This is a genomic window from Metamycoplasma alkalescens (genome assembly GCF_900476125.1).
Taxonomy (GTDB): Bacteria; Bacillota_I; Bacilli_A; order Mycoplasmatales; family Metamycoplasmataceae; genus Metamycoplasma; species Metamycoplasma alkalescens.
Window position 1 is genome coordinate 749,729 of sequence record NZ_LS991949.1, and the last position, 57,671, is coordinate 807,399.

Genomic DNA, 57,671 nt, shown 5'->3' on the forward strand with positions numbered 1-57,671 from the left:
ATATTGATCATTTAAAGGATTTTTAATTAGACCATATGCAGAATATTCACCGCTACCACCCATTCCAAATTCATCCAAATTTGTTCTTGCAACACAAGTAGCTCCTGCTTCTTCAAGCAATTTAATAACTGTTGATTTATATTGTGGTTTAAAATTTTCTAAAAAAATACTTGAACCTTTGCATTCAACATTACAATCAGCATAATTATCTTTAATACTAAATACTTTATTTGCTAAAAGTCCTTGATTTTTTAATTTGGCATTCTTGAACAAATAAGCAATCGCATGATTTTTATCAAGACTTAATTTATTAATAATATTTTCAATTTTTTTATTGCTCATTGACAACTCTTTTCATAATTACAAATTGATCATTGCTTTTAGCGGCATTTTTCAATATATCTTCTTTAGAAATTTTTTTTCTTTCATCAACAATATCTTCTCTCAAATCATCAAATTCAATCCCTATTTCATCAAGATGTGAAATTGGTTTAATATCATCCAAATTAATTGATTCAAGTTCAAGCAATTCCTTATCTATTGTTGCCAATAAATCTTGTGTTAATTTAATAATTTCTTCACTTGGTTCAAGCAATAAATTATTTGCTAATTCCTTAATTTTTGCTTCTTTCATATTTATTTTTCCTTTTATCATTTTGGATGTGAAATAAAAATTTGATTATTGTATTCTGCAAATTCTTCTGGGAGATTTAAAAATTTAATTGAATATGAGTGTAGATAAAGTCTTTTTGCTTTTTTACCACCATATTTTGTATCGCCTAATATTGGCATTTTTAAATATTCTAATGTTGCTCTTATTTGATGTTTTTTTCCAGTAATAATTTGAGCATAACTTCGATTTCCTTCTTTATAAAAAATCGTTCTTGCTTTTGTGCCAAAATCTGGATTAACTTTCATTTTTTCATTTTTAATATCTTTTTCTAAACGCACAGTTACATCCAATTTATCTTGATTGAAATTTGCAACAAATTGATAAACTTTTTCAAAATATTTTTGGTATTCATCAAAAACAACTAATGTTTTATAGTTTTTGGCATAAACAACCAAACCACTTGTTTTTTTATCAATTCTTCCAATTGATGCGGGAACAAATGAAGATGTTTTTTTGAAATTTAAATATTTGTGAACTTGATCATCCAAACAATTTTCTTCCGAATGCATTGAAACATTGATTGCTTTATCAACAATTAATAGATTCTTGTCTTCATAAATAACTTTGAAATTAATATTTGCTAAATTTTTTTTGCTTGGTTTTGCAATTTCCGAAATTCCATATACAACAATCTCATCATCTAATTGCAATTTATATTGTTTATCATTTGTTCTAATCCCATTAACCTTAATATCTTTTTGTCGAAAAATTTTTTCAATTCGGGATTTTGGTACATTATCACATATGCGTAAAATATATTTATATAAAATCCGTCCAACATCATCTTTTTTTGCTCTAAATTTGTTCATTAAAATCCTCTTCATGTATAAAAATGCCATCATTATTTGTGTCACTTCTTTGTGAATCAAATAAATTAAATTCTTTATTTTCCATTCCATCTTCCACATTTGAATAACGTTCAAATTCTGGGAAAGGAGGTAGTTCTGCTAATGTCTTAATTTTGAAATAATCATAAAATTTATTTGTTATTCCATACAAAATTGGATTACCAGGAGTTTGAGCAACACCAACTTCCTCAATAATGCCTTTTTCTAATAAATTTGCAACAATTCCATCGCTAATTACACCCCGAATATTTGAAATAATTGAACGTGTAACTGGTTGTTTATAAGCAACAATACCAGCTACTTCAATTGAGGCGTTTGATAATTTTTGTTTTCTTGCAATTGTCAGTAAGTCTGTAATATGTTCCCTAGCTGCTTCAATTGTTAAAAATTTGTAAACATCATTAAATTCATAAACTTTAATCCCTCGGTCTAAATTATTAAAAAATGTTTTAAAATCACGCAACATTTTTCGACCTTCTTGAATTGTGTTAAGTTTAAAAACTTCTTTGATTTGGTCTGGAGTAATTCCATCACTTCCTTGAATAAACAATAAGGCTTCAATAATTTTATTATTCATACTTTGGTCCTTTTTTTATTTTGATAACTCCTTCATCTTCATATTGTTCAATAAAAACAATTTCTTGTCTTGCTAAATCAAGAATTGCTAATAAGGTGATAACAAAATGTCCCATTGATGGTACATTAAAAACCTCTTCAAAAAGAAGTTCATTTTTATTGAAAAATAAATGAATAATTCGCTCTTTTTGTTTTTCTGGACTAACTGCAACTGTTGAAATTGTAATATTTCTTACCATTTCAGAATATGTTCTTTCAAACATTTTTCTTAAGGTAACAACAAGTTTTGAACTACTTGAATATCCATCTAATACTGAATTATCAACTACTCTTTTGAAATCATCATGTTCTTCAGGTTCTTTTGAAAATAAATTTTGTCGACTATCTTCATTTTCTTTTAAAACAATTGCAATTTCTTTAAACTTTTCATATTCAGCAATTTGTTCTAATAGTCTTTTTTTCTCTTGCTTAATTTCTTCAACAACTTCTTCATCTTGTAAAAGCATTCTTGCTTTTAGTTGCAACAAGGTTGCTGCCATCACCAAATACTCAGAAGCAATATCGATTTCATAAAATTCAATTTTTTTAATAATTTCTAAATATTGTGTAGCTAATTCATATAAATCAACATCAAAAATACTGATATTTTTTTCTTTAATTAAACTAACTAAAAGATCAAGTGGACCATCAAAGTTTGAAAGTCTAAAAATATGTTTATCATCTAAATTTTTATAATTTTCATTATTGCTAAAATTATTTGAACTTGAATAAGTATTTTTATTTTCTAAATTATTTATCTCATCTAACATTAAAACCTAGTTTCTTTTTGAATAATCATTTTTTATTGTTTCTTTTGATGTAATAACTTGATCAACATAAGAACTTTGCACAATTCCTTGAATCCAAGAAGCAAAATCTCTTTTATCTAAAGTTTGAAATTGCTGTGGTTTGATCACTGGATGAAATATAACAGTTACTACTAATTTATTTGTTCGATTATCATCCAACGCATTGGCAGCATTATTAATTGTGACAGGAACAAGTGGAATGTAGGTTGATTGTGCTGTTAAAAAAACACCGGTATTGAAATTATGAATTTTACCATCCTTTGTGCGAGTCCCTTCTGGGAAAATCACACCACATGTTTGATTTTTTTTGACGTGCTGTCCAAATTCTTTTAAAATTGACAAGGCTTCTCTTGGTTTATTAGTATCTATATAAAATGTATCGATCAAATCAGCAATTTTCGCAATGGTTTTTTTCTTTTTTACTTCATTTCTTGCAACAAAGTTTGCTTGTCTTGATCGTTTTTGTCCATCGCCATGATTTCAAAGTGCAGAAATAATGATCAAGGGATCCAAATAAGTTGAGTGATTTGGTGTTAAAAAGCAAGGTCCACTTGGAATATTTTCAAACCCTTCAACTTTAAGTTCGATATTTAAATGCCTTAAAATATTTGAACCATGTTTTTGAACGAAAAAATGTCTTTCAGATGCTTTGTAATAATCTGGCATGCTTCGGTTTCTTCGTGCTTTTGCTTTAAGCACTAAAATGTTGTGAATTAATGGAAAAAAACGAAAAAATTTTCTTGTTTTTAATTTCATATTTAACTCCTTATTTTTTAAATGCAACAGCGACAACATAACCATCTTCATTTGTTGTTGCAAGCTGAAAATCTTCAAAAATATATTTCCCCTCATTGGTTTTTTCAATTAAAATTTTCTTAAAATCAAACAAAGAATTATCAATTTTATAAATGCACTCTTTTACTGCTCATCTTGTTGCTAAAAAAGTAGGTTTTTTTTGTTTTTCTAGCTGCCTATATTGCTCAATTTCAAGCGGATGAAGAAACTTCAATATTGCTTGATTTGAAACTCTTTTAAAACGCTTAATTTTTGTAAGATCAATTGAAATCATAACACCCCTAATGAAAGAATATTATTAATTATAAATTAATAACTAATATTAAATTATAAAATAAAAAAATGTGCAAGTCTCTTTGATTTGCACATTGTTTTTTAAATTTGAAAAAATTACTCATTTTTTATTTTATTTTTTTTATCTTTTGTACAAAACTCAGTAATTTCGATAATATCACTTAATTCACCAATAAAAGTAATTAAATCATTCTCTTTAATTTTAAAATCTCCACTTGGTAAAAATGTTTTTGTATCTCTTTGTACTAATGAAATTAACACATTGTATTCACTCCGAAAAGCTATTTCGCTAATGTTTTTATTAACAATATCTGGGTTTTTTATGCAAACAGTTGTACTCACAAATCCATCCCTTATTTCAGTAATATTTTCTGAAAATTTTGTCAATGAATTATTTGAAACTAAAATTGCAACTTTTTTACCCGCTTCTTCTTCTGGAGAAATAATTTGAGTCACACCAATTTGTCTTAAAACTCTTGCATGCCTTGAACTAAAAGCCCGAGCAATAATTGTTTTAACGCCTAATTCAGACAACGTTGCAACAATTTCAATATTATTTGGTGTTGCGACAATAACAACATCAAATTCATCAATCTTAAGTGCCTCTAAGGTTTTGCTATCAGCACAATCTCCAACATAAACACCATCAACTTCATCTTTAAATTGCAAAAGATTACGCTCATTGTTATCAACTAAAACAAGGCGAATATCACTTGCATTGCTTGAAAGTATTTTTTTTACAATAGCTTGGCCAAAACGACCAATTCCAATGATACAAATTTCTCTTGCTCTTTTAAAAAATCCCATATTTTTTATAACTCCTAAGCGTGTTCTAATTGATATATAAATGTTACCACAATATTTTTAGGATTATTTTTATCTATAAATTTGATCGTTTTTCACAAAATTTTAAGCGGCTCAAAATTATTTTTAGTAATCAAAATGTAGTAAAATTATTTAGTAAAAATTTAGTTAAATATTATAAATATAATATTTTTTGTATTTTTAATATTATAATTATTTGCTATAAAAATAAGATGTAAAAAATCCTAGGAAAAAATAATTTATTTTTAATGCTCTTAGGAAGGATATAACATATTAAAAATATATTTATGATTTATCTTTTAGTTTTCTTTACATTTCTTATTACTTGGAAACATTTTTTTAAACTAAATAATAAAAAATAAATATATAAATTTTTGTAAGATATCTGTCGTTAATGACACTTTGATCAATTTATTAGAATTTTTTAGTGAATCTAAAAAATTAATAATTTGATATCATTTTAAAATTTATTTGAAGTAAAAAATTTTATTTTTTTTAAATTAAACAATAATTAAAATACAAAATTTTTATCTAGCTTAAGCAATTAATTTTAATGAATAATGATATTTAACCTACATCAAAAAAAGATGTAAAAAAAATCAATTAGGAGGTTTTATTATGAAACCAAATAAGAAAATCAAAAAAATAAGCAATTTGCCGATGCTAATTCCGTTAGGACTTACAATTCCGCTTTTTTCAGCGGCTTGTGATGATAAATCAAATAATAAAAATAATAATGATCAAAATCAAAAAAATAATCAAAGCCAAAAGCCAATAAATGGTCAAGTTAATTATTTAGCAATTGGTGATGATTATGCAATTGGGCATAACAACACAGAAAATTCAAAAAATAATAACTGATTTAATAAAGAAAAAAATGAAGTTTATGGAGTTTCATATGCTTCATATTTAGCGAATGCGATTTTATTAGTTAATGATCAAAAAACAAACTTAGCAGCATATGAAAATTATGGAATTGCAAACTCAAAAATAGAAGATTGATTGTTTTTATTAAATAATGCGAAATATAGCAATCAAAAACAATCATTTGAACAAATACAGCAACTAAATAAAGATTTATCTTTAATCAATACTGATCTTACATCAGAAAAATTAGTTCAAGCAATTCAAAAAGCAAATTTATTAACAATTTCAATTGGATTTAATGATATTTTTAAAAAACATGAAATCCTAGGATTAATTTTTAATCAAGATGAAAAAATTCAAGAAAGAATTGAAGATTTTAAAAATAAAATTAATCAAAGAATTGATAACTTAAAAACTTATTATGCAAATCTGATTGATGAAATTAAACAAATCAACCAGGAAATTAATATTAGTTTAACTGGATTTTTATCACCACTTTTACATACAATTAATCTTCAAGGCAATAATGAATTAAATGAGGTTTTAAAAGTTGCAACAAAAAAATTAAATGACACAATTATTTCTGTTGCAGAGCAAAAAAATCTTAATTTTTATTCATTTGAAAATAAAGATTACATTTGACAAAATAATAGCAATTTTACAACTGATTTTTTAAGTATTTATCCAAACAAAAATGCCTATAAAAAACTAGGACAAGACATTTTTGCAAAAATGTCAATGACAAATGATGATTACAATAAATTGTTTAATAATCAAGAAAAATCAAATCATGTCAATGCTCTTGAATTTGAAAAACAAGCAACCACAGTCAAATCATTAATTTTTGGTATTAATGATTCAAAAACTGATTCATATAACAAAGAATATCCATTTGAAAAAAATCAAATTAATAAAGAAATCATCACATCTGAAAAACAAAATAGTTTGAATGAAGCATTATTAAAAGAATTAAAACTAAATTTAAATAATTCTAAAAATGACGAAATTAAAAACATTATTTCAAATCTCTTATCAATCTTAGGAATTACTAAAAAAGAAGTTTACCAAACCTTCTTAGATTTATGTGATTCTTTAATACAAAAGAATGAGATTGATTTATTAAAAACGTTTTTTAATAAAATTCTAGATTCAAAAATGACAAAAGATACACTAAATAAAGCTAACATTGCAATTCTAGAATTACTAGCCAAACAATCAGATACAAATACTTCATTTGCAAACATCAAAAAATTAATCAATGACCAATGACTAAAAAATAATAATTTTTATTTCTTAATCAAAGAAATTTTAGATAAAAAATATTTAGAAAATAAAGAAAATAAAGAATTCTTAGCAAATAATTTAGCAAACTTTATTAAGGCAATGTTTAAAGATGAAATATTGAATAAAATATTCCCTAGTTCATTAAAAAAACTTATTTTACAAAAAGTTTCAATTGAAAAACAACTTGATGCTGTAATGCAAAAAATTTCAATTAATCTTTTAGATCAAAAAAATCAAGAAAAATATTTCAAATTTGATAAATTTGAAGATTTTATTAAGGAAGTTTTAATTGATACAAAAGAAGAAATAATTGTTTTATTTGCAGAATCTATTAAACAAATTAAAAACAATAAAAATACTTTTGATAATACAATCAATGAAATTGGAAATGAATTAAAAAATGTATATCAAATTAAAAATGAACGAATTGATGCAATTAAATATTTCCTTTCGAATTTCATTGAAAACTTAGATTTTAATCAAAATAATAAAAATCAATTAAGTTATCAATTATTAGATCAATTTGCTAAAACAATTCTAACTAACCTCGACAAGAATGTAAAAATTAATCGAAAATTCTTTGAATCTTTAGCCCTAGATAATAAAAATGCAATAAATAAAAATAATAAATTATTCTTTGAATTAATTAGCCATATCCCAAATAAAACCGGGTTAGAAAAAGACAAATACAACAATGGAATGATTTATTTAGCTGCTTCTTTAGTAAAAATTGATAAATTCCTAGATCCAAAAGAAATTAGTGACCTAAATAAAAATAAAGATTCATTATTTGCATTTATAAAAAACTTATCTGAAGCAGAAGGAAAAGGATCATTAAATAAAGAAGGTAAAAGAAATCTTGAAGGTTTCATTTCTTTAGCAATTGATGATGGATTAGATAATGGTCTAATCAAATCTTTACTTGATAAATTTGGAAACTATGTTATTGTCTCACCATTAACAAATTACATCAAAAACAATAATTTAGAGGATGAAATATTAAAATTAAATCCTGAAAAAAATGTTAAAGAGGTAATAACAAACTGATTTAAAGGCATTTATGATTCAATTACAAATAAGGATGTTGTTGAAAAAATCAAAAAATTATCTTATGACATAATTTTTGATAATGGAAAAAAATATAATAAAGAAAATCCTGAAAAATTTATTGTTTCAATCTTAAAAAACATTGATAAAAATGGACTAACTGAAATTATTAATGAGCTTTTTAAACAACTAACAACAAATGAGAAAAACTTCTCATTAATAACAGATATTTTTGTAATAACATTAGATTCTAAATTAAAAATAAAACTAGACGTAAATGAAAAAAATGAAATTGCAAAAGATATTAATAATCTAATAAAAAATATTCCTGATTCTGAATTACTAAAAACAATAAAAAATGAAATTATTGAAATTATTAAATCAATTGAAAAAGAAAAAGTTAATAACTTTAGTGATCTACAAAAAGAATTAACTAATAAATTTTCAGCTTCAATTGGAAAAATTATTAATCAAAAAAATATTGGCCAACTATTCGATCTTTTATTAATTGAAAATAATAAAAACAAAGAAAATAATCAACCAAAAATTAATATTATTCTTAAATGAACAAAATTAATTTTATCTAAAATCAATAATTCAAATAAAGATCATATAAAAGAATTAATAAGCGAATTTTTATCTAATTCAACAATAAAAAGTTTTCTTGAAAAACAAATAAATAGAATTGAAGAAATAATATTAAAAGAAGACTCAAATGCTAAACAATTTGCAAAAAAAACAATTGAAAAAATTAACAAAATTATTTTTAATAATGATGAAAACAATTTTGTTGATTTATCTCTAGATTGAATATTAGGAATAAAAGAAGAAGAATTAAAAAATATAAATAATTGATCTGATTTCATTAGCAAAATTATTTCATCTAAGTCAAAAGAAATATCTTCTTCAATCAAACCAATCATTAAAGAATTAACAAATGATAGAGCATATCTAAAAGATTTATTTAGTTTTTCAATAAAAGCAGTTGGAAAAAAATACAAATTTAGTTATGAAGGAACTGAAATTGAAAACATTGCAAACTTCTTAGCAAGATCAATATCAAATTTGAATGATGATGGAACCTTATCAAATACAATTTCTGCCTTCTTAAAAAACTTAATTGAGAATATTTCAAGTAAAGAAATAAAAATCGAAGAAATCAAGGAAAATATTATTTCATCATTAAAACAAATTGATTATGAAAAACTTTTTACTGAAGATTTCTTTAAAAAAGCAGCATTAGCAGTTTTTGATAAAAGCGTTAAAAAAGATGAATTTGAAAAAGAATTACAATCTCTATACAACTTTCTTTCAGAAAATCTACCAAAACTAAAAAATAGTGCAGTAAGACGAAAAAGAAATACTTCTGAAAACAAAGAAAATAATAATTTTTTAAGAAAACTTGAATCAATAATTATTAACGCTCTTAAAGGATTGAATAGTTCGCTAAATAAAATAGATCATAAAGAAATAAGTGATTCAATAACAAACACTATTACAAAAATTATTAAAGATCAAATTGGAAAAGTAATTAAAAATATTGATTCAGAAATAGTTTCAAACAATAAACTTGAAAAAATTGTAAACATTGTAATTGAAAATAAATATTTTAATGAATTAATAAGTGATATTATTACAGACTTTTTAGCAGGCAAAAAAATTGAATCTAATAATATTGGTAGCATTATTAGTAAAATTTTGGAAAATGTATCAAGTAAGTTAAATAATGATATTGTAAATATTGTAAAAAAATTTACATTAGATGAAAAACTAATTAATGAATTAGTAACAGATTTAATAGAATTTTTAAGTTTAGAAAAAACAAATGAAGAAGATAAAGAATTTTTAGGAAAATTAATAAAAGAAATAATTAATTACCTAGCTGAAACTAATTATTTCAAAACAAAAATTATTAAAAGAACAACAGATTTTCTTGTTTCTTATAGCAAGGAATTCGACATTACTAAGCCATTTCAATGAATTGTTGATTTTAGCGAGAAAATAAAATCTGGTTTTACTAATAGTGATCTAGATATTTTAGGAGAGTTGATAGGAGATTCAAAACCAATTAATAGTGAAAATTTAATTAAAATAATTAATTTAGTTTTTGAAAAAAGTAATTTTGAAAATTCTATCCTTTATAAAATGTTAAGAAATATTAATATGAATCCTGAAATATCAAAAAGAACAAATATGGATACATTAAATGCTCAAACAAAAATAAGTAATATCTTTAACCGAAACGGTAATTCAAAACCTGATCAAACAGACCCAAATAACATAACACCAGGTCTTGACATTCTTAAATTGGCTGACGATATCTTTAGAATGCTTCATAATGAATATAAGAAAGTTGAAGAACTAAACTTTAAAGAAAAAATTGAAACAAATGAATGAAAAGCAGTTTACCGTCTGAAAGTAGCAATTGATTTTATTATTTTTGAAATATTTGGACGGGAAACACTAACGGACAAACGTGAAGATGTAAAATGATGACAATTTAATAAACTTAGTTTGTACACTGGTACAAGAGCGATACTTTGAGAAGTTCAAGAAGGAACAAACATAAGAGCTATACCATTTTTATCAAGCAAATTTTCAGGAATGCAAGCATACTTCAAAAAGCAAGATGACAGACGCCAATTTACAAATTATGCTATAAGCAATAAGGGAGGGTGAAAATATTTTGAAGAAGATAACTATGGTCCTGAATCAATTACATATATAATAACAAGCTCTGGTTATAGTCATGAGGAAAAAGATAAACTTAAACCAATTAATTTTCAAGTAGATGAACAAAATAAAGAAAAAATATCTAAAAAAGAATACGTTCTTTTAACCTTAAAAGAAGGTGGATATGCTAAATTTATGAAATTAAATAAGCGTAAATCAAAATCTACTTGGTCTGGGCTTGATAAAATAGAATTTGACAAATGATAGAGTGACTAACCTAGAAATAAATCTAATTCTAGGTTGGTTTTTTTATTATAAAAAATGTTTATTAAAATATTTTTTTAATTTCTTTCAGGATGCAAGCATAAAATTGCTTGAAATATTATTACAATAATATTCTTTCAATTTAATATATAATTAGTTTCCTATGAAAAATAAGATGAAAAATACCTGAGAAAATAATCATGCTTTGAAATTCTTAGGAAAAATCTTAACAATAAGACATATATTGATAATTTATATGTTGGTATTGTTTACGTTTATTTTTTCTTTCTTATTTTATTGAAATTCTTTTTACAAATCAAATAATAATAAAAATAACAATCTTAACCTTTTTGCAAAACAAGCTATTATTAGCAATGTTTTTGCATATTTTTTAGCTCCTTTGGTCAGTTTTAAATAATTCCTTAATTTAATATCTTATTAACAAGAATTTTATAAACGTCTTAACACATAAAAAAGAATGAAATTTTTAATTTTTTTAATTATTTAAAATTGATACATTTCAATTTTTTATTAAATGATTACGATTATATCTTTTGTGACTTAAGCAATTAAATTTATGAATAATGATATTCAAAAATGCATCATCAATGATGTAAAAAACAAATTAGGAGGTTTTATTATGAAACCAAATAAGAAAATCAAAAAAATAAGCAATTTGCCTATGCTAATTCCTTTAAGTCTTGTGATTCCGCTTTTTTCAGCAGCATGTAATAATAAAGCAAGCAATAAAAATATTGAAGATCAAATAAACAAGAATGATCACATCCAAAAATCAATCAGTGGTGAAATTAAATATTTAGCAATTGGAGATGATTATGCAATTGGGCATAATAACACTGAAAATGCAAAAAATGAAAATTTATTTGACAAGGAAAAAAATGAAGTTTATGGGATTTCATATGCTTCATATTTAGCAAATGCAATTTTGTTACTAAATGATGGTCAAACAACTTTAAATAAATATAATAATCTTGGAATTGCAAATTCAAAAATAACAGATTGATTATTTTTACTAAATAAAAATAAATATCAAAATCAAAAAGAAGCATTTGAACAAACACAACAACTAAATAAAGATTTAGGTCTAATCAATAATGACCTTAAATCAGAAAAATTAATTAATGCAATTGAGGAAACAAATTTATTAACAATCTCAATCGGATTTAATGATATTTTTAAAAAACATGAAATTTTAGGTTTGATTTTTAATCAAAATCAAAACACCAAAGAAAGAATTGAAAGTTTTAAAAATAAAATTAATCAACGAATTGAAAATTTAAAAAATAACTATTTTGCTTTAATTGATGAAATTAAACAAATCAATCCAGAAATTAATATTAGTTTAACTGGATTTTTATCACCACTCTTACACACAATTAATCTTCAAAGTAATGAAGGATTAAATGAAGTTTTTAAAAATACAACTAAGCAACTAAATGAAGCAATTCAATCAGTTGCAACGAAAAAAAATCTTAATTTTTATTCATTCTCTAATGAAGAATATCTTCTAAATAACAAAAATGATTTTACAACAGATTTTATAAGCATTTTGCCAAATAAAAATGCTTATAAAAAATTAGGTCAAGATATTTTTGCCAAAATGTCAATAAATAATTCTGAATATAATAAATTATTTGATAATCAAGAAAATTCAAAACATTTAAATACACTTGAATTTGAAAAAAAATCAACAACAATCAAATCATTAATTTTTGGTATTAATAACACAAAAACTGATTCATATAACAAAGAATATCCGTTTGAAAAAAATCAAATCAATAAAAAAATTATTGCGTCTGAAAAACAAAATAATTCAGTTGAAGAATTATTAAAAGAATTGAAATTGAATTTAAATGTAACTTCAGATAAAGAAATTAAAGACATTGTTTTAAATCTTTTAGGAATTTTGGGTGTTAACAAAAGTGATGTTTATCAAACTTTTTCAAATTTATGTGACTCCTTATTAGAAAAAAATCAAATTAATTTATTAAAAGCATTTTTTAATCAAATTTTAGAGTCAGATAATACAAAAGATACACTTAAAAAAGTTAATATTGCAATTTTAGAATTATTAGCAAAGCAAGCACATACAAATACTTCATTTGAAAATATTAAAAATTTGATTCATCATCAATGATCACAAAATAATAATTTTTATTTCTTGATAAAAGATCTTTTAGATAAAAAATATTTAGAAAAAGAAGAAAATAAAAAATTTTTAGAAACTAATTTACCAAGTTTTATTAAGGCAATGTTTAAAGATGAAATATTGAATAAAATATTTCCTAATCAATTAAAAAATCTTCTTTTAAATAAGGTTTCAATTGAAAAAGAATTTGATGTGATTACTAAAAAAATTTCAGTTATTCTTTTAAATGAAAATAAGCAAAAAGAATATTTTAAAAATTCTAATTTTGATAATTTCGTTAAAAATCTTTTCATTGACACAAAAGAAGAAATTATTGATTTATTTGCAGAAGCAATTAAACAAATTAAAAAAGATAAAAAAATTTTTACAAAAACAGTTAAAGAAATTACTGAAGAGCTAAAAAATGTTTATCAAATTAAAAATAAGGAACACATTGATGCAATTGAATATTTATTTCAGCATCTCATTGAAAGTTTAGATTTTAATAAAGATAAAAAAGACGATTTAAGTTATCAATTACTAGATTTATTAGCAAAAACAATCTTAAATAATTTAGATAACAATCAACAAATTAATAAGAAATTCTTTGAATCTTTAGCATTGGATAATAAAGATGGGATTAATAAAAACAATCACGTATTTTTTAAATTAGTTAGTTATACACCAAACCATATAAAAAACCTGGATCAGGAAAAATACAACAAAGGCATGGTTTATTTAGGAGCTTCTTTAGTAAAAATTGATAAATTCCTCGATCCAAAAGAAATAAATAACTTAAATAAAAATAAAGATTCATTATTTACTTTTATAAAAAACTTATCAGAGGCAGAAACAAATGAATTGCTAAATGACCAGGGTAAAAAAAATATTCAAGACTTTATTTCTTTAATAATTGATGATGGATTAAATAATGGTTTAATTAAATCAATGCTTAATAAATTAGGTAATTATTTAGTAGTTTCTCCTTTGATTAATTACATAAAAAGTAATAATTTGGAAACAAAAATACTTGAATTAAATTCTGAATTCAATAGTATTGAACAACTAATAAGCACCTGATTTAAAAGTATTTATGAAACAATTACAAATGAAAATGTTGTCAATAAGATAAAAAAACTATTTTATAACTTAATTTTTGACAAAGAAAATAAATATAACAAAGAAAGTCCGGAAAAATTCATTCTTTCAATATTAGAAAATATTGATCAAAATGGATTGGCTGATGTTGTGAAAGAACTTTTTAATCAATTAGCAAAAAATGATAAAAACTTTACACTATTGGCTGATATTTTTGTAATAACAATAAATTCAAAATTAAAAATTAAATTGGATGAGAATGATAAAAAAGAAATTTCAAAAGATCTTAAAAAGGTAATAGAAAATGTTCCTAATTCTCAATTACTAAAAAATTTTCAAGATGAAATTATTAAATTAATTAAATCAATTGACAAGAAAAAAATTAATAATTTCAATGATCTTTCAAAAGAATTAAATGCTAAATTATCAAATTCATTTTCGGAGATTATTAATCAAAAAAATCTTGGTCAACTTTTTGAACTTCTTTTAGTTGATAATAAAAATAGTAAAGAAAATAATTCCCAAAAAATCAATATTATTTTTAAATGAACTAAACAAATTTTAGAAAAAATTGAAAAATCAAATAAAAAAGATATAAAAGAATTACTAAACAAACTTTTATTCAATTCACCAATTAAAAACTTTATTGAAAAACAATTATATTCAATTCAAAATTTAATTTTGAAAGAAGATTCAAGTGCAACTGAATTTGCAAAGAAAACAGTTGAAAAAATTAAGAAAATTATCTTTGATAAAAATAATGATAATGTTATAAATTCAATTTTAGATTGAATTTTGGAAATTAAACAAACTGAATTAAAAGAAATTGATAATTGAAATGGTTTATTTAAAAAAATTCTTGCTTCAAACTCAGAAAAAATATCTTCTTTGATTAAGCCAATTATTAGTGAACTAATAGATAACAAAGATTATTTAAAGCAATTAATTGCCTTTTCATTGAAAACTATTGGTAAAAAATATCAATTTGATTCAACAGATAATGAAATTGAAAATATTGCGAATTTTGTTGCAAGAACAATGTACAATCTAAACAAAAATTCTGATTTAATAAGTTCAATTTCTAACTTCCTAAAACAATTAATTGATAATATTTCAAAAAATGAAATAAAAATTGAAGAAATTAAAAATAATATTTTTTCAGCATTAAAACAAGTTAAATATGAAGAAATATTTACTGAGGAATTTTTTAAAAAAGCATCCTTAGCAGCATTTGATAAAAATGTCAATAAAGAAGAATTAAAAAATCAATTAAATTCAATATATAGCTATTTCTCAAGAAATATATCAAAATTAAAGACTAAAAGAAGAAAAAGAGATACTAACCAAGAAAATAAAGAATTAATAGAGCGATTTAAAAAGATATTTAAAAATTTAATAAAAGGTTTCAATGGTTCTCTAAACAAAAATGAGCATCAAGAAATAAAAGAATCAATCACTAATACAGTTACGCAAATTATTAATACCCAAATTGAAGATGCAATCAAAAACATTGATTCAAAAATAGTTGCAAATGATAAGTTAAAGAAACTTATAAATTCAATAATTAAAAATAATTACTTTAAAGATTTAATAAATGAGATTATTAGTGAGTTTTTTGTTGGGGAAAAAATAGTAGCAGACGATATTGGAAATATTATTCATACAATATTGGAAAAAGTCTCAAATAAATTAAATGAAAGCATTGTTAAAACTATTAAAAAATTCACATCTGACAAGAATTTAATGAATGAATTGGTAGAACATTTAATAAATCTTTTAAATTTAGAACACACAACTAGTGAAGATAAAAAATTCCTAAGTGAATTACTAGAAAAAATAATTAATCACTTAATTGAAACTGAATATTTTAAAACAAAAGTTGTGAAAAGAACAACAAATCACATCGTTGAACATAGTAAGGAATTTGACATTTCTAATCCACTAGAATGATTATTTAAAGCCTTCAACAAAATTAAATCAGGTTTTGGAAATGGTGATTTAAACATATTAGGAGATTTAATAGGAGATGAAAAACCTATTAATGGGGAAAGCCTTGTAAAACTTATTAATCTTATTTTTGGAAAAAGTAATTTTGAAAATTCAATCTTATATAGAATGCTAAGAAATGTTAATATGAATTCAATAAGTTCAGAAAGAACAAATATAAAAACATTGAATGATCAAACAAAAATAAGTAATATATTTAATCGTGGAAATAATTCAAATCAAGATAGTTCAGATCCAGATAATATAACGCCAAGTATTGACGTTCTTAAATTGGCTGATAGTATTTTTAAAATGCTTTATGAACAATATAAGCAAGTTGAAAGTAAACCATTTAAGGATAAAATCCAAACTGAGCAATGAAAAGCTGTTTATCGTTTAAAAGTAGTTATTGATTTTATTCTTTTTGAAATGTTTGGTCGCGAAACACTTGTTAAAGATCGTGATGCAGCAAAAGGAATAGAGTTTTCAACATTAAGTTTATACACTGGTGTTAGATCAATATTATGGGAAATTCAAGAGGGTACTAATTTAAAAGCTATTCCATTTATATCAAGTAAATTTACTGGAATGCAAGCATATTTTAAAAAAGAAAGTGACCGTCGTCAATTTACTAATTATGCAATTAGTGAAAGTGGATGATTCATTAAAAAATGAACATATTTTGATGAAAAAAACTACGGACCCGAATCAATTACTTACATCATAACTAGTTCAGGTTATAATGAAAAAGAGAAAGACAAGTTAACACAAATTAATTTTCAAACTAATGAAAAAGATACCAAAAAAAGAATTTCTAAAAAAGAATACATTCTTCTAACGCTAAAAGAAGGTGGATATGGTAAATTTATGAAATTGAATAATAAAAAATCTATATCTACTTGATCTGGTTTAGATAAAATCAATGAAAATGAATATTCTTAATAAAATAAATGTCAATCACAAGAAAGTTGATTTCTTGTGATTTTTTTTATTAATTTTTAATATAAAAAAAATCAATTTACTAATAGTAAACTTAAGATTTCTTTGAATCTAATATTATATTATTAATATAATATTTTTCAATTTCATATATAATTATTTGGAAAAAAAGTAAGATGGAAAAATTCTAAGAAAATAATTAACTTTTAAACTTCTTAGAAAAGATTCGAACAATATGATATATATTTATAATTTATATTCTAGTTTTGTTTAAATGTAATTATTTTTTTATTACTTTATTGAAATATTTTTTATAAACTAATAATATAAAAACTAAAAATATCAATTTTTAAAGTGCATTTTTTGAATGCCACTTGAATGTATATTTTCTAGTGCCTTTGGATAGTCTAAAAATTAATAATTTAAGATTTTTAAATATATAAAAATTAAGAAATAATAATATTTTTTACAAAAAAGGCTTAACATGGGCTATTTAAACTAGGAATTTAATAAGAAGTAACAATTTATTTTAATAAATGAATGAAATTATTTTTTGTTTCTAATAAATAATCTAATTAATCTAAATTTACCTAAATTTAATTAGGTTTTTTTAAACACAACAATAAAGATCTGAAAAATTAATTCTATGAATTTTTAGAGAAAAATTTAAATGATTATAAAGTAATTTATTTGCAATAAAAACTTTTATTTTCATTATTAAAATTTCATATTTATTAAGAAAATTTTATTTCTGATTAGATACATAATTACTATTAAATTTTGTTATAGCTTAAGCAATTAAATTATGAATAATGATTATTTAAAAATGCATCCTTAAAGATGTAAAAATAAATAAATTAGGAGGTTTTTTTATGAAACCAAATAAGAAAATCAGGAAAATAAGCCATTTGCCGATGCTAATTCCTATTGGAATTACAATTCCGCTTATTTCAGCGGCATGTAATAATAAAAATAACCCAAGTAATGAAAATATTAATTACGAAATTCAAGAAAAAAATAACATTCAAAAACCTATTAGTGGAAAAATTAAATACCTAGCAATTGGTGATGATTATGCAATTGGGCATAACAACACAGAAAATTCAAAAAATGAAAATTTGTTTAATAAAGAAGAAAATGAAATTCAAGGAATTTCATATCCTGCTTAATTATAAATTCAAGTGCAACACAATAAAGATATAAAATATAGTTGTGGACACTTGAATTTTTATTTTTAAAAATAAGAAAAAAAGTCCCGCTTGAGATAAAGGAACTTTCAATATGAATTATAACAAAAATAATAAATATAAACACATAAATGAAGTTGAAAGATCTTATATAAAATTTGAGCTTAATCGTAATAAATCAATACGTTCAATTGCAAAAAAATTAGATAGAAGTCCTTCAACAATTATGCGAGAAATAAAAAGAAACACAAGTTTAGGAACTTATGACCCCATGGTAGCAAACATTAAAGCTAAAAAACGTCATAGACATAAATATTATTTTAGATTTTTGTTGCCGAATAAATTTGATAAATTTACAGAATTATTCAAAAATAAATATGACAAAAAATACTATGGTGTGAAAGCTACATTACATGAGATAAAAAAGGATCCAAATATAAATTGTCCTTCATTAAGAACGGTATACAACTGAATAAATAAAAATCTTTGAGTTATCAAAAGAAAAGATAGATTAAGAAAATGATATAAAAAGGGTGGAAAAAGAACTACATCAGTTATAAAAAGATTGGTTAATTCAGCAGATTACGTTTTTCCAATATGAACAAGACCAAAAAAAATTGATTTAAGAAAAGAATTTGGACACTGAGAAGCTGATCTTGTATTGGGTAGAAAATCAAATGGATATTACAATGTTTTAACACTTACAGAAAGAAAAACAAGAATCGGATTCGCAATAAAAGTTCGTTCAAAATCTGGATTTGTAATAAATTCAAGTCTTAAAAATCTAATTCAAGATAACAATTTATTTGTCAAAAGCATAACCATAGATAATGGTATTGAATTTGAAAAAATTGGTTTATTAGCTAAGTGGTTAGACATAAAAATATATCGTGCAGAACCATATGCATCATTCCAACGAGGTAGTAATGAACATTGAAATGGGATTTTAAGAAGAGAATTTAAAAAGGGGTTTGATTTTAATGAAATAACCCAAGAAGAATTAGAAAAAATAGTTTTCAAAATTAACAATATGCCAAGAGAAATATTAAACTGATTAACACCTTTGGAGTTGTTTAAAAAAGAAAATAGTAATGATTTTATATTATAAAAATTTACTTATTTAAAATTGATAAAATCAAACTAAAAAAAATAATAACTGACTAATGTCAGTTTTTTGAGTATTTCAAATTTTAGTTTTAATAATAAAACTCTTTAAATTGAATTTAGATTCAAAAAAATAATAAATATTTTTTCATTTTAAACAAAAAAATAAGTTATAGAAACATTTAATTTATAATAAAAAAAGCAAATGCAACAGTGTTGCACTTGAACTTTTCATTTAGGAATATTTGAACAAATAATTATGTTTGTTCAAATATTTTTTTATGTAGAAGGGATATTTTATTATGGCTAGACAACTAACAGTTAATGAATGAATAGAATTAATAAAAATATATAATTAGCAAAAAATAATGTAATACAGCAAATGTATTTATGTCGGAATAAATAAAATCATAGCAATAGTGCTATGACTAATTATTGTTCAGCAATCACTTTGGTTTTTTAGGTATAGATTTTTGATACTTAATTTTATAAATAAACTTCCACATAATTCCAAATAATAATGGTGTTATCATTGAAACAACATAAAGAAGTAAATCAAGAATAATTATTACTCCTGTATTATTTCCTTTATAAAAATAAGGGTTTTTAAAGTCTAAAAATCCATAAACAACTGCGCCTCTGCCTTGAATTATTTTGTCAAATGTAGCAAAGAATAATATCATTGCAAAGATTGTGTAAACAGTTGAAATAAGCACAGGAATTGTAAATGTAATTTTAGTTACAATAATTTCTTTTCTAATCAAAGACAAGGCTACAAAACCTAAGATAGGATTTATTGCATGTGTAATCAGTGAGCGGGTAGCATTTAATGGATTAGTCCATGTTGACTTTTGGTATGAAAGCAATGCTCAATAGACAACAAAAGTCATAGTTATTGAAACAACAGAAATAAATAGTGCTTTTTTAGCATACATATTAGTTCATAAAACGCCAGCTATAATTAGGACAAAACCTAGTAAAAAGTTTGATAAGTAAGTATAGTATAAAAATGAACCTCAGCCTTTAAAAACTGCAAGATGTGTTGGTGCACCAGTTTTATTTAATTCATCTTTTGGATCGTATCAAATCACATATGAGAAAGCATAGAAAAGGGTTGTTAATAGCACAAACAAACCAAAACCAAGCAGCCATCATCTCATATTCTTATTTGTAGTTTTATTTTGCATGCGAATTATTATAACTATATTTATTTTTTAATGAACAGAATTTATAATCTAAATAAATTAGAGCAAATTAAACATTGCTATAATATTATTATTTAAAAGTTTCCCGAAAAATTAACTATATAAGATTTTTTCAATGAGTTCCATACTTTTTTGGGGAGCTCAGTTTCATGCCAAATGTCATTTTTATATGGCATTTGTATTTTTTTATATTGCTTAAATATTTTCATTACATCGCGATAAGTTTTAGTCTCTAAAATTCTTGAGTCAGCAAATTTATTCTTTATTCTGTTTCCAATTATAAGGGTAAGCATATTCAAAAACTCATCACCGTAAACACTGTAATCATCATGCTGTCTAACGGTTTCTAACTCTAATGTATTTTTATAAAAATCGTTAACAAGTTCTATTTCTCATCTTTGCTTGTATAAGTTTAATGCATCTTCACAGGTGATATCTTGATCTGATACATATACAATTGTTCCGAATTTGTGCTTAATTTTTTCATATCTTTCAATTGAAAATTTTTTACTAGACATAAAGTCTTGTTCTTCCTTTGATGCACGTTTTAAGTTCCTGAAAGCATAGTAATAAAGTCCATTGTGAAATATCTTTTTACATCAGGTTGGCTCATCTTTGCTGTTTATTTTATCTTTCATATTGTATGCATCAATTTCTTCTAAAAGTTTTAGTGATCTTTTTAGCGGATGTATAAAGCCAACATTGGATATTAGTGCACTGCTATTTATGCCTTTGTCACCTATAATTATTCCCTTATTTATTCCTGTTTTCTCCAAAAAGTCAGGAAAACTAGTGACATCCACACAATTTACTGAATAAGGCAACGAACAAATTACATCTCTAGTTGTTACATTAAAAGCAATCAAAATAGAGATGTTTTTACTATTTTTTAACTTTGATTTGTATGAAAAATCATTTAATGAATTTACTTTGCTATTATTGTTTTTTAACATTCCATCTATTGCAATTTTGTTGCTCTCATCAATTTTCCTAACCCTGTTTTGAATAAATTCAAGTACCTTAGAATAGTCTTTTCCAATTCATTTTATTAATGACGAGGCATTATTTTTTCCAAGTTTAAGTTCAGGACTTTCAACTGACATAAATGATTCATTAAACACTTCATCCAATTTGTTATTTGTCATTCTTGGATTTATAGAACGAAGTAAAGCAATAGCATATATGTGTTTAGCCATATCCTGCGGATACACATTGCTTAAATCAGTCAATAGATCCTTAGAAACTGATTTTGCTATTTCATAGTCGCCAAAATTTTTCATTGAAACAGTTATTTTCAACTTTTCTTTTGGCACAAATTTCCCATCAATTATATGTCCTATAACTTTACCTTCAACTGGTTGGTTATTTCCATTTTTTCTAATGCATCCAACTCTTTCAATAACTGCTCACATTGAACCTGATTTTTTGACAACTGTATTTTTAGGTCTTTCTATTGCTCTAATTTCTGCTGGTACTGCCATATATATTAACTTCTTTATATAGTTAATTATATAGTTATTTTTTAAAAAAACAAGCAAATTTTTAAACATATTTTTGCTGATTTTTTCAATTGTAAGATAAAAAACAAGAGCCTTTGTTTTTAAAACTCTTGTTTTAGTTTGTGAAAATTAACAATCTATAATGCAAATCGCTTATTTTTGCATTTTTATATAGTTAATTTTTCGGGAAACTTTTATTTAATCAATATGAACCAAATCATATAATGGAAAACTTAATTTATAATGAATTAAAGAGAAGGGGATTTAACATCAACGTTGGAATAGTTGAAAAAATTATATCTAATGGTGATAAAAGAACTAGAAAATCATTTGAAGTTGATTTTGTTTGCCAAAAACCAAATGTTAAATATTACATTCAATCTGCATATGAATTACCAACAAAAGAAAAAATAGAACAAGAAACAAGATCTTTGTACAATATTGACGACTCATTCAAAAAAAATAGTAATAACTTATAACAACATAATCCCTTGATATGATAAAAAAGGCGTCTTATATATTGGTTTAATAGACTTCTTATTAGATGGTTCATACACAGATTCTGTTATCTAACAATGCAATAACTACAACAAAAAATGCTTAGCAACTTATTGTTAACTAAGCATTTTTGTTTTTATTGCCTTATTTTTAATTAAATAATTCCAAATATACACTATATAAGACAAGATAAAATCATTCATTCATCCTTTTTTGGAATTTTACCGATTATTCAAGAATCAAAAATTGATGTTTTATTTTATAGTTTTCTCTAATATTGGTCTAAGATCAGCATTATAAATTTCAATGAATTTTTTTAGTTCATTTACAGCTTCTATATATTCTTTGCTGTCTTTATTACTCCTTTTTTCTAATATTTTTTTGATTTGATCATATCCAGATTCTTTAATTAATTTATCTGGTTCTTGATTTATATTTAAATCTGGGTCTGGATTTGGATCTGGTTTTTCAAATCAGTAATCAAAGTGTGGCTTTATCGTATTTAATTTTTCTTTATCAATTAATGAATCTAACTTTCCCTTAAATCTGTAGTATTGATCTCTTATTTTATTAAGTTCTTTAAATAAATCTCCTACAGTATTTGGTATTTTTGGGGGTTGATTATTAGTTGTATCATTTTGAATAGGGTCTATCTCTGATGGTTTAGTTCCTGAACCTTGTTCTGATGGTTTGTTTGTGTCTGATGGTTTAGATCCTGAACCTTGTTCTGATGGTTTGGTTGTGTCTGATGGTTTAGATCCTGAACCTTGTTCTGATGGTTTGGTTGCACCACACGAAGCAGCTACTAGTGGCATAGCTAGCGAAATAGCTGAAACAGCAGATATTAGCAATTTATTGATGCTTTTCATATTTTTCTTCCTTTATTTTTATTGATTTATAAACTTACAAAGTAAGAAACGCTTTCTTTAGTCATTTTTTTATCTAGGTTTATTTATAATTTAAATTTTTAATGATTCTTTTGTACTAAAAAAAATAGAATTTTTTAAAAGTATATCAAAGATTATGTCCTACAGATAATTTTTCATTTAGCTTAGTTTCTTTTTTTCATTTTTTATTATGAACTTTATTTTTTTGTGTATTTTTTTGCCTTAGTGGCATCTAATTCATTATCTAATCGAGATCATATGATACCTGTTAGGTTATAGTATTACAACTAAGTTTTTTAGTAATTATCAAATGTATTTTTTAATTCACCTATCCCCCTTTTCTCAAATCAATAGAAGTGGATTTTTTTAAAAAAACACCCAGTATTATTGTTACTGAGTGCTACATTGAACATATAATTTGAAAGAAACTTCTTATGTGAAATTACTTCTTAATAACCTTTATCAAATAGCTTGGTTTCCTTAGAACCGTCTTCAAATCCATTTGGATAAATTACTCTTAAATTCTCTCTAAATGAGTTCTTTTGCATACCAAATTGAGTTTTGTTAGTACCATCAATTAGATTGTATGCATAAATAGTATTCTCACCAGCCTCTATATTACTTGACTGTAAAAATGGTGCAATTGAACCCTTTCTTAGTAAGTCTCCAAATTGAACATTTGAACTAACACCATTATAAATCCCAATCATTTGTCCGTATTCATTATAAGCTAATGATCCTGATGCACCATAGTACAAAGAAGAAAAGTTAACATTATATTGAAAACCATATCAGGCTGCTAAAACTCTTCCTCAATAAGAATCAAAAATTGTTGGGGTAACTGTACTAATTTTTTCTTCTACATTATTTTCAGAGAAACCTTCTGTTGGTTTACGACGAAATGGAAAATTATGCGGTAGTATTGGAAAAGGTTTAGTTGGATCAAATTTAGGAAAATCAAATTTCATACTTTGATTTTGCTTGCCATCCTGCATTTCATATCTTTCAGATGGATTATTTTGCATTCATCAAGCAATATTTTCAGAAACAGGGTAACCAGCAATATAAACATCCTTTGCCTTGGTTAGATTATTAGGATGTTTTTGCGTTTTGAATGCAGATACATAATCTACTGTTTGCAAATATTTAGAAACATCTTTATTTTGATTTGGAAGTGCAGCTGTTTTTGATAACCTTGCTAGATAGTTATCTACACCATCTATAGCTTCTTTTACTCATTGTTTTAATGTTTCATCTGCTTTATCAAGATCAACATCAATTTCAAAAATTCCAAAATCTACCATCATTGGTACATTAGACACTCTATTTAAATCATCCCAAGCATGTTTATATTGATAATCACTTTCTTCTTGTAATTTTCTATCTCCATATTCCTTAGCTACTTCATTTAATTTGTCTTGATATTTTAAAAATGCTTCTTTTTTCATAAAATCAAGGGCAGCAAAAACTATTTTAGGGCTACTAATTGCTTCTGTTGTAGTGGTTTTATGTGAAGTACTTTCTCAGTGACTATGTTCTCCCGTTGGGACAGTATTACCATAATAATTTGCATTTCAATTATTTTTTTTTGCTTTTTCTACTGATGGATTATTATTTGGAACATGATTAAAATCATTTACTGGGTTTTTGGTTTTACCTAAAGCAACACCCAGAACTTTTTTATCGCTTTGAGAATCATAATAGTTAAGTTTACTGCTCAACTCTTTACTTAGTGAATTACTAAAATGACTTAAAACATGAAGGTTTGTTGCTATGAATAATTTATATTTATTATTAGCATTTTTAAATTTATGATAGTCAAGTAACCACCCAGTCCCTTGATTGTTATCTAATATCCCTCCGTCTCCAGGAAGTTTTGTAAGAAATTTCAAAGCAAAGGTACGATCATAAATTTCTTTATAAATAGTTTTAGGGTCTATGATTTTAAACAAACTAGTTTGGTTTTGCTGAACCGTAGGATTTATTAATTTATTATCTTTATTATCATTTAGGTTTGTATTGCCTTCTCTAGTTGCATTATTTTCACTATCAGGTTTATTTTCACTTATTGATTCAGTAATTTTAGTATTTTCTATTTTAGAACATGAAGTTAATAAAACTAAGCTGCTAATGCTTGATATCATAGGAATTAATAATAATTTTTGCTTACTCATCATGACCTCGTAATGTAAGTAAAATATCTTTTTCAAAGTTTACCAAAAAAATATTTTTGTAAAATGACATTTCAGCCTTAATCTGTAAAGTAATACATTAAAATTGTATCTATATACTAATTTAATTTATTGCTAAGTGTATGATATATTTAATTCTCTTTATTCAATGATTGCTATATCTTAAGGAATTTAATAATAATTAAATAAGTTAAACACTTCTTTTACTCTTAATTATATTGGCATAAAAATACTTTGTTTTAAAAAGAAAGACTTGCTATATTTGCGAGTATCTAATTTTTTGTTCTAGTTTATTTTCAATTTGGGTTACTTTTTCATTTAGAAAGGTCTTGTTTAAAGGCATTAGCACCTTCAAACATATTTGAAAAGTCAGTTACTGCTTGAATATTTCAGTTACTAATATCTTGGTTAAATTTACTTGCTTTTTGAAATGCACCTTGCATATTTTTAATTTTGCTTGTATCTATAAAATTAAGTTTTGAATTAAAGTTTTTTGCGTCATAAAACATTCATTTTATATTTTCTAAATTTCTTGTATCAAAATCAAGTGGTTGATTAAAGGCTTCTGCATAACAAAACATACCACTCATATCTTTTACATTTCTTGTATTACTAAATTTAAGCTCTGAGTTGAATTTCTTTGCATTATAAAACATATTGCCCATATTTTCAACATTACTTGTATCAAAGTTAAGTGGTTGATTAAACTCAAGCGCTCCATAGAACATACCATACATATTAGTAACATTATTTGTATCAAATTTAATAGGTGAGTTAAATTTATATGCATTATTAAACATAAATTTCATATTTGTTACTTTTTTTGTATTGAAATTTATTGGTTTGTTAAAGTTTATAGCTCCATTAAACATCATTTCCATAGTGGTAACATTTTTCGTATCAGAAAAGTTTAAATTAGAGTTAAAGTTCTCTGCTAATTCAAGTAATCCTCTCATATTTGTTACATTGCCTGTATCAAAATTTAATATTTGATTAAATGCTTTTGCATGAGAGAACATTTGTTCCATGTCTTCAACATTTTGTGTATTAAAGTTAATCGGTTGATTAAATTCATTTGTTCCCCAAAACATTGAGTTCATTTTTTTAACATTCTTTGTATCAAAGTTGAGCAATTTATTGAATTTACTTGCCCCGCTAAACATTAAAGACATATCTGTAACATTTTTAGTATTAAATTTTAGTTCTTGGTCAAATTCGAGTGCATCATAAAACATAGCCTTCATGTTTTGCACATTTCTTGTATCAAAGTTAAGTGGGGAATTAAAATGTTTTGCTTCATAAAACATTGAATACATAGTAATAACGTTTCTTGTATCAAATCTTATTGGTTGATTAATTTTGCTTGCTTCAAACATCATACTCATATCTGTAACATTTGATGTATTTCATTCATTAAGATTTTCTATGTTTGATGATTTATTTTCTTTAAATGCTGCTTTTAATGACTCTATAAATCAAGGCAATCTAGTAGGAACCTTCTTAGTTGATTTTGCAAAAGGTTTAATAGCTATTTTGCCAGACTCATCTTTATAATAACCAATTATTTTACAAATAGTTTCTTGACTATCTTCATATTCATGCTCAATTGAGTCTAGATGAAAGCTTACATCTTTTAATTCTAGTGTTAGTTCAAAATCTAAACCATCAAAACTTAAAATAAGGTTTTTAGTGGCATCTTTTAAAGACTTAATTGTTTTATCTGAATCAGTTTTTATTAGATATGGTAATTTAGTAAATTTAATTCTTTTATTTAGATGTTTCACAATATCACTAACTTTATGACTTTGTAAAATCTCATCTTTCATATTAGCTCATTCATCAGTTACTAGCCTTTGAATTTCAAACCTGATAGCATTACGTTCATGATTTAATTCATTACGTAATCTTTTAATTTCTTTTTCTAATTCTGCTACATTTTGTTTTTTAATACTAATTTGATTTTTAAGTTCATCAACATAAGAATTCAATTCATGAAATTTAGCTTTCAATTTTAGCATTGCTTCCAGACTTTCTAACTGATAATTTTCTATATCAAAGCCATAAATTAGTGAATCTGCATACTGAGCCATTTGTGTTTTATCTTTTTCTAAATTGACTATCTGACTTTGTAGCAATTTAAGCTCATCTTGTAATTTTTCAATCTTATTTTGATTAATATTTTGCTGCTTATTTTTTTTAATAAGCAATGTTGTTGTTATGGAAATAGGAACTACAGCCACAGCTGTTAGTCCGCCTATTAGTAATAAACTTTTTTTCATTTTCTTAACTCCTTATCAAGTTGTGATGGTTTTTTTTAATTGTTTAAAATTTTTACTTGGAAAATTTTGGCATTCATTCATTTTAAGGATTAAGATCTAGATGATTTTTTATTGTTTACTAATAGTTCGACTAGAAAGGCCTTGTACAAATGCATTAGCATATTTAAACATTTAAGAAATTAGCTACTGCTTTGATGTTCTTTTGATTGTTAATATCTTAATTAAAATTAGTTTCCTCTTGGAACATACTTTTTTCATATATTTTATTTTGTTTGTATAGCTAAATTTAAGTTCTAAGTTAAATTTTTGTGTTATAAAACATTCAGCCCATTTTCTCTAGGTTTTTTTATTAAATCAAGAGATTAACTAAATTAGTTTATTTCGCAAAACATTGAGTTCATCATTTCAAACATTTTTTTGTGTTAAAGTTGACTTTGTTTATTCAATTTCTATGCTCTATTAAATATCAGAGACATAGTAAACTAAAAGAAGTAAGTTACTAATTGAAATAGCCATATTAGAAAACTAAGGGTAAAGTAAGTGCTCTGTGGCATATAAAAAAAATATCAGATTAATTATCTCTTGCAATAACTAGTTTAAAAATGTACTTTTCAAACAGTTAATAGCGATATAAAATTATTTACTCTATGAAAAACAGATATGAGCTATTCATTTTATGATACTAATTATAATAGAGAAATTGAATATTTCTTTTCTATATTAAAGTTAAGAGATGATTTCTGACTTTGAAAAATTTGTTAGAAAGTTAACATTTGAGCAATTAAAAAATGAAATTTCAAAATTTATTGAGCGATATAATAAAGAAGGATTTCTAAAAGAATTTAAATGAAAAACACCTCAACTATTGTGAGGTGCTTATATAGAAAACAAACTTTAATATCGAGTCCAATAATTTTGTACAAATTTGTTAATTCATATTTGGTTAATTATTTTTGTTGTATTGATTATTCTTAAATATAAATAATTCACTTTACAGTTTAATGTTGTGTATATTAAACAACTATAAACTAAGTTATAAGTTAAATTAAAGTGATATAATACTCACATAAGAGAATGGAAAGTAAAACTTATGAAAAATCTTTTAAAACGTTTATTAAAAATATTATCTATAACATCTGTATCAACTCTTTCAATTATTGCTACAAGTTGTAAGTTTTCAAATACAATTAATAGACAACAAATAAGTAATAAAGATTTAGAGATTAGTAATTCAAATAATCATATTGATAATAAAGATATTAACAAACATGATAGCTCTAATACAACTATAAATAAACCTAGTTATTCTACTACATCTAATCAAAGCTCACAAACATCATACACCATACCAAATGAAAGTTATACTATTCCTACATATAATCCAAGTATAGAACTTCAAGAAATAGATAATAAATATTTAAAAGAAACCGTTCAAGATTTTAAGCCTATAATCACTGATCAAAATAAGATTAAATCTATGATTCTAAATAATAGTGTTTCTTCAAATTTTTACTCTCATAGTCAATTTGGATTGCAACAAGATGAAATTACATTAGATTCTATTCAAAATAAAACTTTCCAATTTAAACTTATTGATAAAAATACAAATAAAGAAGTTGATAATAGTAAAGTTAAATGATACCAAAGAACATTCTACCCACAAGATCAAGTATTCGAGGCTAATCACTCAAATAATCTAAAAGAGCTTACTTTTGAATTAAAAGATAATGGAGTTGTAAATTGAATTGAAAAAATTAATTCAGATGGTTCAAAACCAGAAATAACACAAGCCAGAATTTTTGCTGAATATGAAGGATATTTATATTCAAGTGTTGTAAAAGTTATTTCACGGGAAATGAGTACTCTTTTAAATAATGAAGATCTTGCAAAAAAAGAAGCAAAAAGAATAGTAGATTACCATAAATGAAAATCACTTCCAACATTAGAAAGACTTAAAGCTGCTTATGAATGAATAATCGCTAACGTTAAATATGATCATGATATGAACTTTGCTAATCTTTCAAAAAATCAAAATGCTCATTCTGCATTAATTGAATTGCATACAGTATGTGCTGGTTATTCTAAAGGGTTAAAACTATTATTAGAAGAATTAAACATTCCGGTTAAATTTTCAGAAGGTTATAGTGCTAGAGTTAGCTTAAGTGATAAACATGCTTGAAACCAAGTTCAAATTGATGGAGATTGATACTATTTAGATTCAACTTCTGATACTACAATTAAGAAAAATGATAAGGATAGATTGTTCTTCTTAAACACTGCTGATGATTTTTTAAAAGCAGATAAAAAAGATCCAGAGACAAAACAAAAGCGTCTAAGAAACTTATTATTTAAAAACTATGTCGGGAATAAAGATGATGTTATAGCATTAATTGATAAAAACTTTGATGAAAATAATGGTAAGATGAATAAACTAGTTTTATGAACCAAACGTGATATTTCATCACCAAATTATTCACATATTCATGATGCTCTAAAAGAAAGAAATTTAGATAATTTTGTGTCACGTACAAATTATATTCGTCAATCTAAAGGTTATAACATTGGTGTTGAATACTTCTTTAATAATTACAAATCTAGCTCTGTAAAACAAATTCAAGTAACAATAACTAAGGATAATGAAGCTCCCAATGCTATTAAAATAAAATTCAATGAAGAAGTAAAGGGCCTAAAACCTGGAAACTTTAATATAACTAATGCACTTATTAGAGAAGTTAAACATGATGATAAAACATATACTTTATATTTAGATCATTTTAAATCAAATTGGAGATGTTGAAGTAAAACTAGAATCTATCAAGAGAAAAGATTATAAATTCACTTTATCTGGCAATAATACTTTTAAATTTAAAACTGAAATTAAAGAACCAAAAGCAGAAGTCAAAGTTCTTGGTGATGGAAAAATTGAAGTAAAAACAGATGATAAAGATTTAGAGTATAACTTTAATAACAATGATTGACAAGATCTTCCGAAAAATAAAATAATTGATAAAATAACTGCTGGAAATCTATATATAAGATTTAAAAATACTAGTGGTTTAATAACTTCTGAAATAAAAACAATCAATATTAAAAAGCATAATATATATGCAAATCAATTAAAAGTAATTGGTAGAACAATTATTGGTGTTGATCAAACTATGGAATATAAATTAAAAGACTCTAATAATTGAATTAGTATTGATAAAAATAAACTTACAGTTTCTACTCCTGGAACTTATGAAATAAGAGTTAAGTCAACTAATGATGGTATATCATCAGATTCAGAAATAGTAGTAATTCACTAATATATAAGAACTTGCTAAAATAGCTAAGTTCTTTTTATTTTTAATCTATATTTAATTAAAAGTTTCCCGAAAAATTAACTATATAAGATTTTTTGAATAAGTTCCATACTCTTTTTAGGTAGCTCAGTTTCACACCAAATGTCATTTTTATATGGCATTTGTATTTTTTTAATTCATATGTATATTTTGGCATGAAAAAATCCCTCCTCTATTTTGTCCGGTTTTTGGGGGACTCTGCAAAAGACTTTTTACTAAGTGATTTTTAAAAATATTTTAAAGTTCAAGCCCTTTTTTACTTTTAAATATTTTGTAAAAAAACTTTGTTTTAATAAAAAGACTCACAGCAACTGGAGTCTTTTTATTTGTTTTATCTTAATTCTTTTTAGATAACTAAGATTTTTTTTATTTTTTACCCTTATATTGATCAGGTCTTATTAGTTCAGCTTCCGGTTTCTTTGTACCACCACACGAAGCAGCTACTAGTGGTAAAGACGAAACTGATACTATTGAAGCTAAAGAAATAAGTATTTTATTTAATTTTTTCATATAAATATATTAGAAGTAAACTGAGACAAAACAAAAGGTAAATTTAGAAGGAAAAAATTATCAAAATATATTGAAAATGAATGTAAAATCAATATAAATTTTCAAAATCTAACTAAGATGAATGAATAAATTAGCTCTTTTTTTGCTTTGTTATTTATAAAAGAATAATGACATTTTTTATTAAGTATAAACCTTATTTAAAAGTTTTTGTTTAGCGTATTAAAAAAGGTATATTTATATTATTTACCATATACATCACATTTTAAAAGAAAATAGAAAATATGATTGAAAGGCCATCCAAAACTTATATTAGTAGCCTATAAAGATAAAAAATCTTTTTTAGTCTAATTTTCTTGTTCACATTTATTTTTTTAACTAAAAAAAAGTTAATTTTAGTGAATTTTTGAATATTCATATCCATATATGAAAATAATTATGATTAAAATTAGAATTTAATTTGATTAAATAATTAAATTTATGATATAATTAAATAGTGATGAATAAATATAATAAAATACTTATTTCTTTAGCTTCAATAGTATCAGTTTCGTCTTTACCACTAGTAGCTGCTTCGTGTGGTGGTACAAAGAAACCAGAAGCTGAGGAAAATAAAAACCCTGGAGGAGATAAAAACCCTGGAGGAGATAAAAACCCTGGAGGAGATAAAAACCCTGGAGGAGATAAAAACCCTGGAGGAGATAAAAACCCTGGAGGAGATAAAAACCCTGGAGGAGATACAGAAGCTGAACTAATAAGACCTGATCAAGATCAAAACAAAGACGACGAAGATGATTCAGAAGCTGAACTAATAAGACCTGATCAAGATCAAAACAAAGACGACGAAGATGATTCAGAAGCTGAACTAATAAGACCTGATCAAGATCAAAACAAAGACGACGAAGATGATTCAGAAGCTGAACTAATAAGACCTGATCAAGATCAAAACAAAGACGACAAAGATGATTCAGAAGCTGAACTAATAAGACCTGATCAAGATCAAAACAAAGACGACGAAGATGATTCAGAAGCTGAACTAATAAGACCTGACCTGATCAAGATCAAAACAAAGACGACAAAGATGATTCAGAAGCTGAACTAATAAGACCTGATCAAGATCAAAACAAAGACGACGAAGATGATTCAGAAGCTGAACTAATAAGACCTGACCTGATCAAGATCAAAACAAAGACGACAAAGATGATTCAGAAGCTGAACAATTAAAGGATTTAGCAAGTAAAAGTTCATCTAAGATTTCTCCATCACCAGCTGATCCCCTTCCAGGTTCTCATAATGGAGCAGGTTTTGATGAGTGAATTTTAGGTTATTAATAAAAAAGCTCAAAGTATTAAAATTTGTTATGAAACTTAACTCACATACAGTGAGTTTTTTTATGTAAAAAAATAAATAAATTCAATATATTTTTCAATTTTAAAATTAGAAATTTTTAGTCAATTCAATGAATTAATAAGAAATAAATTATAGAAATTAAATTAAAAGAAACACTCCTATATTTATGGATCTAATTTTAATAATAAAATTTGATATAACTTTTAGGTTACTTATAGAGTAACCATTCCAAAAAGGTTATAAACTTAAAAAAATTAGGTACCTTAAGGGTGTGACAAAATATAAGGAGAAAGCACAATGTTTGCAATTATTGAAACAGGTGGAAAACAATTAATCGTTAAAAAAGGAGATGTAATTTTTGTTGAAAAACTAGAAGGCAATCAAGGTGATATTGTAACTTTTGATAAAGTTCTAGCAATTGAAGGCAAAATTGGAACTCCATATTTAGAAAGTGCATCTGTTTTAGGTCTAATTGAAAAACAGGCAAAAGCTAAAAAAATTGTTGTTTATAGACATAATCCAAAATCAACTCACAAACGTAAATTAGGACACCGTCAACCTTATACAAGAATTCAAATTACTGAAATTAAGGAGAAATAACCATGGCACATACGAAATCTGGTGGAACAACATCGAATAGTAGAGACTCAGCTGGTAGAAGACTTGGTGTTAAAGCAACTGATGGACAATTTGTGACTGCAGGAAGTATTATTTATAGACAAAGAGGAACAAAAATTTTTCCTGGAAATAATGTAGGAATTGGGAAAGACCACACTTTATATGCATTAATTGATGGAATTGTTAAATTTGAAAACAGAATTAACCGTAAATTCGCATCAGTATATGAAGATAAAAAATAATTACTAAATTTCTATTTTAAAATAATATTAAACATAAGATAAAATAAGCTTGTTTATATAAAAAAACTAAGCTTATTTTTTTAATTGTTTTTTAGTATAAGAAGAATAAAAAAAAGACTAAACTCCGCAGACCCTAGTCGGTATCATTCACATGAAATAAGCTTTTAAAGCTTTGGATAAGACATTAACTATGTTAATCCAATTTGTTATCAAATTGAACTAATAATAGTATACTAAAAAATTCATACTTTTTTTAAAATAATAATTTTAATTTACTTTACTTTTTCTTTTTTTATTTTAGGATTATATTATTAATTAAATATTCTTATAGCCTTAAGATAAAGAATTTTAGTGTTTTATAATTATCTTTATTATTTCCTTATTCTATGAAGATACTAGTTTAAAAAAATACTATCTTACTAGTTTTATAATTTAGCTTGATAAGTTTTATATTTATAAGAAATTTAATGAATTAGTCTTATCTATAATTAAAAAAAAGAATAGTTAGAGAATTTATTTAATATACTAAGAAGTAATAAATTGAATTAATTCCTTTTAAAGTTCAGGATTATTTATATATAATTTATTGTTTAATAAAGCCAATTATTAGATAATATACTTTTAAATTTAAAATTATATTGAATTTATCATGTTTTACTTAACTATAAAATAGGGGGTATAAATGAGTTTTTTTAGTAAGAATAAGATTAAGTTAGGTTATTTATTAAGTTGATTACCTATATTTTTAGGTTCTTTTGTTTATTCATGTGTTTCACCTAAAAATGAGAATAAACCGCAAGAAAGCAATAAAGCTAATAATGTTCCAAAAGATAGACATTTTTTAGCTATTGATGAATTAATTAAATTAAGCCCAAGAGAAATACATTCTAATACAAAGACTTATATAGAAAAAAATAAAGAATTTAAGAACTTTTTAAAGACCAGAAATATTAACTTTATATCCGAAGAATATCCGAGACATGAAAACGAATTAGATAAAGAATATTGAACCTATGCAAAGCACTTAGGTGAATATGGCAATCATGGCGATGATTCATATCAAAAAACTCAATTTTTTAATCCTTCAATTCCTATAGGTCATTATTTAAAACATCAACACCTAGAAAAATTTAGTGAAGAAGAAGTAAAAGACTTAAAAGTTAAAACTATAGATCTAAGTAATCTAATTAGAAATAACCCATTTGGATATTTACCTTCAAATTTAAGCCAGCTACTATCTTATGCAACTTATGAATCTATAGAAAAGAAATTCAAATTAAGAAATATTTCAAACATAAAAACTAGCTATGATGACATAAATGGTGTTATATATTTGCTTATTTATACAAATAATAATAAAAATAAACATTATTACATAATAAACAAATCTAACAATAAAGAACTAAAAGCAAACATTGATTTTTTTACATATATAAAAGATCGTAGTATTGAACTTAATGTTAATGCTAAACAATGAGTCAACATAGTAGACGAACGAAAAAATATATCAGGAATTTTTAACTTTCCTAAACTTCTTGGAACTGCTTGGGTAATTGATAGAATAAATAATAATAATAATAAAGATCATTATGAATTATTGTTAGCTACAAATATGCATGTTTTTAACTTAAGAAGTACATTTGATAAAATTTATCATTATGATAAATTTAAAAAATATTGAAATAGTTATAAAGATAAAGATTTTGGATGAAATGAGTTTCCGCCTGGATTCTATGATGGAATAAAAGCAAATGATTCTGGTGACAATAGGAATATAGAGCCTAAACCTGCTTTTAAAGTAAACAGAATTAAAGAAAACTCTTTAGATTTAGACTTTGGAGTTTTTGAAAAAAATAAGTATAAATATGAATTAGAACATAGTGATAGATTTGATGCCTTTGAAGATGCTTATGCACAATATTTAGATGCGCCATATTATACCCCGAGATATGAAAACAATAATACATACCTAAAAGCTATTCAAAAAACTTCTAAAACGTTAAAGAACAATTATAGTTATTTTAATACTAAAAATTCAGGTGCAGATTTTCTAACGCTCCGTTTAAAAATTAAAAAAAATAAATTAAAAGATGTATTACCTAAGTTAGCAAGTGTTATTGAAACAGACAAAGAAAAAGATTTTTATGTCAACTTTAGTAATAAAGAATTTAGTCCAATTAAAACGCAGTTCTATGCAGGATATTCAAAACACTGGGACCCTTTTTCTAAGAAGTCATCTCAATTTAGAGGTGTAAAATCAGAAGGTGGGATTATTTCAACTAAAAGAAGAATTGTTGATGAAAATTGATTTAGAGATATTTGATTAAGATATGATGAAAAATTAAATAAAGAATATAATTCTGAAAATAATTTATGAGAAAAATATAAAGAACCACTTATTAAGAAAAAAGTTAGTGATGATCAATATCAACCTATTAAAGAAGAGCATGGAATGCCACTTACTACACTAGATCAATTTTCTACACTGTATACAAATATACCTTTTGGTGATCTTAATCTAAAAGAGGGAGCTTCTGGTTCAATGGTGATTGATTCATCATTTAATGTAATAGGAATACTTAATACAAGAGTAGATAACGTAATTGGGGATAAAAAAGTAATTAAGTTTGATAAACCACATGGAAAAGACGGAATAATTGATGGTATAGTAGTAAGACAACAAACTAATGGAATTGTTTTATTTAAGAGTTTAAGTGATGACTATATTGGCAATGAAAAACAACCTTTTATCATTGATGGATTAAAAAACAAACTAATTAATGATAAATTAGAAACAATTAAATTAAACCCTTCAATTAAAAAATAGTCTTCTTAAGACTATAAACTTTGACAAAAAATTTGGACAAATAATAATGTTTGTTCGAATATTTTTTTATAGTTTGTTAAGTTAAATTGTTCTATTTTTCCTACGTCTCCCACTTAGTCGCGAAAACACTCAGTTTTCAGCGGCTATATTTTTTTATAAAAAAAATATAATTTATTATGCTTTTATGCTTAAATGTGATATAATAAAAACATGAAGAAGTCGAGAAATGATGCAAAAAGACAATGAAGAACATCAATAGCAAGAGTTAAAAAAGGTGAATACTTATCAATTGGAGTGCCAAGACCAGATAACAAAGGTTTTGTATACAGATTAGGATATGGTTATCTGCATGAATTAAAACAATATCACGATGATCCGCTAACAATTATCAAAGCAATTATTGCAAACTTTCCATTGTCTTGATCAAAAGAACAAGCAAGAACTAAATTAGATGAGATTCTTAAGGGAAAAAAAGAAACCAAAAAAGAAGTTTTAGAAAGGTTTAAAGGTTACGAATTAGTTGAAAAACTATTTGATTATTTCAATATTTTTAACGATTGTTCTCCCACAAAATCGACAACATTAAAAGATGTTATTTTAGAGTTGATTTATCAAAGAATTAAAAATCCAATAAGTGTTTTTAACACTTATAAAACAGCAAAAAAAGAAAAAATAGACAATTATTCAAAAAATTCATTTTATAGATCATTAGACTATATAGCAAAAAACAAAGATGAAATTCTAAGAAATTTAAATGCAAAAATTTGTGCAAATACTAATAGAAAAATTGATGTATTATGATTTTACGCAACAACTACTTATTTTGAAACATTTTCTCGTGAAGGTTATAAAAAACCTGGCTATTCAAAAGATGGAAAATTTAAAGAAGACCAGATTGTTATAGGTATGGCAACTGATGAAAATGGGATACCATTACACTACAAAATATTTCCAGGAAATGTTACTGATTCAAATACTTTCATACCATTTATGCTTGAAATTGCAGATATTTATGAAGTTAACAGTGTAACTATAATTGCTGACAAAGGAATGAGTGTTAATAGAAATATTAGATTTTTAGAATCTAAGAATTGAAAATACATAATCTCATATAGAATGAAAGCTGGAAGCAAACAATTTAAAGAGTATGTATTAGATGAAAAAGATTATATAAATGATGGTGGTTTGATATACAAAACTCGTGATATTGTATCTTCATACAATAAAAAAAGAATTAATGGACATTTTAGAAGACAAATAATTAGTTTTAGTCAAAAACGAGCAACTAAAGACAAAAACGATAGAGACATTTTAATTCAAAATTTCACTAAGAAAATGAATAAAGATAATCTTGTTTCTTGTGATGATTTAGCGGGATCTAAAAAATATAGATTCTTCAAACCTATAAACAAAGGTGCGTTTTATGAACTTGATATAGAAAAAATACAAGAAGATCAAAAATATGACGGATACTATGTTTATGAAACAAACAGAACAGATTTATCAGTAAAAGAAGTTATTAATTTATATTCAAAACAATGACAAATTGAGTCTAATTTCAAGACATTAAAAGGTAAATTATCTCTTCGTCCAATGTATTTATCAACTTGAAACCATATTGTTGGTTACATTTGCTTATGTTTCATTTCATTAGTGTTTTTAAACTACATCATCTACATTCTAAATTCAAAATTAGGACTGACTGGAAAAAGTAAAATCACTGAGCATAAAGTGATTAATGTTATCAAAGAAGTTAAAGAAATTGAAGTATTTGTAAATAAACAAAAAATCAAAACTATACAAGTGTATAATGATGAGTTACAAGAAAGTTGGCAAACTTATCAGATATTATTAGAGCTTTTAACAAAAGAAAAAGTCACTTAGACATTACATTATAAAAAAACATAACTTATGAAATCAAAAATTTACATAAGTATGTTTTTTGTTTTATGCTTAAACTGGGAAACGTAGGTTATTAGTTGCCTCATTCCTTTTTCTATTAATAAATTTTTCATCATAATAGACATCTTTTAATTTTAATAAATTTAATATTTTTCAATCAAGTACTATATCTATATCCTCAGAAAATCTCTTAATGTAATTAAATCCTTTTGACAAAGATGTCCCGCCTTTAAAAACTAAGTAATTTTTGTACAAAAAATCAGTAAATAAGTATTTTAGAACAAAACATACTCATAGGTTTTTTTCAATAATATCTTCAGAAATTCCAGTTTTTTGTGATGTTTTTTCAATTGCTAGATTTAAATCAAATTTAGGCAAATTCAAAATTTTAAGCATATTGATAATCTTTGATTTTTTTTAGATTTTCTTGAATTCAAACTGGAAGTAAATTTATATTTTTAGTTAATTCATTTTTAATATCTTTTGTAAAATTAGCTAATTTTTTTAAGTGTGATTTAGTTACATTATTTTTTTCTAAAACAATAAGTGCCTGAATAACTAGTGCCATTTTTTTTGAAAATGGATAAATTTTATAATTTGCAACATGCTTAAAAATAATTTTGTTATTACCATAATAATAAATTCTATTTGGACCAGTCGAAGCAAAAATATATACATTTGGAACTTGTGTTGAAAGGCCAGTGTAATTTAATGCCCATTCGCTTGTGGGTATTATGTCCCAACCAAATTTTTTTGCGATTTTGTCAATTATTTCTTTAGTACTCGGGATAACATTTTCTTGAAATATTTTACTAAATCTAGGTTTCATATATAATCCATCAAATACCCGAATAATTTTATTTTCCTGAGCTAATTTGTATAGTGAACATTTTATTGTATTTTGGCTTCCAAGATCATAATTATAAAAATCATTAATTGAGTAAATTTTCCCTATGTTTTTTTTCATGATATTCTCAATTTCTTTTTTTATGACCATAAAAATTACCTCCATTTAGATAACAAAATTGTAACATAAAAATACCAAAAATATATATTTTTTTGGTAATAAATTTTTAAATTCAATTGCATCATATTTGTAGTTTTAAATATAACATATTTACTTTTATAATGTGTTTTTTAAAGTAATGTATTAAAATTAAAAATAAGGAGGTTTAATGTTTAATAAAAAATATAAAGAAGTAGTCAAAATTTTTATGATTCTTCATATGATTTTTTTCTTTTGGTTAATTGCACCATTGATTATTGGTATTTTAACACTTAAAGAACTTCATAAACCTAAGTTGACAAAGGATACTAAAGTTGTTTATGGAATTCTAAACTTATTTTTATGTAGTACAGTTGCGGGTATTTTTTTATTGCTTGATATTTATAACGAAGAGACACAAAAATATCAAAATAGACAACAACATACTTCAAATCTATAATATTTAAAAATGAGATTTTTTTAAAAATAATTAAAAAAAGCAAGTCTTAACTAGGCTTGTTTTTTTAAATAAAAAATTAAAATAAATTAATCTAATAAAAAGCTAATTCTAATTAAACATTAAAATAATTCATTACATTAAAATTTTTTTAATTTTTTAAAAACTTTAAATATTGATGATAAATTTAAAATAAAATGTGTTATTATTTTCACAAATTTAATAGAGGAAATATGAGTTGATTTAAAAAAAATAAAAAAAATAAATTAGATGGCAATTTAGAAAAGCAAAATATCAATTCTGAAGAATTTAAAGCTCTTTCAATTGAAAAGAAAAAATCAAGAACAAAAAAGAAATGACTTACTTCATCATATGATATTAATCCATATGGCGTAACATTTTTTAATGTTTGAAAAAAATTTCCTAAAAAAATGTTAATGGTTTTCATTTCAGCCATTATGTATAATATTGCAATTGCAACTTTTTTAGCCAAAGCAGCAACAGTTGCAACGGGAATTTCTGCAATTGTTCAAGCAATAACTTTAACTTTTTCAAAACTAGCACCTTATTTTGCTTATATTTTCTTTGCTTTAAATTTACCGCTAATTATTATTTTTTGGAAAAAAAATTCACGGTTATTTATGGTTTTAACAACGTATTGATTGATCTGACAAGTGGCATTTCAAACACTTTTATTAATTCCACAAGTAACGAACATTTTTAATAAGATTTCAATTTATTATGTTAATTGATATTCACCTTCAAATTCAGGGGTAGCTAAAGAATTTACAAATGAATTTAAGATACTAATTCCATGAGAAACATATGGAGCATATAGCAATTCTTATAAGAATTTATTCCAATGAATTGGGGAGCCTTGAAGTCATAATTTTGTAAGCGGAATTCACACATTTGATTTAAATGATGCAATTCAAGCAGGAGCATCAGCTGAACTTGGTCACATTAAATTTATTACACAAAATCAATTTGCTCAACTTGAATATTTTAAAGCATTAATTGAAAAAGGATTCAATAACCCAACTTGACCAATTATTGTTTATGTCGGAATTGGTTCATGTATGGCAGGAATTGCTGGGGGAATTGCTTGAAAAAATTCCGCATCAACATCAGGCGGTGACTTTGTTGTTTATTATTTATCACGTGTTAAACAAAAAAGTGTTGGTAATATCTCATTAATTTTTGCAGTAATTTTTGGGACAATTGCAACATTGATCATCACAATTGTTGAAGGGGTTGGTCTATCACCTGGCAAACCATTTAACTTTGGAGCATTGTTACTAAGAATTTTATGTTCAGCTGTTTATGTTGTTATTTATATTTCATTCATTGAATTAATCAATCCTAAATACCGTAAAATTAGAATTGAAATTTATACAAAGAATCCTGAAAAAATCATTGCTAGATTCAAAGAAATCAATTACTGACATGGGTATAACATTGAAAAATTAGTTGGTGGATATACAAATACTGAAACAACGAAAATTGAAACATATGCTTTATACTTAGAACAAAATCTAATCAAAAATGAAGCTTTATTGGCTGATAAAAATGCTTGAGTCGCAATCACAAGAGTTCACAAAGTATTTGGTAATTTCAATACATCAAAAATTGAATCTTAAAATTTAAAAAATTACTCACAGTATCTTTACTGTGAGGCTTAATTATAAATTCAAGTGCAACACAATAAAGATATAAAATATAGTTGTGGACACTTGAATTTTTATTTTTAAAAATAAGAAAAAAAGTCCCGCTTGAGATAAAGGAACTTTCAATATGAATTATAACAAAAATAATAAATATAAACACATAAATGAAGTTGAAAGATCTTATATAAAATTTGAGCTTAATCGTAATAAATCAATACGTTCAATTGCAAAAAAATTAGATAGAAGTCCTTCAACAATTATGCGAGAAATAAAAAGAAACACAAGTTTAGGAACTTATGACCCCATGGTAGCAAACATTAAAGCTAAAAAACGTCATAGACATAAATATTATTTTAGATTTTTGTTGCCGAATAAATTTGATAAATTTACAGAATTATTCAAAAATAAATATGACAAAAAATACTATGGTGTGAAAGCTACATTACATGAGATAAAAAAGGATCCAAATATAAATTGTCCTTCATTAAGAACGGTATACAACTGAATAAATAAAAATCTTTGAGTTATCAAAAGAAAAGATAGATTAAGAAAATGATATAAAAAGGGTGGAAAAAGAACTACATCAGTTATAAAAAGATTGGTTAATTCAGCAGATTACGTTTTTCCAATATGAACAAGACCAAAAAAAATTGATTTAAGAAAAGAATTTGGACACTGAGAAGCTGATCTTGTATTGGGTAGAAAATCAAATGGATATTACAATGTTTTAACACTTACAGAAAGAAAAACAAGAATCGGATTCGCAATAAAAGTTCGTTCAAAATCTGGATTTGTAATAAATTCAAGTCTTAAAAATCTAATTCAAGATAACAATTTATTTGTCAAAAGCATAACCATAGATAATGGTATTGAATTTGAAAAAATTGGTTTATTAGCTAAGTGGTTAGACATAAAAATATATCGTGCAGAACCATATGCATCATTCCAACGAGGTAGTAATGAACATTGAAATGGGATTTTAAGAAGAGAATTTAAAAAGGGGTTTGATTTTAATGAAATAACCCAAGAAGAATTAGAAAAAATAGTTTTCAAAATTAACAATATGCCAAGAGAAATATTAAACTGATTAACACCTTTGGAGTTGTTTAAAAAAGAAAATAGTAATGATTTTATATTATAAAAATTTACTTATTTAAAATTGATAAAATCAAACTAAAAAAAATAATAACTGACTAATGTCAGTTTTTTGAGTATTTCAAATTTTAGTTTTAATAATAAAACTCTTTAAATTGAATTTAGATTCAAAAAAATAATAAATATTTTTTCATTTTAAACAAAAAAATAAGTTATAGAAACATTTAATTTATAATAAAAAAAGCAAATGCAACAGTGTTGCACTTGAACTTTTCATTTAGGCTCACAGTATCTTTACTGTGAGTTTTATTTATTTTTTTTAATGATAATTATTTATCTTGACCAACTTCATCTAGTTTTTTAATTCGTTCAAGATGTCTTCCACCTTCGAATTCAGTTTTTTCTCAAATATGAAACATATCTTCAACTTTTTGAGCATCTAACATTCTTCCACCCATACACAAAATGTTTGCATCATTATGTGCTTTTGATAATCTTGCTTCTTCCTCTGAAGAAACATGTGCACAACGAATGTTCTTATAACGATTAAGTGCCATTGAAATACCAATCCCAGATCCACAAAAAGCAACAAATTTGGTATTCTTATCATCAATATGTTTTTTTGCTTCTTTGGCAAATTCAATTCCGACATCAGCATATGAAATTGATTGTTTGGCATCTTTCGAACCAAATAATTCAACTTCATATCCTTCAGATTCAAGTCTTTTTGCTAATTCAACCTTAGCATCATGTCCGGCATGATCACTTGTAATTTTTACTTTCATAACTATTATCCCCTTATGATTTGTTCATCCTCAACGCGGATGATTTGACTTGGTATTTGTGACATTTCACCAAAATTATAAATATTTGTTATTTCAGGAAAAACTTCTTTTGCACTTTCAATTGTTTTACAAATTGGTGCATTTGATAAGTTACAACTTGACATATAAACTGGTCCATTTTTTTCTAAAAATTCTAATAATTTTTTTTGATTTGGCATTCTAAAGCCTTGGTCATTGACAACGAGAGTTGTTGCTCCTGGTCAATAAGTTTTAGCTAGTTTTTCAGCTTGTTGGTTTCATTGCTCAAACATTCTTGCTTGTTTGATTGATGCAACTAAAATAATTAATTTTTTATTTCGATCTCTTCCTTTTATTTCGTATATCAAATTTTTAGTTTCTTCATCAACAGGCCCACCAATCCCTAAAACAGTGTCTGTTGTTGAAATGAATAGTTTTTTATATTTATTTGTCATATTGTTATTATACTAGCATAAACAAATAAAAGTATGAAAAGATATTATAATAAGTATTATGCCAGAATTACCAGAAGTAAAAGTCGTTGTCAAAAATTTAAAACAATCAGTTTTGCATAAAAAACTTGTCAAAATTGAAGTTTTTCAAGAAAAACTTTTCAAAGAAAATTCAATTTCGGAATTTGAAAATAAACTTTTAAACGCTTCAATTACAAATATAACAAACAAAGGCAAATTTATTGTTTTTCATTTTGATAATGATGCAATCTTATTATCACATTTAAGAATGGAGGGAAAATATCGTTTTTATTTAAAAAAACATCCAAATCATCAACATCTGATGGCTAAATTCATTTTTAGTGACCAAAGTGAATTGCATTATTTGGATAGTCGAATGTTTGGAACTTTTCATTTACGCAACAAAAATAATTATGACCAAATTCTTCCTTTGTCCAAAATGGCAAAGGAACCAGGTGAAACTGACGTTAATGAATTACATCAAAGATTATCAAAAACAACAACAGCAATTAAAACAAAATTATTGGATCAAACTTATTTAGTTGGTCTTGGAAATATTTATGTCGATGAAGCACTTTTTGCATCAAAAGTTCATCCCCTAACCCCTTCTAAAAATATCCCAAAAAATAAGTTAAAAGAGATTTTAGAACACTCAAAAAGAATTATGGATAAAAGTTATGAATTGGGTGGTTCAACAATTCATACTTATGAAAGTTTCAATCAACAAATTGGTTCATATCAAAATTATTTATTAATTCATAATGATAAAATCAAAAATTGTTTAAATTGTCAAAATAAAACAAAGAAAATCAAAGTCAATGGTCGTGGCACTTATTTATGTGAAAAATGTCAGGAGAAATATTAAAAAAATGAATTTTGATTATTCATTTACAATTGACTTGCACAGTCAAGATTCAATTGAGGCAACAAATGCTGTTTTAAATGCTTTGTTTTCTTTTGAAGAAAATAAGAACTTTGAATTTTTTGACATTATTACTGGAAATGGTAGTGGAGTTTTGAAATTTGTTGTTGCAAACTTATTGGAAGATGAAAAATATCCATTTGATTTTTTGAACCAAAATCAATCAATAATTCGGGTATATCGCAAATTTAAGCAATAATTTTTTTTGTTTTTGTTTTTATTTGAAATTAGTTTTAAAATTTAAAAATTCAAAATTAAAGTGATGTAAAAAAAAGCAACACAAATTTTGAATTTTTTATTTATGAAAATCTTGCTTATTTTATGCATTTATTTTTTTGATTTAAAAAGGATTATTGGCTTTTGGTATTATAATTTTTTACATATAAATGATTTTATTGAAATAAAAAATAGTTTAAATTAAGATAATTTTAGGAGAAATATATGGCAAAAAATACTTGAAAAATTGCAAAGGAAGCAATTGAAGCACACAATAATATTTTTATTTTTCATCACATCCGACCAGACGGGGATTGTTTAGGTTCACAATTTGGATTAAGAGAATTAATAAGAACAAATTATCCAGAAAAAAATGTGTTTGTTTTAGGAGATACAGGTGGAGTTTTTCCATTCATGAAATGAGACTTTGATAAGTTTGAAGATATACCTAAAAAGAATTTTGAAAATTCATTAGCAGTTGTTGTTGATACGAATTCTTCACATCGGATTCAATTTGTGAAATATATTTTAGATAATAACTTTACACACACCTTAAGAATCGATCATCATCCAACTGATCCAGATATAAATTATGATTACACTTGAGAAGATGCAGAGTATGCAGCTGCTGCTGAGCAAATTGGATATATCGCCATGAAAGCAAAATGAAAAGTTACCAATGAAGCAGCAAGATATGTATATTTAGGAATCAATACTGATTCAGGGCGTTTTAATTATGAGTATGTTGCAAAAAGAACATTTGATGTTGTTTCATACTTACATACTGATAATGATTTTAGAGTTTGAGATGTGAATTATGATTTAGGAAAAAGGGATGAGCGAAAAGTTAAATTTGCTGCACATGTATTACTTAATTATAAAAATGAAGGACAAGTTTTATATTTTTATGTAAGTAAGAAAATTCAAAAGAAATTTAAATTAAAAGATAATGAAGCAAATGATGTTGGAATCTTAGCAAATATTGGTGATTGTAAAATTTGAGTTTTCTTTATTGATCAACCAGATGGTACAATCCGGGTAAGGGTGAGATCAAATGGAATTTGAATCAATCATATTTGTGAAAAATATAAACCAGGTGGTGGTCATGAAGTAGCTGCTGGTGCAACAGTTCATTCAAAAGCTGAAATGAAAGCAATCATTGCAGATTTGAAAGCTGAGGTTTTAAAGCATGCTAAAAATTAGTCAAGAAAGATTAGAAATTTTTAAGCAAATTGAAAAAAAGATTCAAGAACATGAAAACATTGTAATTTTTCATCACATTCGACCAGATGGTGATTGCTTAGGTTCACAATTTGGGTTGAAACATTTAATTCAAGAAAATTTTCCTAAAAAAAATGTTTATACAATTGGTGATCCTAAAGATAGTTATTCATATTTAGATTTTAAAATGGATAAATTGCCATTGCAAAAACTTGCTAATTCTTTGGCAATTATTGTTGATGCTAATTTCAAAGAAAGATTAGAATGTCGTGAGTTTTTAGACAATAATTTCTTTGACGAAGTTATTCGGATTGACCACCATCCCAATGATGATGATTTAAATGCTTCATTAGTTTGAGTTGATGCCTTATCTCCAGCCGCTGCGCAACAACTAGCAGAAATTGCTTATTTTCTAAATTGAAAAGTTAATGCGGAAGCTGCAACATATTTGTACTTAGGAATTTATACTGATTCAGTTCGTCTAACGACAAATTTAACAAATGAAAAAACCATGTTTTTGGTTGCCTGATTATGATCTAATCAAGCAAAAAAAGATTTGATTCATGAAAATATGGCAAAAAAATATTTATCGGATATTAAAATAAATTCATTTATTCAACAAAATATGCAAATAAAAAATGGTGTTGTTTCATTTTATTTTTCTTTAGAAGATCAACATAAATTTGGAATCGAAGATCCATTGAAAGGAAATCGACCATTTCTTTTAGCATCAATTGATGATAACAAAGCATGAGCATTTTTTACCCAGGAAAAAGAAAATCAAATTCGTTGCGAATTTCGTTCAAATGGTGCCTGTGTAAGAAATGTCGCAATCAAATGGGGTGGCGGTGGTCATCATCGTGCCTCTGGAGCACAAATTAAAGACCCAAAATTAATTCCTGAAATTGTTGCTGATTTAGAACATGAAATTACACTTTTAGAAAATTATGATTAGATAATAAAAAAAATGCCAGGGGTTTGGCATTTTTATTGTTTGTTTGCAATGTATTTGTCATAAATATAATCATCAGCGGCATGATAAATTGAACGAATATAAGTAAAGTAAGTTTTATATTTTTTAAAATCACCTTTTCAAACCAATTTTTTATTGATACTTCTTGAAAAATCAATCACTAAGTATAAATCAAAAAATCCAAACTCAGCAATCCCATCAATAATCATTTGTTGCATTAACATTCTAATCCGTGGTGAATTAAGATCAATATCTTTTTTGTAATGTTTTTTTTCAATTTCAACAAAGGCACCAAAATATATGTTTAAACTTGGAATTTCTTTATCATATGCATCCAAAAACAAGTCATTAATCTTTTTTTCTTCTTCAGTTAATGGTGTGTATTCAAAAATTTTATTGACATCTAAAGCTTGTTTTGCATACTTATTTTGCGATTTTAAAATTAAAAAGATTTTAATCACAATTAAGCAAAAAATCAAAATGAAAATTGTGCCAAAAACATATGAAGCAATCACGCCACCCTTATTAATTTTTCCTAATTTTTGTGTTGCAGCTAAAAATAAAATTACTCCAATTGCTAAAAATAAAAAGATTACAACAAAACCAAAAATATTAAATAATGAATCTTTAAAATTTTTCTTTTTAATTTGATTTTCTTCCATTACAATTTTTCTCCCTTATAAGTTTTTAATCGAGGATTTTTTGCATATTGTCTTCCTGCTTTAGCAATTAATTTGCCATTTAATTTTGTAGCATCGGCACTAAAACTAATTCATATTTTTAATAATGAAGCCCCAACTCCATAAGTATCAACTGGTGTGTTTAGTTTTTCAAATTCAGCAATTTTTTTTGCATCAAAACCAGATGAAACAATAATTTTTACATGTTTGCCATTGTTTGCATCCAATGTTTCTCTTAATCTTTTAATTTGATTTGGTGTCACACCATATTCCTTGGTTTTTTCTTTTTCAAACATTTTATCACTTAATGCTTTTGATGTATCGACCCTCACACCAGCGAGTTTATTTTTAAATTTTTTTAAACAAGCTAAGGCATCCGCAATAACATCATTATGGAAATCAACTAAAGCAAAAAGTTTATCATCTAAAAAAGTTTTTTCATACGCTTCAACAGCAGCGACTGTATTTCCTTCAAACATTTGAATTAAAGCATGAGGCATACTTCCAAACATTCTTTTTTTATCAAAATTTGCTGCAGCAAAAGTTGAGTGATTTTTAATCCCTCCAACTCTTAGAGCATAAGCATCATTTAATTGATTGATATAATGATCTGCACGATCAGCCATACTTACAACATTTTTTCCATTTGCTGCTTTGATAATTTGGTATGCATTCGTTGCTATGGAACTTTGTCTTGCTAAAATCCCATCAATAATTCCTTCATAAATTCCAAAGTAATGGTAATTTCCTTCTAGTTCTAACACAACTTCTTTGTCATTGACAATTGAACCTTCTTCTAAATATCTAATTGTATATTTTGAAGTGTTTGTATGTTTTTTTAATAAGTTTAAAACTTCATTAATTCCACAAAGTTTAACATCATTATTTCTTTGAAAAAATTGCAAGGTAACAATTTCATTTTTGCGATATTTTTGTGCAATTTTTTTTGTTTTAAAAAAATATATTGAAATGTAGTTTTTTAATTTCATAAATACCTACTTCTTATTATTATTATCAAATTAATACTATAATTATAATAGTTAAATTTCAATAAATATTTAATATACAAAATAACAAGGTTAATTATTATGGATAATAACATTCAAATTAAAAATAAAAAAATTCATAAAATTTCATTTTTGCAATTTGCTGCAGGATGTATCTTTTTAATTACATTAACTGGTTTTATTAGTGTGATGTTAGCAACATTTTTCAAAGATAAAGCAATAACCAATCCTTTTTATTTGTCAGTCATTGCATTTTTTGGACTTAGTTGTTTATTTTTGGTTATAAATTCAATTTTTGGAATTAAAATTGCCTTGAAAAATAATAATAAAAAACTATTAATTTTATTTGTTTTATCAGCAATTTTAATTCTTCCCTTTGTTTCAATTTATACAACTTTTGCATCTGCAACATTGATGCTTGAGTATAAGCAATAGTCATAATTGAATCTTTTTTATCTTAATTTTAATTATGCAAATGCAACAAAATTCGCAAATAAATTAAAAAAATTATTTTGCGAATTTTTTCTTAATTTTAGTTTGTTGCAAAAAAGGATTTTTTTTGTTAGTTTATGTTATAGTTTGATAATAGATATAGTAATTAAGTTTTTAAGTTATGAAACTTACAAAAATTCTTTATTTAATCTTTAATAATGATAATTATCAATAAATTTTTAATTAGTTTATTTAGTTTAAGAATTTAGTTATAAGTTTATAAATATAAAATATTTAAAACAATATCAAATAAATTTAGGAATATCAAGGAGAAATTTTGAATGAGAAAAATTAAATGATTATTTGGATTAGGGGCAATGTCAAGTTTAATGGCACTACCACTTATTGCGGCTTCATGTAAAAAAGAAAGTTTAGAACAAGTAACAAAAGCATATAAAGACGCATATTTAGAATTTAATAATGCAATTGAAAAAGATGCGGCTAAATTAAAAGAATTTAAGAATTCAATTAATGAACAAAAACAAGATGATAAGAAAAAAGAAATTCTAAAGCAAAAAAATGATTGGGTAAAAAAACAAATACCAATTTTACAAGGGTTAAGAAAAAAAGCAAATGATGCTTTTAAGAAATTGCGAGATGTTCAAAAAAATCAAAAAATTCAAATAATCAAATTAGTTCATACAAATGATGAGCATGGGAGATTAGTATTTGATGATGGCAAATTTAATAACTACTCTGGCATGCAAGGGTTAGCTGAAGTTATGTCAAGGGATTTTGATCGTGATTTACTTTTATCAGCTGGCGATTTAATTCAAGGATTACCATTATCAGATTCGGATAAAGGATTAACAATTTCAAAAGTTGCTCATCAAATGGGTTATGATGCAGTTGCAATTGGTAATCATGAATTTGATTGAGGGTTACCACATATGTTTGATATTGAAAAAGCAACAGAAAGAATGCCATTTTTATCAGCAAATACTGTTTGAAATGAAAAGGCTTTGAATGGTAAAGTTAAAATTCGGAAAGAAGATGGCTCATTTACTGAAATCGATGTTAAAACAAAAGATGGGAAAACTCCTAAAGTAGGTGAAAAAGTATTTACCCCTTACATAATTAAAACTTTAAAATCAGGTTTAAAAGTTGGAATTATGGGGATTACAACTCCTGATACAAAATTCACTTCATTACCAATTAATTCAGAACATGTAGATTTTTTAGACCCAGTTCAATCTGCAAATAAGGCAGTCGAAGAATTAAAAGCACAAGGAGTAAATTTTATTGTTGCTTTAACACATTTAGGCGTTAATAGATCTGATACAGCATGAGATGGTCGAGAATTTGCTAAAAAAGCTAAAGGTGTTGATATTGTTTTAGATGGTCATTCACATACTTTAGTAAAAATCGAAGCACACCAAAATAATAAAACTTATTTAACACAAGCTGAATGTCACACCAAATATTTAAGTGAACTTGATATTACAATTAATGCTGAAACAGGCGATGTTTTAGATGTTCAACAGCAAGTAAGAACAATTGAATATACCGAATTACTTGGTGGAAAAGAAAATAAACTTGAAAAGATCAACAAATTAATTGATGATCTAAGAAAAGAATTTGATACTATTAACAAAGCAATTGTTTTCAAATCAGAAATTGATTTTGTGCATGTCGAAAATTTTGAAATTACACATAAAGATGGTAAAAAAAGTCATCATTGAAAAGGAAGAACCCAACAAACTAATTTAGGTACATTTGGATCTGATGCTTTAGCTTGAGAATTTATTAAAGCAAACCCACAGTTTGAAGGACGTAACAATGACGAGTTTAACTTAGACAATGTTATTGGTTTAATGAATGGTGGTGGATTGCGTAAAGATGTACCTGCGGGAGATGTTAAAAGAGAGGATATTCTTGGTATTTCTCCATTTGGTAACCGTGCTGGTGCTGTTAGAATTAAAGGTTCAACATTCTTGAAGTTATGAAACATGGCGCATTAAAAACTCTTTCAGGTGGTTATGGACAATATTCACATAATGTTGAAGCAAAAATTAAAGTAAAATCAGAAGATGAAAGAAATAAAAGAGTTTATGAAATTGATGAAAATTCAATAAAAATCAATAATAAATCAATTGATAAAGATAAATTCTATTATGTTGTAACTAATGATTTTATTTTAGTTGGTGGTGATGGTTATGGTATGCTTAATTACACCAAACAAAAAGATAGTGTAAAGCAAATTTTTGAAGGTCGTGATATGGTTGAAGTATTCATTGATTATGGTAAGCAAATTACTTCAAACAAAAATCAAGATAATGATTCAAATCCTTTTTCAAAACGTAAAATTTCAGACTATGACAAATCAGTTCAACAAAAAATAATCGTTGATCACAAAGTTGAATAAATAAATTAATTTATTACTAAAAATCAAAACAAATTTAAGGTTTTGATTTTTTATATTAATTTTTTTTATTTTAAGCATTCGATTTGCTTGATAATTATTGTTTTTTTATTCTTCAATTTATAAAAAAAATAAGGAAATCTTGAATAATTTCCTTATTGAAATAATGCTTATTTATGATAAGAACAAAGTCATTATTGCGGTGTTTAAAACATCATCAAATGTTGCACCACGACTTAGATCATTAACAGGTTGGTTTAATCCTAAAACAAATGGTCCAATTGCTTCATATCCACCCATTCTTTGTGCTATTTTATATCCAATGTTGCCTGAATGAATTTCTGGAAAGACAAAGATATCAGGTGTTTTTTTAGTTAGAATGTTATCTTTAAATTTTTTATCCCTAACAAGTTTGTCAAAAGCAGCATCAAATTGAATCTCACCTTCAACTTTATAGTTTTTTTCTTTTGATTTCAAAATTTGAACAGCCTTATTTACCCGATCAACATCTTCACCCTTACCCGAACCATTTGTTGAATAACTTAGCAATGTTGCTTCGATGTTTTGAACATTTATTGTTTTAGCAAATTCGGCTGCCATTTCTGTGATATCAACTAATTGTTCACTTGTTGGTTTAATGTTTAGTGCACAATCTGTAAAAATGTATTTTTCATCATTTTTAGCCATGATAAGAACAGTACTTGCAATACTATATTGAGGTTTTGTACCAATGATTTGAAGTGCAGGACGAATTGTGTCAGCAGTAGTGTTGTTTAATCCTGATAACATGCAATCTGCCTGATTGGTTTTTACTAACATACAACCAATGTAGTTTGGTAATTTCATCATAGCAGTAGCTTGTTCAGGCGTTGCTTTTCCTTTTCTTATTTCAACAAATTTCTTTTCAAATTCCTCGGTATTAAATTTATCCAAAGCTATAATTTCAAGATTTGAATATTTTTTTAATTCAGAGGGAATATCTTTTTCATATTTGAAAACTAAGATTGGTAAACCTAAGTTTTTTTCAATTAATGTTTTTGCTACATCTTGAATGATTTTTGCTTCACCTTCAGGTAAAACAATCCGTTTTTTATTTTTTTCTTTAGCTAGTTTATTTTTTATTTCTTGTATTGTATACATTTATTTCTCTCACAATCTTTATTATTAAAAATGAATAGCTTTTCCTGTTTCTAAAGCCTCAGCTACTTCACCAACTGCCTCACTCATTGTTGGATGAGGGTGAATAGTATTAGCTATTTCAGTAATTGTTCCTTCAGATTCAATTACTGCAACAATTTCGGCAATCAAATCAGTTGCCCGATTTCCAACAATATGTGCCCCTAAAATTGATTTATATTTAGGTTCAACAATAATTTTGACAAATCCAGTTGTACTATCATCAGCTAATGCTTTACCAATTGCTGAAAATGGGAATTTAAATGTCTTGTAATCAACTTTATCTTGTTTTAATTGTTGCTCTGTTTTACCTACCATTGCAACTTCTGGGTCAATATAGATACATGAAGGTACCCGATTGAAATCCATGATAATATCTTCAGCATCTTTTTTATTTGCTTTTTTAGCAATTCTGTTAGCAGCAACAATTCCAGCTTTTACTGCTGAATGGGCTAGCATTGCTTTTCCAGTCACATCACCAATTGCATAAACTGAATCTATATTGGTTTCATGATATTGGTTAATTGCAATTCCTTTTCTTGGTGTTAATTCTAATCCTAGTTTTTCAAATCCATCAAAAGTAGTTTTCCGCCCAACTGATTCTAAGACATAATCACCTTTAATGCTATGAGTAGCTCCATCAACTTCATAAACAACAGCACCATTCTTAAATTCTTTTACTGATGCATTTGTTACAACATTAACATTGTAAGTTGTTTTTAATTCTTTTGTTACTAAATCAATTACATCTTGGTCTAACATTTCCAAAATTGTTGGTAAAGCTTGTAAAACAGTAACTTTTGTTCCTAAACTAGCAAATAAGCATCCAAATTCAATGCCAATTACACCACCACCAATTACAACTAAACTTTTTGGAACTTTTGGAATTGATAAAATTCCTGTTGAATCAATAATTATGCCATCTTTTCTTCCTTGTTCAAAACCAGGTAATGGTAGGTGATTTGGTAATGAACCAGTTGCAATAATAATATTGTTAACATGGTAATTTTTATCATTAACTGAAATTGTATTTTTATCCAATGCTTTTGCTACACCAATAATTTGTGTAACCTTATTTTTGTCTAATAAATATTTAACTCCACCAGTTAATTTTTTAACAATCCCATTTTTTCGATCAATTGCTTGTGCTCAATCAATTACTATTTCTTCAGGATTTTTGATTACAATCCCTAATTCTTTCGCCTTATGCATCACATCATGATAAACATGACTAGTTTTTAATAAAGATTTAGTTGGGATACATCCCACATTCAAACAAACTCCACCATAGTATTCTTTTTCAACGATTAAGGTTTTTAAACCTAATTGTGAACACTTAATTGCAGATACATATCCACCAATTCCTGCGCCAATAACAGCAACATCAAAACTATCTCCAATTTTTAAATCAATTTTTTTCTCATCAGTTTTTTTATTAGTTGGCCCTCGACTTGGCAAGACATCATTTGAAACTGGAGTTGAGCCAACGACACTAGCATTTTCTTCAATTTCTTTTACTGTTTCTTCTTTTTGTTGAGAAACAGCAGCTGAAGCACTTCCATCATCAATTTCAATCACAACATCTCCAACTTTAATTTCTTGTCCAGATTTAATGTTCACTATGGCGATTTTTCCAGAAACTGGCGATGGAATTTCACTATTAACCTTATCAGTTTCAACAAAGTATAATGGTTGTCCTTCTTTGACGTTGTCTCCAACTTTAACTAAAACTTCAGCAACAGTTCCTTCAGTCAATCCTTCACCAATATCAGCAAATTTAACTTTAAACATATTTTTCTTCTTTCGATTTTTTTATTTTATTTATATAAATAGTAATACTGGTTTGGATAAATAATCTTGGACTTTAATTAAGAATCGACCAGCATCAGCACCATCAATAATTCGATGATCACAAGTCATTGAAAATGGCATTATGAATCTTTTTTGAATTTCATCATTGACATATATTGGAACTTGTGTCATAGTTCCAACTCCTAAAATAGCAGCTTCAGGTGAATTAATAATTGGCGTAGCATAGTCTAAACCAACAGATCCAAAGTTTGATACTGTAAATGTTGCTTCACTCATTTCATTTCTTGTTAATTTTCCATCTCGAGCTTTTTTAGCAAGATCTGTAATTTTGATTGCAATTTCAAAAATACTTAATTGATCTGCTGACTTAATAACAGGAACCATTAAACCTTGAGGAGTATCAACTGCTATTCCGATATTAATATTATTCATAAAAAGAATTTTATTGTTTTCAAAATCTCCCCGAACATTAATATTTGGCATTTCTTTTAATGATTTAGCAACTGCTTTAACAATAAATGCCAAATAAGTTAACTTAACTCCTGAAGCAGCAGCATGTTCTTTTAATTCATTTCTTAATTTATGAGTTTCTGTAATATCAATGTTTTTCATTCCAGTAAAGGCCGCAATTTCAGTATGTGATTTAACCATTGCTTTCACTGTAGCTTTTCTAATTCCACTCATATTCACAATTTCTCATGAAAGTGGAGCCGAGACATCGACTACTTTTGGCATTGGAGAATTAGTTTGTGCTATTGATTGAGTTGTAATTTTTTCTTCAATTTGAACTAGTTTTGTTGGTTGATAATTTTTTACATCAGCAACTAAGATTCTTCCATTCGGTCCACTTCCAATTAATATTGATAAATCAACATTTAAATCAGCAGCAATTTTTCTAGCCAATGGTGTTGCTTTAATTTGGGTTTTTGTTATTTCTTTGGCTGCAACATTTCTTGTGATAATCTCATTTGAAACAGGAGTTGCACCAACTACACTGGCATTTTCTTCAATTGGTTTTATTTCCTCTTTTTTAGGTTGAACAGTTGCAGCCGAAGCATTCCCATTATCGATTTCAATCACAACTTCTCCAACTTTAATTTCTTGTCCAGGTTTGATGTTAACTATGGCGATTTTTCCAGAAATAGGTGAAGGAATTTCACTATTAACTTTATCAGTTTCAACAAAGTATAATGGTTGGCCTTCTTTAACACTATCTCCAACTTTAACTAAAACTTCAGCAACAATCCCTTCAGTCAATCCTTCACCAATATCAGCAAATTTAACTTGATACATATTTATCCTTTCCTATTAGAATTTGAAATCTAAAACTTCTTGCATTTTAACTAGAACTTTTTTTGGACTTATTTGGAAATAACCTTCACCACGATCAAAAGGGATTATTACATCATAACCAGTACATCTAGTTAGCGGAGCTTTTAGATATTCAAAACATTCTTCATTAACTGTTGCAATGATTTCAGCTGAAACTGAGAATGATTTAACTGCTTCATGCACAACTAATAATCTTCCTGTTTTTTTAACTGATTCAATCACCATTTTTTTATCTCATGGTTTGATTGAACGTAAATCAATTAAATCAATAGTTGCATTTGGGTGAGATTCTTTTAACATTTCAATTGCTTTTTGACAATCGACAGTTTGAGCACCATAAGTAACAACCGTTAAGTCATTTCCTTCTTGAATCTTGTATGCTTCACCAATTGGCAGTGTATAAAATTCATCCGGAACTTCTTGTTTGAATGCCCGATATAATTTTGTTGGTTCAAGTACAATGACAGGATCTGGTGATTCAATTGCTGCTAAAATTAAACCTTTTGTATCATATGGTGTTGACGGACAAACAACTTGTATTCCAGGAATGTGTGCAAAAATTGATTCTAGCGCCTCACTATGATGTTCTAAAGCACGAATTCCCCCACCCATTGGTGTTCTTATTACCATTGGAGCTGTATATTTTCCACGTGAACGGTTTCTTATTCTTGAAATATTTGTAATAATATTTTGCAATGAAGCCAATCCTAGACCTTCAAATTGTAATTCAACAATAGGTTTTAACCCATTTATTGCCATTCCTAATCCAACACCAGCAAACATTGCTTCACTAATTGGAGCATTAAAGCACCGTTCATTACCATATTTTTCTTCTAAACCTTGAGTTGCTCGAAAAACACCACCCTCAGTTCCAACATCTTCACCAAAAACAATTACATTTTTATCGCGTGACATTGCCAAATCTAGTGCATCAGTAACTGCTTTAATATTATTAATAATAGCCATTAGTGGTGTCCTCCTTTAGCATCTGGGTATTTTTCAAAAAATTCTTTAGCTTCTTTGTATTGTTCTTCTAAAAATAAATCTAATTTTTCATATTGATATTTAAAAATATCTTCTAAACCATAATTTTTATTTTGTTCAACTCAACTAAATTCTGCTGCAATAAATTTATCTTGTTCAGCATCTAATGCAGTTTGTTTATCTTCTGATCATAGTTTTTGATTGATTAAT

Annotated in this window: 45 protein-coding genes and 2 pseudogenes (2 of these 47 running past the window's edge); 22 read left to right on the forward strand and 25 right to left on the reverse strand. The window is 25.5% G+C overall.

The annotated features are described in order from the left end of the window. The 8 genes from D2845_RS03180 to D2845_RS03215 all read right to left on the reverse strand — a co-directional run. Positions 1 to 342, reverse strand: the 5' end (the start) of a protein-coding gene (locus tag D2845_RS03180; protein ID WP_110858422.1) for an amidase family protein. 984 nt of this gene lie to the left of the window's left edge; the window shows 342 of its 1,326 coding nt (coding positions 1-342); the start codon lies at positions 340 to 342; the stop codon falls past the left edge of the window. After that, positions 332 to 634 carry a glutamyl-tRNA(Gln) amidotransferase subunit C gene (locus tag D2845_RS03185; RefSeq protein WP_002881916.1) on the reverse strand — a complete coding sequence of 101 codons (303 nt, stop codon included), beginning with the start codon at positions 632 to 634 and terminating at the stop codon, positions 332 to 334. Before D2845_RS03185 ends, D2845_RS03180 begins: the two co-directional genes overlap by 11 nt. 14 nt (positions 635 to 648) lie before the next feature. Continuing rightward, complete coding sequence (locus tag D2845_RS06835; protein WP_110858421.1) at positions 649 to 1,482, reverse strand: RluA family pseudouridine synthase; 834 nt, start codon at positions 1,480 to 1,482, stop codon at positions 649 to 651. After that, positions 1,469 to 2,098, reverse strand: coding sequence for an SMC-Scp complex subunit ScpB (gene scpB / locus D2845_RS03195; protein WP_002881912.1), 630 nt, complete (start codon positions 2,096 to 2,098; stop codon positions 1,469 to 1,471). Before scpB ends, D2845_RS06835 begins: the two co-directional genes overlap by 14 nt. Continuing rightward, entirely contained in the window at positions 2,091 to 2,906 is an 816-nt protein-coding gene (locus tag D2845_RS03200; RefSeq protein ID WP_110858420.1) for a segregation/condensation protein A, read from the reverse strand. Before D2845_RS03200 ends, scpB begins: the two co-directional genes overlap by 8 nt. A 6-nt stretch (positions 2,907 to 2,912) precedes the next feature. After that, a complete protein-coding gene (locus D2845_RS03205; RefSeq protein ID WP_002881910.1) occupies positions 2,913 to 3,701 on the reverse strand; it encodes a lysophospholipid acyltransferase family protein in 789 nt (262 codons plus the stop codon). Positions 3,702 to 3,711: 10 nt separating this feature from the next. Further along, the gene (locus tag D2845_RS06840; RefSeq protein WP_002881907.1) at positions 3,712 to 4,014 is read right to left on the reverse strand and encodes a 4'-phosphopantetheinyl transferase superfamily protein; all 303 of its coding nucleotides are present in this window, start codon (positions 4,012 to 4,014) and stop codon (positions 3,712 to 3,714) included. A gap of 116 nt (positions 4,015 to 4,130) precedes the next feature. Further along, on the reverse strand, positions 4,131 to 4,841 hold the full coding sequence (locus D2845_RS03215) for a potassium channel family protein (RefSeq protein ID WP_110858419.1): 711 nt from the start codon (positions 4,839 to 4,841) through the stop codon (positions 4,131 to 4,133). 636 nt (positions 4,842 to 5,477) lie between these two features. Here D2845_RS03215 and D2845_RS06845 point away from each other — a divergent pair. The 4 genes from D2845_RS06845 to D2845_RS03240 all read left to right on the forward strand — a co-directional run bounded on the left by D2845_RS06845 (position 5,478) and on the right by D2845_RS03240 (position 19,461). Next, the gene (locus D2845_RS06845; protein ID WP_110858418.1) at positions 5,478 to 10,997 is read left to right on the forward strand and encodes a ligand-binding sensor domain-containing protein; all 5,520 of its coding nucleotides are present in this window, start codon (positions 5,478 to 5,480) and stop codon (positions 10,995 to 10,997) included. A 637-nt stretch (positions 10,998 to 11,634) separates the two neighbouring features. Next, a complete protein-coding gene (locus tag D2845_RS06850; RefSeq protein ID WP_110858425.1) occupies positions 11,635 to 17,169 on the forward strand; it encodes a hypothetical protein in 5,535 nt (1,844 codons plus the stop codon). Positions 17,170 to 18,038: 869 nt separating this feature from the next. Then, positions 18,039 to 18,335, forward strand: a complete 297-nt coding sequence (locus tag D2845_RS03235; protein ID WP_110858417.1) for a hypothetical protein — start codon at positions 18,039 to 18,041, stop codon at positions 18,333 to 18,335. 112 nt (positions 18,336 to 18,447) lie between these two features. Beyond that, the gene (locus D2845_RS03240) at positions 18,448 to 19,461 is read left to right on the forward strand and encodes an IS30 family transposase (RefSeq protein WP_117275966.1); all 1,014 of its coding nucleotides are present in this window, start codon (positions 18,448 to 18,450) and stop codon (positions 19,459 to 19,461) included. Positions 19,462 to 19,885: 424 nt separating this feature from the next. Here D2845_RS03240 and D2845_RS06855 read toward each other — a convergent pair whose 3' ends face one another. Then, positions 19,886 to 20,644: an MAGa3780 family membrane protein gene (locus D2845_RS06855; protein WP_110858499.1), complete on the reverse strand. Its 759-nt coding sequence runs from the start codon at positions 20,642 to 20,644 to the stop codon at positions 19,886 to 19,888. A gap of 111 nt (positions 20,645 to 20,755) precedes the next feature. After that, a pseudogene (locus D2845_RS06860) lies at positions 20,756 to 22,143 on the reverse strand (IS1634-like element ISMbov9 family transposase). A gap of 242 nt (positions 22,144 to 22,385) precedes the next feature. Between D2845_RS06860 and D2845_RS03255 the strand changes: the two are divergent. Further along, positions 22,386 to 22,640 carry a hypothetical protein gene (locus D2845_RS03255; RefSeq protein WP_231992771.1) on the forward strand — a complete coding sequence of 85 codons (255 nt, stop codon included), beginning with the start codon at positions 22,386 to 22,388 and terminating at the stop codon, positions 22,638 to 22,640. A 273-nt stretch (positions 22,641 to 22,913) separates the two neighbouring features. Here the strand turns inward: D2845_RS03255 and D2845_RS03260 are convergent, their stop codons facing one another. From D2845_RS03260 to D2845_RS03270, 3 genes are all read right to left on the reverse strand, one after another. Beyond that, entirely contained in the window at positions 22,914 to 23,528 is a 615-nt protein-coding gene (locus D2845_RS03260) for a variable surface lipoprotein (RefSeq protein WP_117275983.1), read from the reverse strand. A gap of 467 nt (positions 23,529 to 23,995) precedes the next feature. After that, the gene (locus tag D2845_RS06865; RefSeq protein WP_117275984.1) at positions 23,996 to 25,720 is read right to left on the reverse strand and encodes an MIP family Ig-specific serine endopeptidase; all 1,725 of its coding nucleotides are present in this window, start codon (positions 25,718 to 25,720) and stop codon (positions 23,996 to 23,998) included. Positions 25,721 to 26,028: 308 nt separating this feature from the next. Continuing rightward, the gene (locus tag D2845_RS03270) at positions 26,029 to 28,017 is read right to left on the reverse strand and encodes a BspA family leucine-rich repeat surface protein (protein WP_117275985.1); all 1,989 of its coding nucleotides are present in this window, start codon (positions 28,015 to 28,017) and stop codon (positions 26,029 to 26,031) included. 733 nt (positions 28,018 to 28,750) lie between these two features. On the opposite strand from D2845_RS03270, the gene D2845_RS06870 reads away from it, so the two are divergent. From D2845_RS06870 to D2845_RS06880, 3 genes are all read left to right on the forward strand, one after another. Further along, entirely contained in the window at positions 28,751 to 28,915 is a 165-nt protein-coding gene (locus tag D2845_RS06870) for a hypothetical protein (protein WP_170127866.1), read from the forward strand. 192 nt (positions 28,916 to 29,107) lie between these two features. Beyond that, entirely contained in the window at positions 29,108 to 30,850 is a 1,743-nt protein-coding gene (locus D2845_RS06875) for an MAG6410 family transglutaminase-related lipoprotein (protein ID WP_231992775.1), read from the forward strand. Between the two features lie 325 nt (positions 30,851 to 31,175). Beyond that, positions 31,176 to 31,322, forward strand: coding sequence for a hypothetical protein (locus tag D2845_RS06880; protein ID WP_231992777.1), 147 nt, complete (start codon positions 31,176 to 31,178; stop codon positions 31,320 to 31,322). A gap of 402 nt (positions 31,323 to 31,724) precedes the next feature. Here D2845_RS06880 and D2845_RS03585 read toward each other — a convergent pair whose 3' ends face one another. Continuing rightward, positions 31,725 to 31,868, reverse strand: a complete 144-nt coding sequence (locus D2845_RS03585) for a variable surface lipoprotein (protein ID WP_231992778.1) — start codon at positions 31,866 to 31,868, stop codon at positions 31,725 to 31,727. A gap of 496 nt (positions 31,869 to 32,364) precedes the next feature. Here D2845_RS03585 and D2845_RS03280 point away from each other — a divergent pair, with 496 nt between their 5' ends. From D2845_RS03280 to D2845_RS03305, 5 genes are all read left to right on the forward strand, one after another. Then, positions 32,365 to 32,967: a variable surface lipoprotein gene (locus D2845_RS03280; protein WP_117275986.1), complete on the forward strand. Its 603-nt coding sequence runs from the start codon at positions 32,365 to 32,367 to the stop codon at positions 32,965 to 32,967. A gap of 545 nt (positions 32,968 to 33,512) precedes the next feature. Beyond that, positions 33,513 to 33,815, forward strand: coding sequence for a 50S ribosomal protein L21 (gene rplU / locus D2845_RS03285; protein WP_110858489.1), 303 nt, complete (start codon positions 33,513 to 33,515; stop codon positions 33,813 to 33,815). Positions 33,816 to 33,817: 2 nt separating this feature from the next. Beyond that, positions 33,818 to 34,075, forward strand: a complete 258-nt coding sequence (rpmA, locus tag D2845_RS03290) for a 50S ribosomal protein L27 (RefSeq protein WP_110858490.1) — start codon at positions 33,818 to 33,820, stop codon at positions 34,073 to 34,075. A 682-nt stretch (positions 34,076 to 34,757) separates the two neighbouring features. Beyond that, on the forward strand, positions 34,758 to 36,902 hold the full coding sequence (locus D2845_RS06885; protein ID WP_110858491.1) for an MAG2960 family serine endopeptidase lipoprotein: 2,145 nt from the start codon (positions 34,758 to 34,760) through the stop codon (positions 36,900 to 36,902). A gap of 210 nt (positions 36,903 to 37,112) precedes the next feature. Then, positions 37,113 to 38,786, forward strand: a complete 1,674-nt coding sequence (locus D2845_RS03305) for an IS1634 family transposase (protein WP_117275987.1) — start codon at positions 37,113 to 37,115, stop codon at positions 38,784 to 38,786. Between the two features lie 69 nt (positions 38,787 to 38,855). On the opposite strand, the gene D2845_RS06890 is transcribed toward D2845_RS03305, so the two are convergent. After that, complete coding sequence (locus D2845_RS06890) at positions 38,856 to 39,200, reverse strand: nucleotidyl transferase AbiEii/AbiGii toxin family protein (RefSeq protein WP_110858498.1); 345 nt, start codon at positions 39,198 to 39,200, stop codon at positions 38,856 to 38,858. Next, a complete protein-coding gene (locus tag D2845_RS03315) occupies positions 39,193 to 39,771 on the reverse strand; it encodes a DUF6088 family protein (RefSeq protein WP_231992780.1) in 579 nt (192 codons plus the stop codon). Before D2845_RS03315 ends, D2845_RS06890 begins: the two co-directional genes overlap by 8 nt. A gap of 208 nt (positions 39,772 to 39,979) precedes the next feature. Between D2845_RS03315 and D2845_RS03320 the strand changes: the two genes are divergently transcribed. From D2845_RS03320 to D2845_RS03330, 3 genes are all read left to right on the forward strand, one after another. Next, positions 39,980 to 40,249, forward strand: coding sequence for a hypothetical protein (locus D2845_RS03320; protein WP_002881427.1), 270 nt, complete (start codon positions 39,980 to 39,982; stop codon positions 40,247 to 40,249). Positions 40,250 to 40,479: 230 nt separating this feature from the next. After that, on the forward strand, positions 40,480 to 41,886 hold the full coding sequence (locus D2845_RS06895; RefSeq protein ID WP_110858496.1) for a DUF2179 domain-containing protein: 1,407 nt from the start codon (positions 40,480 to 40,482) through the stop codon (positions 41,884 to 41,886). Between the two features lie 154 nt (positions 41,887 to 42,040). Beyond that, on the forward strand, positions 42,041 to 43,054 hold the full coding sequence (locus D2845_RS03330) for an IS30 family transposase (protein WP_117275966.1): 1,014 nt from the start codon (positions 42,041 to 42,043) through the stop codon (positions 43,052 to 43,054). Between the two features lie 283 nt (positions 43,055 to 43,337). Here D2845_RS03330 and D2845_RS03335 read toward each other — a convergent pair whose 3' ends face one another. After that, positions 43,338 to 43,793: an RpiB/LacA/LacB family sugar-phosphate isomerase gene (locus tag D2845_RS03335; RefSeq protein ID WP_110858324.1), complete on the reverse strand. Its 456-nt coding sequence runs from the start codon at positions 43,791 to 43,793 to the stop codon at positions 43,338 to 43,340. 5 nt (positions 43,794 to 43,798) lie between these two features. Next, a complete protein-coding gene (locus D2845_RS03340; protein WP_002881424.1) occupies positions 43,799 to 44,266 on the reverse strand; it encodes an L-threonylcarbamoyladenylate synthase in 468 nt (155 codons plus the stop codon). Between the two features lie 58 nt (positions 44,267 to 44,324). On the opposite strand from D2845_RS03340, the gene mutM reads away from it, so the two are divergent. The 4 genes from mutM to nrnA (D2845_RS03360) all read left to right on the forward strand — a co-directional run bounded on the left by mutM (position 44,325) and on the right by nrnA (D2845_RS03360) (position 47,598). Next, on the forward strand, positions 44,325 to 45,149 hold the full coding sequence (gene mutM, locus D2845_RS03345) for a DNA-formamidopyrimidine glycosylase (RefSeq protein WP_110858325.1): 825 nt from the start codon (positions 44,325 to 44,327) through the stop codon (positions 45,147 to 45,149). Between the two features lie 4 nt (positions 45,150 to 45,153). Next, the gene (locus tag D2845_RS03350) at positions 45,154 to 45,405 is read left to right on the forward strand and encodes a Smr/MutS family protein (protein WP_110858326.1); all 252 of its coding nucleotides are present in this window, start codon (positions 45,154 to 45,156) and stop codon (positions 45,403 to 45,405) included. A 242-nt stretch (positions 45,406 to 45,647) separates the two neighbouring features. Further along, positions 45,648 to 46,625: a bifunctional oligoribonuclease/PAP phosphatase NrnA gene (gene nrnA / locus D2845_RS06900; protein ID WP_110858327.1), complete on the forward strand. Its 978-nt coding sequence runs from the start codon at positions 45,648 to 45,650 to the stop codon at positions 46,623 to 46,625. Then, entirely contained in the window at positions 46,612 to 47,598 is a 987-nt protein-coding gene (gene nrnA, locus D2845_RS03360) for a bifunctional oligoribonuclease/PAP phosphatase NrnA (RefSeq protein ID WP_002881420.1), read from the forward strand. Before nrnA (D2845_RS06900) ends, nrnA (D2845_RS03360) begins: the two co-directional genes overlap by 14 nt. 32 nt (positions 47,599 to 47,630) lie before the next feature. Here the strand turns inward: nrnA (D2845_RS03360) and D2845_RS03365 are convergent, their stop codons facing one another. Continuing rightward, positions 47,631 to 48,278, reverse strand: a complete 648-nt coding sequence (locus tag D2845_RS03365; protein ID WP_110858328.1) for a hypothetical protein — start codon at positions 48,276 to 48,278, stop codon at positions 47,631 to 47,633. Next, positions 48,278 to 49,285 (reverse strand): nicotinate phosphoribosyltransferase, encoded by a 1,008-nt coding sequence (locus tag D2845_RS03370; protein ID WP_110858329.1) that lies wholly within the window; start codon positions 49,283 to 49,285, stop codon positions 48,278 to 48,280. The genes D2845_RS03365 and D2845_RS03370 overlap by 1 nt, the downstream gene beginning before the upstream one ends. Before the next feature lie 99 nt (positions 49,286 to 49,384). Between D2845_RS03370 and D2845_RS03375 the strand changes: the two genes are divergently transcribed. Both D2845_RS03375 and D2845_RS06905 read left to right on the forward strand, forming a co-directional pair. Beyond that, entirely contained in the window at positions 49,385 to 49,738 is a 354-nt protein-coding gene (locus D2845_RS03375; RefSeq protein ID WP_110858330.1) for a hypothetical protein, read from the forward strand. Positions 49,739 to 50,124: 386 nt separating this feature from the next. Then, positions 50,125 to 52,160, forward strand: a pseudogene (locus D2845_RS06905) (bifunctional metallophosphatase/5'-nucleotidase). 171 nt (positions 52,161 to 52,331) lie between these two features. On the opposite strand, the gene pta reads toward D2845_RS06905, so the two are convergent. The 5 genes in view from pta to pdhA are tightly spaced (at most 30 nt apart) and all read right to left on the reverse strand, a layout consistent with a single transcriptional unit that may run on beyond the window. Next, positions 52,332 to 53,297 (reverse strand): phosphate acetyltransferase, encoded by a 966-nt coding sequence (gene pta / locus D2845_RS03390; protein WP_002881413.1) that lies wholly within the window; start codon positions 53,295 to 53,297, stop codon positions 52,332 to 52,334. Between the two features lie 24 nt (positions 53,298 to 53,321). Beyond that, positions 53,322 to 55,124 carry a dihydrolipoyl dehydrogenase gene (gene lpdA / locus D2845_RS03395; RefSeq protein WP_110858331.1) on the reverse strand — a complete coding sequence of 601 codons (1,803 nt, stop codon included), beginning with the start codon at positions 55,122 to 55,124 and terminating at the stop codon, positions 53,322 to 53,324. A gap of 30 nt (positions 55,125 to 55,154) precedes the next feature. After that, positions 55,155 to 56,438, reverse strand: a complete 1,284-nt coding sequence (locus D2845_RS03400; RefSeq protein ID WP_110858332.1) for a dihydrolipoamide acetyltransferase family protein — start codon at positions 56,436 to 56,438, stop codon at positions 55,155 to 55,157. 15 nt (positions 56,439 to 56,453) lie between these two features. Continuing rightward, positions 56,454 to 57,443 carry an alpha-ketoacid dehydrogenase subunit beta gene (locus tag D2845_RS03405; RefSeq protein WP_002881410.1) on the reverse strand — a complete coding sequence of 330 codons (990 nt, stop codon included), beginning with the start codon at positions 57,441 to 57,443 and terminating at the stop codon, positions 56,454 to 56,456. Then, positions 57,443 to 57,671 carry the 3' end of a pyruvate dehydrogenase (acetyl-transferring) E1 component subunit alpha gene (gene pdhA, locus D2845_RS03410; protein WP_245391259.1) on the reverse strand. The gene runs 920 nt beyond the window's last position, so 229 of the gene's 1,149 nt are visible here — the last part of the coding sequence; its start codon lies off the right edge, out of view; its stop codon occupies positions 57,443 to 57,445. Before pdhA ends, D2845_RS03405 begins: the two co-directional genes overlap by 1 nt.